Origin of the sequence: Methylobacterium sp. B4, from assembly GCF_003201865.1 — a bacterium.
Classification (GTDB): Bacteria; Pseudomonadota; Alphaproteobacteria; order Rhizobiales; family Beijerinckiaceae; genus Methylobacterium.
In genome coordinates, this window is record NZ_QJJJ01000001.1 from 220,082 (window position 1) to 273,349 (window position 53,268).

Below are 53,268 nucleotides of genomic sequence, written 5' to 3' on the forward strand. Positions count from 1 at the left end.
GGCCGCGTGCCGCCAGGATGACCGATCGTTCGGCGCAAGATCAATGAATGATTAGTTCGAATATTCCGCGCGGAGAAAAAGAAAGATCCGCTTACAACGAAGAACAGAGAAGACAAATTCTTTCTTTCGGAAGTCCGAAAGCATGCCCGTGGCGCCGTCGTCGACGGTTGGCGAACGTCTCTTCGTCGGTGGGGTTGTTGAGCGGCGCCGGGGCCGAGCACCATCGGCACGGGCTGGAAATTTCGGCGATGGAACCGCTTCGGGGCTCGTTGCGGGCAAGCGTGTGCCGGCCGGAGCGGCAGCGCCGCCTGCGATGCGGGATGGGGATGGACGCCTGTCTCAGCGCCGCGGAGTTTCCGGCCGGACGAGCCGGCTGGTCCGGCTCGCGGCCCCCGGCCCGACCGTCCCTTCATGCGTCGTCGCGAGGCCCTGGCTGCCCGCCCCCGACGGAGCCGGACGTTCGACTCCGCTCCGCCCTTGCTGCGCGGCGACGGCTCGTGCAGGCGGCGGTCCGACGGAGAAGCCGAAGAAGGCAAAGGACATGGCGCAAACTTTCACCGCTGGAGTGGGCCCGAGCCGACGCGAGAAGCATGCCGCGACATCGTGGTTCGCTGGCTCAACGCGGCAGACGCGGCGGAGTTACCGGCTTCGCGGAATATCGCCTGGACGCGGTCGAAGATCTCAGGGGCCAGTCCCGCTCAATGCATCCGTTGCTCGACGGCCGGCACCCTCACGCCTTCCATTTCATCAGCATGGGCATACGACCACGCGAGGTAAGCCGTGAGCAGGGCGGAAGCGGCGCAGAAGAAGACGGAGAAGCGAGGCATGGCGCGACCGTAGCACGGTAACCCTGATCAGCGAGGCCGGCTGATCGATGCGTGTGAGCTATGGCACGAGCTGCTCAGGTCGGTTGGAGCCGACGGGAAGTCGAGAGCTGGTCGAGCGCCTTTCATCCGGCTGGCAGCGACAGCAGCATTCTTGTTCTCGACACGCAGATCGAGGCCGCAGATGGTGAGAAGTAGGAAGCGCGGGCTTGCATTTCGGCGGCGCACGGCGGCGGCAAGCGCGATCAATGCGTGTTTTGTGTTTTGCGGTTTGGAAAGTTTCGTCGTTCGAACTAACGTAAGAGTTTTGATTTTCAATTTATTCGATCGTCGAAACAGTGAGCCTGAATAATATTGAAAAAATACGTTTCTTCCCCCCGGCGCAATCCGTGGCGAAGACGACGCTCGGGCTAACTCGTTGAGTGAAGTGGTGAGCGCGCTGGGACTCGAACCCAGGACCTACAGATTAAAAGTCCGTTGCTCTACCAACTGAGCTACGCGCTCGCTGTCCGGGGCTCGGCGCCGCGGGGCGGGCCGGTTGCGCTCGGAGCGTGGGGCTCGCAATAGGGGAGCGGAACGGGAGGGTCAACACGGTCTCCCGCGCCGCCATCCACAGGGTCGACACGAAATCCGATGACGAGAGCGAACCCGGCCGGGTCGCCGCCGGAATGGCGGCGCTTCGCCCTGCTGTTCCTGGCCGCGGCGGCCCTGGCCGGGGCGGCCTGCATCGGCTTCGTCGCCGCCCTCGACCCCTACGGCCTGCGGGCCGGGCCGGGTCGGGCGCAGGGGCCGCTGATGGATGGCAACCAGCGCTTCATGTACCCGCAGGTCGCCCGCAGCGGCGCCTACGACGCGGCGGTGTTCGGCACCTCCACGGCGCGCCTGCTCGATCCCGCCGAGCTCGGAAACGCGTTCGGCGGGCGCTTCGCCAACCTGTCGATGAACGCGGCCACGCCCTTCGAGCAGAGCGAACTCGCCCGACTCTATCTGCGCTACAACCGGCCGAGGATGCTGATCCTCGGCCTCGATTCCACGTGGTGCGAGCCGGACGCGGACCGCCGCCGCCTCACCTTCCGGGCCTTTCCCGCTTGGCTCTACGCGCCGGAGGCCGGCTTCGGAGCGCTGCGGCAGGTCAACTGGCAGAGCCTCGGCACCGCCTTCGAGGGGCTGCTGTTCCGGCTCGGCCTCGTGCGGGCGCGGTTGGCGGCGAACGGCTACGCGGTCTTTACCCCGCCCGAAGCCTCTTACGACGCCGGCCGGGCCGCGGAGCATATCCGCAGCACCCGCGCGGCCCAGGAGGCCGCCGAGGCCGAGCCGGGCCACCGGCCGGCGCCGCCCGAGGCGCCGATGCCGGCGCTCGACTGGCTCGACGCCCTGCTGGCGCAGGCGCCGCCCGAGACGCGCAAGCTTGTGCTGTTCACGCCCGTCCACGTCTCGGTGCAGGGCGCACCCGGCACGCCGGCCGGCGCGCGCGAGTCCGCGTGTAAGGAGCGGGTGGCGCGGATCGGCGCGACACGCGGCGCGACGGTGGTGGATTTCCGTATCCCTTCCCCCATCACCGCGCAGGACACGAATTACTGGGACCCGCTGCATTACCGCTTGCCCGTAGCCGGGCGGATCGTGGCGGGGCTGAAGGCCGCGCAGGAGAGCGGGCGCGACGATCCCGAGGGCGCCTTCCGCGTGCTGGCCCATCCGCACTGAGGGTTGCGGAAAGCGTCTGGAATCGGGCGTTTTCCGAGGCGGTTTCGTGACTTGGCCTGCCACGAGCCGGCCGCACTCTCGCCCGATCGCCGGGCTCTACAGCCCCGCCCGGCGTGATCCGGGTGCCCGATGCCGCTGAACGCTTTCCCCCGACCTGGGGTTGGCCGGAAATCTCAGCGGACCGGACCGAGATCTTCTGGAGTTCGAGAGTTTCATGATCGCACGCACCGCCATCGCCCTGATGCTGACCACCGGCGCGGCGCTCGCCGCCCCCGCTGGAGCCCCGGCGGGCGACCGCAGCGCCCTGCGCCAACACTGCACCGGCGACTACCTGAGCTATTGCGGCGACTTCGCCCCCGACAGCGCCGAGGTTCGCGCCTGCTTCAAGCAGAACAAGTCGCGTCTCTCGCCAGACTGCCAGGCGGCGATCACCAGCTACAACAAGTCTCAGAAGCGCGCCGAGATTCGCTGAGGCGGATCGCTCCCGGCCGCTCCTTTCGGCTCCGCCTCGCCAGGGGGCGGGGCCGTCGGCGTCAGCCCTTCGCGGCGGCCTCGGCCCGCGCCCAGCCTTCCTTGGTCTCGCCCACGAAGTCGGCGAGCCGCCCGGCACCGATCGCCGCGCGCATGCCGGCCATCAGGGACTGGTAATAGGCGAGGTTGTTCCAGGTCAGCAGCATCATCCCCAGGATCTCGTCCGAGCGGACGAGGTGGTGGAGATAGGCGCGCGAATAGTCCCGCGCCGCCGGGCAGTCCGAGGCCTCGTCGAGGGGCCGCGTGTCCTCGGCGTGGCGGGCGTTGCGCAGGTTGATCCGGCCGTGGCGGGTATAGGCCAGCCCGTGGCGCCCGGCGCGGGTCGGCATCACGCAATCGAACATGTCGATGCCGCGCATCACCGACTGCATCAGGTCGTCGGGCGTGCCCACGCCCATGAGGTAGCGCGGCTTGGTGGACGGCAGGTGCGGCTCCACCGTCTCGATCATCGCGAGCATCACCGCCTGCGGCTCGCCGACGGCCAGCCCGCCGATGGCGTAGCCCTTGAGGTCGAGGCCGGTCAGCGCCCGCGCGCTCTCGATGCGCAGGTCCGGCAGGTCGCCGCCCTGAACGATGCCGAACATCGCCTTGCCCGGCTGCTCGCCGAAGGCGACGCGGCAGCGCTCGGCCCAGCGCAGCGACAGGTGCATCGCCTTCTCGATCTCCGAGCGCTCGGCCGGCAGGCGCACGCACTCGTCGAGCTGCATCTGGATGTCGGAGCCGAGCAGCCCCTGAATCTCGATGGAGCGCTCCGGGCTCATGCGGTGGGCGGTGCCGTCGATGTGGGAGCGGAAGGTCACGCCCTCCTCGTCGATCTTCCGCAGGGCGGAGAGCGACATGACTTGGAAGCCGCCGGAATCGGTAAGGATCGGCCCCTCCCAGCGCATGAAGCGGTGGAGGCCGCCGAGGCGCGCCATGCGCTCGGCGCCGGGGCGCAGCATCAGGTGGTAGGTGTTGCCGAGCACCACGTCGGCGCCGAGATCGCGCACCTGTTCCGGGTACATCGCCTTGACGGTCGCCGCGGTCCCCACCGGCATGAAGGCCGGCGTGCGGATCGTTCCGCGCGGCATCGCGATGTGGCCGGTGCGGGCCTGTCCGTCGGTGGCGGAGACCGTGAAGGAGAAGTCGAGGGGATCTGTCATCGGTCCGGGGATGTGGGAGCCTGCGCGCCGGGGGCGGAGCCGTGCGCGGTGTCGATCAGGAAACGCATGGTGTCGAGGCCGGCGCGGATCGTGGCCTGCGGGACGCGCTCCGTCTCGCCGCGATGGGCCGCGAGCGCCTCTCGCACCACCGGGTGCCGCGCCTCCGGCAACAGGTCCAGGGCGAAGCGCCCGCCCCCGCTCTTCGAGACGATTTGTCCCGTGGCGAGGGTGCAGGCTACGCGGGCGACCCCGAGCACGCCCCAGGCGAGGGCGTCGGCGGCGCAGGCCTCGCCCTCGGTCTTGCGCGCCAGCGCCGCCTCGCATTCCGCGATCCAGCGCCGCCAGTATCCGTCGAGATTGGCGAGGCCGTCGGCACGCAGGGCCTCGTCGTCGTCCGCGATGCCGAGCGCCGCGGGTGCCGGCCCGAGGATCGGGCGGCCCGAGCGGGCGAGACAGCGCCAGACCACCGGCGAGACCTCGCGGCAGATCTCGCCGCTGCGGAAACGGCCCTCGACGCTGAACGGCACCGCCGCCCCTCGTTCGGGCGGGCGCCGCAGGGCCTCGGCCCGGATGTAGAAGCCGTCGAAGGCGGGGGCGCCGTGCGAGGCGAGCGCGGCATGGACCCGCGCCAGCGCATCCGTTTCCTCCGGCATCGGCGGCGCGTCGAGCAGGGCGACGAAGTCGATGTCGCTCGCGCCCGGCCGGTAATCGCCGAGCGCCACCGAGCCCACGAGGTAGAGCCCGCGCAGACGCGGGGCGCCCTCGCGCGCCATGAGGCCGAGATAGCGGTCGATCACCCGGGCGACATCGATCCGCAGCGGCGCGCGGCGGCTCATTCGGCGGCCTCCGGGAAGAGCAGGCTGGCGTCGCCGTAGGAGTAGAATCGGTAGCCCGCGGCGATGGCGTGGGCGTAGGCCGCGCGCATGGTCTCGAGGCCGGAGAAGGCCGAGACCAGCATGAACAGGGTCGAGCGCGGCAGGTGGAAGTTCGTGACCAGGGCGTCGACCGCGCGAAAGCGGTAGCCCGGCGTGATGAAGATGTCGGTCGGCCCGGAGAAGGGGCGGATCGTGCCCTCGGGCGAGGCCGCGCTCTCCAGGAGCCGAAGGGCCGTGGTGCCGACCGCCACGATCTTCCCGCCCCGCGCCCGCACGGCGTTGAGCCGTTCGGCGGTTGGAGCGTCGAGCAGGCCGATCTCTGCGTGCATGCGATGAGCCTGGGTGTCCTCCGCCTTCACCGGCAGGAAGGTGCCCGCCCCGACATGCAGGGTGAGGTGGACCCGCTCGATCCCCGCCGCATCGATCTGCCGAAGCAGGTCGTCGGAGAAATGCAGGCCGGCGGTGGGGGCGGCCACCGCCCCGGGCTCGCGGGCGTAGACGGTCTGGTAGTCGGTCGTGTCCTGCGCGTCGGTGGCGCGCTTGCCGGCGATGTAGGGGGGCAGCGGCAGGGCGCCGAGGCCGGCGATGGCCTCGTCGAGAGCCGGCCCAGCGAGATCGAAGCGCAGCAGGATCTCGCCGCCCTCCCCCTTCTCCTCCACGGCGGCGTCGAGCCCGGCGAGAGCGCAGACCTCGCTCGCTCCCTCGCCGCCGAAGCGGATGCGGTCTCCCGCCGCGAGGCGCTTGGCCGGCCGGGCGAAGGCGCGCCAGCGATCGGGCGCCTCGCGCAGATGCAGCATCGCCTCGCAGCGCAGGCCCGTGCCGCCGGGCCGGTGGCGGATGCCGGACAAGCGTGCCGGAATCACGCGGGTGTCGTTGAAGACGAGGGCATCGCCGGGGCCGAGGATTCCGGGCAGATCGCGCACGGCGCTGTCCGCCAGCGGCGCGCCGGGCCGCACCACGAGCAGGCGGCTCGCGTCGCGGGGGCTGGCCGGACGCAGGGCGATCGCCTCCTCCGGCAAATCGAAATCGAACAGGTCCACGCGCATGCCGCGCCATCAGCACGGATGGGCGCGCGACGCAAATGGCGGGTCGATCCCGAGCGCGGAGTTCGCGCACCCTCACCCCTCGCGCCGGGGCCGAAGGCGTGCAGCCGAGGCGGCCTCTCGCGCGTTGTGTTCCCGATACGAAGGAGACACCCGCCCCCGATGAAATGGTACGCCCTGCGCCCCCGCGATCCCGCCGATCCGCGCTGGCCCCTGACCGGAACGCCTCAGCTCACCCTCAAGGCGGAGGATGCGGACGACGCCCGCCGCCGCTTCGAGGAGGCCTATCCGAGCCAGCCCTTCGGCACGCCGGGCCATCCGACCGGCGATGTCGGCCCCGGCAGCTTCCGCGGCGACGCGACCGCGCTGGTGGTCGAGGAGACCGACGCCCCGCCCGCACCCGAGGCGTGAGTCGCGGCCCTGCCCCGAGGATCTTGCCGCCATGACAGACCCCGCCACGATAGACCCCGCGACGACCGGCACCGGGAAGCGCGCGCCGCACGAGACCCTCGACGCGCAACTCATCCGCTACTGGGAGCGTGAGGCCGCCCGCTTCGAGGCTCTGGCCCAGCGGGCGCGCTTCGGCTGGCTCGGCCGCGGCTATGCCCGCCGGGCGCAGCGCGCCCGCGACATGGCCGAGCGCGCCCGCGCGAAGGAGGTCGCCCGCGGGCGCCTTCCGGCCACCGGGCCGGCGGCGGCAAGGGCGACGGCGAGTGCGGCGGCAAGGGAGGGCGATAGCCCGGGCTAAAACCTTTGCCGTGGCCTTCCGGGGGCGCGGATCGTATGGCCGGGTCATCCCCTCCCCGCCCCCAGAAGTCGCATGACCGGTACCGAGAAGGCCGCCCTCGCGAGCGCCGCCGTGGGCGCGCTCGTCATGGGGCTCAAGTTCACTGCCTACTGGCTCACCGGCAGCCTCGCGCTCTATTCGGACGCGCTGGAGAGCATCATCAACGTGGTGGCCGCGGCCTGCGCCTTCCTGGCGGTGCGGGTCGCCGCGCAGCCGGCCGACGAGGACCACCCCTACGGCCACCACAAGGCCGAGTATTTCTCCGCGGTGATCGAGGGGGCGCTCGTCATCGTGGCGGCCCTGCTGATCCTGCGCGAGGCCTATTTCGGGATCATCGCGCCGCAGCCGCTCGACGCACCCGCACTGGGTCTGGCCGTCAACGGGGTCGCCACGGTGATCAACGCCGCCTGGGCGCTGGTGCTGTTCCGCCGCGGGCGGCGCCTGCGCTCGCCCGCCCTGATGGCGGATGCCCGCCACATCCTCGCCGACGTGGTGACCTCCTGCGGCGTCCTCGTCGGCGTCGGGCTCGTCCTGGTGACGGGCACGCTTGTGCTCGACCCCATCGTGGCGGGCCTGGTCGCCCTCAACATCTTGTGGTCCGGCTGGACGATGGTGCGCGATTCCATCAGCGGGCTCATGGATCAGGCGGCCTCGCCCGAGATGATCGCCCGCATCCGGGCGCTGATCTCGACCCATGGCGAGGGCGCCCTGGAGGCCCACGACGTGCGCACGCGACATGCCGGCAGCGCCACCTTCATCGACTTCCACCTCGTCGTGCCCGGCGAGATGACGGTCTCGGAATCCCACGCGATCTGCGACCGGCTGGAAGAGGTGATCGAGGCGCAGGTCGAGGGCGCCGTGGTGGTGATCCATGTCGAGCCGGCGGAACAGGCCAAGGGGCGCGGCGTGCCGGTGGTGTGAGCGCGCTCGGCCGCGAGCGGGCTTCGGTTTTGCCGCGCAACGGCGCCGCGGAGGGCCTCGGTCGGCAGGATCCTGTCGCAATCCTCATCGCACGCGCCATGACGCTGACCCGCGAGGCAGCTATAGGGGCGGCATGAAGCGGGTCTTCCTCACCACCACGCCGAGCCACCGCAACGCCTACGACCTGTTCGAGGGGCGCTGGGCGAGCGATCTCAGCGAACTCGTTGCCGACCTGCCGGTCGGCGGCGGCCTGCCGGGCTTTCGCGCCGACCCGCGCCCGCGGCAGGCGGCGGAGATCCTCGGGAGCGACGGGCGCTTCGAGGGCTACGACATCCTCGAACTCGGGCCGCTGGAAGGCGCCCATACCTGCCAGCTCGAGGCGCTCGGCGCAAAGAGCGTGACGGCGGTCGAGTCGAACTCGGAGGCCTTCCTCAAGTCGCTCGTCGTCAAGAACATCGCCGGGCTTGCCCGCTCGACCTTCCTGCTCGGCGACGTGAGCCGGCACCTCGCGGAGCCGGGGCCGCGCTACGACCTGATCTTCGCCTGCGGCATCCTCTACCACATGCTCGATCCGTTGGAGCTGCTCCGGCTCGCCGCTGCCCGCTCCGACCGGCTCTTCCTCTGGACGCATTACTACGCCGCCCAACCCCGCCTGAACCGGCACGTGCCCCGCCCGGTCGAGCATGCGGGGATGCGCCTGAACCTGCATGAACTGGTCTACCGGGATCGCGGGCTGGCAACCTTCTGGGGCGGCAACCAGAGCAAGACCCGCTGGATGGAACTGCCGGACATCATCCGCGTGCTCGCCCATCACGGGCTGACGGAGACCCGGATCATCGCCGACGACCCGGACTTCGTGAACGGGCCCGCCGTGACGCTGGCGGCCTGGCGGCCGGGCAGCCCCGCTCCCGCTTGACCCGTCCCGCACCGGCTCCCTACACACCCTGAAAGGCGCCGATCCGGCGGCGCCGCCGGTATCCGAGACGAACATGACCGAGCGCGTCGATCCGAAGAAGCTCATCAAGGGCGGCCTGCACGACTGGGAGGTCGTGATCGGCATGGAGATCCACGCCCAGGTCACGAGCCGCTCCAAGCTGTTCTCCGGCGCCTCGACCGAGTTCGGCGGCGAGCCCAACGACCACGTCTCGCTGGTGGACGCGGCGATGCCCGGCATGCTGCCCGTCATCAACGAGGAATGCGTGGCCCAGGCCGTGCGGACCGGCCTCGGCCTCAAGGCGAAGATCAACCTGCGCTCGGTGTTCGACCGCAAGAATTACTTCTACCCGGACCTGCCGCAGGGCTACCAGATCTCGCAGTACAAGGACCCGATCGTCGGCGAGGGCGAGGTGCTGGTCGATCTGCCCGATGGCGGCGCGATCACGGTCGGCATCGAGCGGCTGCACCTGGAGCAGGATGCCGGCAAGTCCCTGCACGATCAGGATCCGACCAAGAGCTTCGTCGATCTCAACCGCTCGGGCGTCGCCCTGATGGAGATCGTCTCGCGGCCCGACCTGCGCTCGTCGGACGAGGCCAAGGCCTACGTGACGAAGCTGCGCACGATCCTGCGCTACCTCGGCACCTGCGACGGCGACATGGAGAAGGGCAGCCTTCGCGCCGACGTGAACGTCTCCGTGCGCCGCCCCGGCGAGCCGCTCGGCACGCGCTGCGAGATCAAGAACGTCAACTCGATCCGCTTCATCGGCCAAGCCATCGAGACCGAGGCGCGACGCCAGATCGCGATCCTGGAGGATGGCGGCAAGATCGATCAGGAGACCCGCCTGTTCGACCCGGGCAAGGGCGAGACCCGCTCGATGCGGTCGAAGGAAGAGGCGCACGATTACCGCTACTTCCCCGATCCGGACCTGCTGCCGCTCGAATTCGACCAGGCCTATGTCGATCGCCTCGCCTCCGGCCTGCCGGAGCTGCCCGACGCCAAGAAGGCCCGCTTCATCAAGGATTACGGGCTGAGCGCCTACGATGCCGGCGTGCTCGTGGCCGAGCGGGCGTCCGCCGATTACTTCGAGGCGGTGGCGCGGGGCCGCGACGGCAAGGCCGCGGCGAACTGGGTCATCAACGAGCTGTTCGGGCGCCTCAACAAGGAGGGGCGCTCCATCGAGGACACGCCTGTCACCGCCGAGCAGCTGGGCACCATCGTCGATCTCATCGGCGAGGGCGTGATCTCAGGCAAGATCGCCAAGGACCTGTTCGAGATCGTCTGGTCCGAGGGCGGCGAGCCGCGCGCGATCGTCGAGACCCGCGGAATGAAGCAGGTCACCGATACCGGCGCCATCGAGGCGGCCATCGACGAGATCATCGCCAAGAACCCGGACAAGGTGGAGCAGGCCAAGGCCAAGCCCACGCTGCTGGGCTGGTTCGTCGGCCAGACCATGAAGGCGACCGGCGGCAAGGCCAACCCGGCTGCCGTGAACGCGCTGCTGAAGGACAAGCTCGGCATCGAGTGAGCGCAAGCCGTTCGATGAGGAAAACCGCGCGGGGCCGGCTCCCGACAGCCGTCACCCGGCCCCGCGGGCGGTTCTATTGGTCTTTCGTCCAGGCGCGATGATGAGCGCAGGTCCTGGCACAGTCGCCGCGGGCTGACATCTGACCCGGGCAGCGGAAAAGACCGAAATTTAAGGATCGCCGCCTAGGGTGCCGGACAGAACGGTGACGGGCGGGGGCTTGGACGGTGATGCAAGGGGATGCGCGGCAGCAGGCCCTCTCGAGCGCCGAGCGCGTCCGGCTGTCGGCCCAGCTCGCCTGGGAGGCGATGGAACGGATCGACCTCCCCCTCTCGCCCCGAAACTACGAACTGCTCCACGCCTTCTTCAGCGACGGCAGCCCGCAGCTCACCGAGATCCTCGGCCCCTGCCTCGCGCCCGACGGAGCGCTCACCGACGAGCGGGCCGGCGAGATCTACGAGGCGCTCTTCGCCCACGGAAGCCTCGACGATCGGGTGCTCGACGGGGCGGGCCGGCTCGCGGAGGCGGCGGGCGGGATCGTCGATCGGATCTCCGGCAACCGCAGTGCCCTGGCCGGCTACGGCAGCGTGCTGGCCCACTGGGCGGGCCGCCTGCAGACCCGCGCCACCGTCGACGACCTGATGAAAGCCATCGTCGCCCTGCTCTCCGAGACCGAGCAGGCGGAGGCGCGCAACCGCGTGCTGGAGGAGCAGCTCTCGGCGGCCGCAGCGGATATCACGCGGCTGCGCGGGGATCTCATCGAGATGCAGCACGCCGCCGCCACCGACGGGCTCACGGGTCTGGCCAACCGCAAGACCTTCGACGGCCATCTGCGGCAGGCGATCGCGCAGGTCCAGGCTGATGCCGGCAGCACCTTCTCCCTGCTCATCCTCGACATCGACCACTTCAAGGGCCTGAACGACCAGCACGGCCACCGCTTCGGCGATCAGGTGCTGCGCCTCGTCGGCCGGCTGCTCAAGGAGAAGGTGACCGACCGCGATCTCGCCGCCCGCTACGGCGGCGAGGAATTCGTGATCGTGCTGGGTCAGGCCGGCATCGCCGCCGGCGTCGATCTCGCCCTCGAGATCTGCCACCGGCTGCGCAGCCAGCGGCTGGTCAAGCGCGGCAGCGGCGAGGTGGTCGGACAGGTGACGATCTCGGTCGGCGTCGCGCAGTATCGGCCGGGCGAATCCGCCCACGATCTCGTCGAGCGGGCGGACCGAGCGCTCTACGAGGCCAAGCGAACCGGCCGCGACCGCGTCTGCCCGACCCGTCAGGCCGCCGCGGCCTGAGTGTGCCCCCTCAGCGGAAGTCCGTCGGCGTCAGCCCGTAGCGGGCGATCTTGTCGTAGAGGGTCTTGCGCGGCACGCCGAGGGATTCCGACGCCAGCCGCACGTCGCCCCCGCTCATGATCAGTTCCTCGCGGATCAGGCCGCGCTCGAAGCGCTCGACCTGCTCCGACAGGGTGAGCGGCGCCGCGGTCGGCGCCTCATGTGTCGCCTGGCCCGCGAGACCGAGGGCGCAGCGCTCCGCGAAATGATCGAGTTCGCGCACGTTGCCGGGCCAGGAATGGCGCAGGAGATGGTCGCGCATCGCTCCCGTGAGCGCAGGCGCCTCGCGCCCGAACCGGGTCGCGGCGCGGGTCAGGAAGTGCTGGAACAGCAGCAGGATGTCCTCCCGCCGCTCGCGCAGGGGCGGGATGGCGACGGTGACGACGTTGAGCCGGTGATAGAGGTCGTCGCGGAAGCTGCCGGCGGCGGCCTCCTGGCCGAGATCGACCTTGGTGGCCGAGACCACGCGCATGTCCACGGGCCGTCGCTCGTTGGTACCCAGCGGCTCGACCACCCGCTCCTGAAGGACGCGCAGCAGCTTCACCTGAAGCGCCAGCGGCATGCTCTCGATCTCGTCGAGGAACAGCGTGCCGCCCTGCGCGTGCTCGATGCGCCCGACCCGGCGCTTCAGGGCTCCGGTGAAGGCGCCGGCCTCGTGGCCGAACAGCTCGCTCTCCACCACGCTGTCGGGCAGCGCCCCGCAATTCATGGCCACGAAGTTCTTCGACGCGCGCCGGCTCCAGCGGTGGAGGGCGCTGGCCACCACCTCCTTGCCCGATCCGGTCTCGCCAAGCACCAGCACGTCGACATCGGCCGAGGCCACGTCGCGCACGAGGCGGCGCAGGCGCACGATCTCCGGCGAGATGCCGAGGAAGGCGGGATCCTCCTCGATCGCCGCGTCGAGCCGCGCATGGAGGCGGCGATTTTCGAGAACGAGGCGGCGGCGGTCGAGGGCCCGGCGCACGGAGCCCATCAGCGCCTCGGCCGGATAGGGCTTGGCGAGGAAGTCGTAGGCGCCCTCCCGCATCGCGGCGACCGCCATGGAGATGTCTCCGTGCCCGGTGATCAGGATCACCGGCAGGTCCGGATCGGTCGCCCGGATGCGCTCGAACAGGGCGCGGCCGTCGATCCCCGGCAGGCGCACGTCGGTCACGACCACCCCCGGCGGCTCCGCCCGGATCGCCGCGAGCGCGGGTTCTGCCGCCTCGAAGGCCTCGACGTGGAAGCCGTCGAGTTCCAGGCTCTGGCGGTTGGCGCGGCGCACGTCCTCCTCGTCGTCGATGAAGACGACCCGCTCGGACGGATCGAAGGCCGGATCGGCGTCGCTGCTCATGTGGCCTCCAGGCTCCCCTCCGGCACGCCGCTCCGCGTATGTTCCGGCAGGGCCGCGGCCCGCGCCAGCTCCATCCGGAAGGTCGTGCCCTCCGGCCCCGAGCGCAGGCTCAAGGCTCCGCCGCATTCCTCGACGATGCCGCGGGAGATGGCCAGACCGAGGCCGAGGCCTTCCGACTTGGTGGTGAAGAACGGGTCGAACACCTGGGCCTGCACCGTCTCCGGAATTCCGGGGCCGTTGTCGCTGACTTCGAGGGCGACCCGCTCGCCCTCCGCCTCGACCCGCAGGGCGACGGACGGCTCCGGCCGGCCCGACACCGCGTCGAGGGCGTTTTGGAGCAGGTTGACGACGACCTGCTCCAGCCGCGCGCTGTCGCCGAGCACCGCGAGGTTGGACGGCAGGGCCGGCAGGGCGAGCGGGATGCCGGCCTGCGCCGCCCGGACGCCGACGACCTCCAGGCTTCCGCGGACGATGTCGGCGAGGCGCACGGGCTCGCGCCGCCCCGAGGCACGCCGGGCGAAGCCCTTGAGCTGGCGCGTCAGGGTGCCGATCCGCTCGGTGAGCCGGCCGATGGCCGAGACGTTCTCCGCCGCGTCCTCGACCCGCCCCCGGCGCACGAGGATCGCGGTGTTGTCGGCATAGGAGCGGATCGCGGCCAGCGGCTGGTTGATCTCGTGGGCCATGCTGGCGGCGAATTGCCCGAGCGCGGCCAGCCGTCCGGCCTGGGCGAGTTCGCGGCCCAGCCGCTCGCGCTCGGCCTCGGCCCGGCGCCGCTCCTCCATCTCGGCCAGCAGCTGCCGGTTGGCCTCGCTGAGCGCCCTCGTGCGCTCGGCCACCCGCGCCTCCAGCTCCTCGCGCCGCGCCGCCGCCTCCGCGAGGCGGGTGGCGATCCGGCGGCGGCGGCCGATCAGGGCCGCGAGCGTGCCGAGGACCAAGCCCATCGCAAGGAGGGCGACGACGCGGCCCAGCGCCCGCTCGCGCTCTACGGGGGCGGCGATCGGCGTCAGGGTGTGCAGCCGCCACTCCGTGCCGGGGATCGGCGCGTCGAGCATCAGCGCCGGCCAGGCTGGGGTCGGCCCGCCGCCGACCCGCACGAGGCTGTCCGGCCCCTCCGTCGGGAAGACCGGCAGGGGGCCGAGCGGCGCCTCGCCGAACTCGAGCGCCTCGCGGATGCGCCACCGTTCCGCCGCGTCGATGCTGCGCAGGGCCGTGAAGCGCCAGCCGGGCTCGCTCGCCACCAGCACGATCCCGCGCGGATCGGTCACGAACACGGTCTCGCGGCCGGCGCGCCAGGCCGACTCGATCCCGTCGAACTCGATCTTGACGACGACGATGCCGGACGAGCGGGGCAGCCGGCGGGAGAGGTAGAAGCCGGCCCGGCCGCTCACCGTGCCGAGGGCGAATTGCGAGCCGGACCCGGTCGCCATGGCCTGCTGGAAATAGGGCCTGAAGGCGTAGTCCCGGCCGAGGAAGCTGCGCTCGCTGCCCGCATTGCTGGCCGCGACCGTCATGCCCTCCGCGTCGATGACGTAGATCACGGCTGCCCCCGTGGCCCCGGCGATCTGGGCGAGCCGTCCGTTCACTCCCTCGACGAGGCCGGGCTCGGGTGCGGGCTGCACCACCTTCGCGATCTCGGGATCGGCGGCCAGCGCCAGGGGCAGCGAACTCTGGGTCTGCATCTCCGCGCGCAGGGCCGCGATCTGAAGGCCGAGCGCGGAGCCCGCCGTGCGCCGCAGGTCGGCCAGCGCCCAGCGCTCCGCGATCCGGCCGCCGAGCCAGCCGGCCAGCATCAGGGCCGCGAGACCAGCAGCGACGATGAGGGCCCGCCGATAATCCTGCGCGGAGGCCGGGGTCACGATCATGGCCTAGGGGCCGGTGCGAATTCTCGGAACGCTTCGGCGCCCCGCGTGCGGATCACCGCACGGGCGTCCTGACGCCGATCGGGAGCGAGAGGAGAAATATCATTCATTACAGGGCATTAGCAAAATTTTACAGGTTTTGATCGGTTGGCACGCAGGTTGCCATTCTCATTTCGAAACGCAGCCATGAGCGAACCGCAGAGCTGTGTGCCGCGAGGCCAAAAGCAAGAGCGGCAGGCGCCGGACCCCTCCGAACGGAGACCCGAGCGACCGAGCCGACGGACCCATTGATCGACCCGACAGGGAGAAACGCCCATGGCCGCCGTGCCGTCCCCACTGACCGCGCCCCACGCGCCGTCCAAGCCCAAGCCGATCTATCGCACACTTTATTTCCAAGTTCTGGTCGCCGTCGCGATCGGTATCACGCTCGGACATTTCTATCCGAAGCTCGGCGCCGACATGAAGCCGCTCGGCGACGCCTTCATCAAGCTCGTCAAGATGATCATCGCCCCGGTGATCTTCCTCACCGTCGTCTCCGGCATCGCCGGCATGACGAACCTCGAAAAGGTCGGTCGCGTCGGCGGCAAGGCGCTCGCCTACTTCCTCACCTTCTCGACCCTGGCCCTGATCGTCGGCCTCATCGTCGCCAACGTGCTCCAGCCCGGCCACGGCCTGCACATCGACCCGAACTCGCTCGATCCGAAGGCGGTCGCGACCTATGCCGGCAAGGCCAAGGAGCAGAACATCGCCGACTTCCTGATGAACATCATCCCGACCACGGCGGTCGGCGCGTTCGCGGGCGGTGAGATCCTGCAGGTTCTGTTCTTCTCGGTTCTGTTCGGCTTCGGCCTCGCCTTCCTCGGCGACCGCGGCAAGCCGGTGCTCGACATCATCAAGGTGATGTCGGAAGCCATCTTCGGCGTCGTCAACATCATCATGAAGGTCGCTCCCATCGGCGCCTTCGGCGCGATGGCCTTCACCATCGGCAAGTACGGCATCTCCTCGCTGGCCAACCTCGCCTACCTCGTCGGCGCCTTCTACCTGACCTCGGCGATCTTCGTGGTCGTGATCCTCGGCGCGGTCGCCCGCTACAACGGCTTCTCGATCTTCAAGCTCATCCGCTACATCAAGGAAGAGCTGATGCTGGTGCTCGGAACCTCGTCCTCCGAGTCCGCCCTGCCCTCGCTGATCGACAAGATGGAGAAGGCCGGTTGCTCGCGTCCCGTGGTCGGCCTCGTGGTCCCCACCGGCTACTCGTTCAACCTCGACGGTACCAACATCTACATGACGATGGCCGCGCTCTTCATCGCCCAGGCCACCGACACCCCGATCACCTTCGGTGAGCAGATCCTCCTGCTCCTCGTCGCCATGCTCTCCTCGAAGGGTGCGGCGGGCGTGACCGGCTCGGGCTTCATCACCCTGGCCGCGACGCTGGCCGTCGTCCCCTCCGTGCCGGTCGTCGGCATGGCGCTCATCCTCGGCATCGACCGCTTCATGTCGGAGTGCCGGGCGCTCACCAACTTCATCGGCAACGCGGTGGCCTGCATCGTGGTCGCCCGCTGGGAGAACGAGGTCGACGAGGCCAAGCTCCACGCGGCGCTGGCCGGCAAGCCGACCGTCGAGACTGCTGCCCCGGCCCCGGTCCTTCAGGCAGCGGAGTAATCCGGGCGGGGGCCCACCGTCCTGGGCCCTCGTTCGGTAGGGAGCCGCGGCAGCCGGATCCGGCTGCCGCGGTTTCTCGTTTTGTGGACCCGGCCGCGGCCTCTAATGTCCCGCTCGATTCGCGACGCCGTGCGACGGAGAGGACGATCCATGCTGACGGGACGCTGCCATTGCGGGGCGATCACCTACGAGATGGCCTCTGAGGTGCTGCACAGCGCGCTCTGCCACTGCTCCGATTGCCGCCGGCACGCGGGCGCGCCGATGGTCGGCTGGGCGATGGTGCCGGCCGGGCAGGTGACGATCTCCGGCGAACCGGCCGTCTACGCCTCCTCCGAGCACGGGCGGCGGCATTTCTGCGGGCAGTGCGGCACGGGCCTGTTCTACGTCAACGAGCAGATGCTGCCGGGCATGATCGACGTGCAGACCGGCACCCTCGACACACCCGAGGCCCTGCCGCCGCAGGCGCATATCCAAGTGGCCGAGCGGATCGCCTGGATGGCGGAGGCGCATGAACTGCCGCGCTTCGAGCGCTACCCGCCGGTCTGACGCCGCTCAGAACGCCGCGAGACGGCGGCGCAGCCGGGCGACGAAACGCTCCCGCATCCGCGGCGTCGCCCCGTCCATGCCCGTGAGGGCGATCCAGTTGAGCCGGCAGCCGCGCGCGCAGAGCGGGCGGATGCCGAAGCGGAACAGGCGCCAGTCGGGCCAGCCGACGAGCCAGAGCAGCCAGCGCGGCGAGCCGTAGGTCGTCACCACCGCGATGCGGCGGATGTCGGTCAGGCGCGGCTGCAGCACCTTCGCACCGCCCAGCGCGAAGGCCACGCCGGGCAGCCACACCCGGTCCAGCCATCCCTTCACTATGGCCGGCGGCCCGAACCACCACGTGGGGTAGACGAAGACGAGGCCCTCGGCCCGGCGCAGGGCGGCGACGTGTTCGGCCAATTCGGGCCGCATGGCCCCCTCGTCGTAATAGGCGCCCCGCTCTCCCGCGCTCAGGCGTGGATCGAAATCCCGGCCGTAGAGGTCGAGTATCTCGACCGCGTGACCCGCGGCTTCGAGCGCCGCGGCGACCGTGTCCCGCAGGGCGGCACTGAAGCTGTCGGGGCGGGGATGACCGTAGACCAGGAGGACGCGCATCAGGGGGCCGGCGCGCCCGCCGCCCGGACTCGGTCGAGGAGCGCGGGTTCCGCGTAGCCGTCGGGCACGAGGCCGGTCGCCGCCTGGAAGGCGCGGATCGCGCTCCGCGTCTTCGGCCCGATCTTGCCGTCCGCGCCGCCGACCGCGTAGCCGAGGGCGGCGAGCCGGGTCTGGAGATCGGTGCGTTCCTCCGTCGTCAGCATGCGCACGCCCCGCGGCCAGTCCCGGACGAAGCCGGTGCCGCCGCGCAGACGGTCGGAGAGGTGGGCCACGGTCAGCGCGTAGGCGAGCGCCGTGTTGTAGCGCAGGATCACCCGAAAATTCGGTTCGAGCAGGAAGGCGGGGCCCTTCGCGCCGGTGGGCAGCAGGAGCGCGGCGCGACGCTCCGCGCCTTCGGGGAAGGCGCCGGCCGCGGGCTCCAGACCGAGCGCCCGCCATTCGGCGAAGCTGCGCTCCGTGGTCTCGTCGGCGAGGCGATGGTCGAAGCCCTCCGGCAGCCGCACTTCGAGGCCCCAGCCCTCACCCGGCCGCCAGCCGAAATCCTTCAGGAATTTCGCGGTCGAGGCGAGCGCGTCGGGCACCGAACGCCAGATGTCGCGCCGGCCGTCGCCGTCGAAATCGACCGCGTGGCGCAGGAAGGCGGACGGCATGAACTGGGTGTGGCCCATGGCGCCGGCCCAGGAGCCGGTCAGGCGCGCCCGGTCGGCATCGCCGTCGCTCAGGATGCGCAGGGCGGCGACGAGTTCGTCGCGCCAGAGGCCGGGGCGCCCGGTATCGCCGCAGGCCAGGGTCGCGAGCGCCGGGATCACCGGGCGGATGCCCGGACCGTCGAGGGCGGCCCCGTAATTCGACTCGACGCCCCAGAAGGCGACGAGCACGTGACGGTCGACGCCGTAGGCTGCCTCGATCCGCCCCAGGACCTCGGACCATTCCGCGAGCTTGGCCTGGCCCGTGGCGATGCGCTCGGGCGTCACGCTCGCCTCGACGTATTCCCAGATCGGCTTGACGAACTCGGCCTGGGACTGGGTCGCCGGCACCACGCCGGGATCGGGTGCGATGCCCGACAGAGCCGCGTCGGCCACCGTCCGGGGCACGCCGCGTTCCTGCGCCAGGGCGGCGAGTTCGCCGAGGCAGCGCTCGAAGGTCGGCGGCTGTGCCGGTTCGGGCGGCGCCTCGGCCCGCGCGGGGCCGGCGAGCGGAAGGAGGGCGAGGAGGAGAGCTGTCGCTGAGAACCGCATGGCTCGAAGCCTTACTGATCTCCCGCCCGGACCGCGAGGCCGAAAGCCGACGCCTTCAGCTTCCGAAGGCGCTCGCGCGGGCAAAGGCCGCCGCGAAGCCGGAGAGCGGGATGGTGATGACCGTCGGCTCCGCAACGTCCGGCTTCTTGGCCGTCACTGTCAGGTTTTGCGCGCTCTTCATCGTGTCGGTGGCCAGCGTCGGCAGGCTGATCGGGACGAGGCAGCCGTCGGTGACGCAGGTCGAGAACGGCGCACCCTTGCCGAGCGCCCGGTCGTCGAGCTTGAAGGTCACGCCGGGCTCGATCTGCAGGCCGAACGGCATCAGGATCAGCCCCTCGGCCTGTCCGTCCTTCGGCGTGCGCAGTTCGATGCTGAACAGGCGCTTGCCGGTGCGGCGGTCGCCCTGCGACTGGATGATCACGCAGTCGGTGCGCGCCTCCTCGCGGTTGCAGTTCATGGTCCAGTCGCCGTAGCTCTCGCTGACGGAGCGGGCGCCGGCCGGCCATTGGGCCGGACCCGAGGAGGCCGCGGCCGGTTCCAGCACCGGGCCGCTGGTGGCCGGATTGGCGGGCTCCTTGGCTTCCTCCTTCGGCTTCGGGGCCGGCTTGCGGGGCTTCGGCTTCGGTTTGGGGGCCGGCTCCTCGGGCGCTGCCTCGGGGCCCGCGTCTTGGGCGAAGGCGGCGGTCGGTCCCGCCGGCAGCGGCGCGGCCAGCAATCCGGCAAGCAGAAGCGCCGCGGCGGGCACGGTCCTGCGGGACAGGGGCGGCATGGCAAGGCTCCAACGTGGTGTCGTCCGGGGCGCCTATCGCCGCTCGCGCGCGGATGCAATCGCGCGAAAGCCGCACTACACCGCAACAGACGTGTTTGCGGTCAAGCCTGGAATCATTCCATGTATTTCAGGGGATTATTCCCGTGTAAGGCGGGAGTATTGAGCAAGAAGGGGCGTCAGGTCCGATCATGAGCGACATCTACGATCACGTCCCGCAGGATGCGCGCGGACGGCCGCATCCGCTGTCGCAGTATCGCGGCAAGGTGCTGCTCGTGGTCAACACCGCCTCGAAATGCGGGTTCACGCCGCAATACCAGGGCCTGGAGACGCTCTGGCGGCGTCACCGCGAGCGCGGGCTCGTGGTGCTCGGCCTGCCCTGCAACCAGTTCGGCGCGCAGGAGCCGGGCGATGCGGACGCCATCGAGCGCTTCTGCTCGCTGACCTACGACGTCACCTTCCCGGTCCTGGCCAAGGTCGAGGTGAACGGCCCGGGCGCCGACCCGCTCTACGTCGATCTCAAACGGACCAAGCCCGGCTTGTTCGGCACGCAGGGCATCAAGTGGAACTTCACGAAGTTCCTGATCGGCCGCGACGGACGGGTGATCGAGCGCTTCTCGCCCTCGACCAAGCCGGCCGCGCTGGAGGGTGCGATCGAGCGGGCGCTGGCGGCGCCGGCGGGGTAGAACCTCAGCGCCCTGCCCGCGCCGTCGGCCCCGGATCGATCGCCTGAAGTTCGCCCGGCGGCAGGCCGGGGGCGGCCGGGGCAGCCTGGGCGGTGTCGAGGCCGCGGGCGCGATTGGCGAGCGCCACGGTGAGCTTCTCGGCGGGCTCCGGCCCCATCAGGGCCAGCACCTCGGCCATCTTGCGCGGGTTCATGCCCATCACGATGGGCACGAGCGTGTCGAGGTTCAGCCGGTCGAAGACCCGCGCCGCATCCCGCGGCTTCATCGTCTCGTACATGGTGACGATGCCCTTGAGGCCGGACTTCTCGGCCTCGGCCCGCTTGGCCCCGCCGGCATCGACCTTGTCCTCGGCCTCCTTCAGGTCGGCCACGCCGGATTCGAGCTTGCGTTCGGCGTCCTTGAGCATTTGCTCGCGCAGGTCGAGCGCATCCTGGCGCTGCTTCAGGCTCTCGCGGCGCGCGGCGAGCTTTTCGAGGATCACCCGCTCGCTGTCCGAGACCGGTTCCGGCACGCTCGGCTGGTAGACCGGCGGCAGGGTGGGCTCGGCCTTCTTCGGAGGGGCCGAGACGGAGCCGGTCGTGATCGGATCGACGGGAACGTAGTCGCTGCGCGCCTTGGCCAGCACCCGGGCGAAATCCGGCAGAGTGCCGGGCGGCGCCGGTTCGCTGCCGCCCAGGAGGGCTGCGAGCTTGAGCACGAGAAGCCCGATCGCCGCCAGGACCACGGCGTCGATCAGGCGCAGCCGGAAGGGACGCGCCGGAAGGCTCGCGAGACGGGCGAGTCGGCGCGCGGGCAGGTTCATGCGGCCCTGGCCCGGAGACGGTCGAGGGCGCGCTCGGACAGGGCCTGGGCGGCAGCGAGCGCCGCGCCGACCCGCTCGCCGTTGCCGACGGGCGTTGCCGTCTCAACGGCGCGTGCGTGGACGGCAGCGGGCCCCGCCTGGGGCCGGGGCGCGGCGGGAGCGGCCGCGGAGGGCGCCGCCGCGGCCCGCGCCTGGCCGACGATGGCGGCGATGCGGGTGATGACGCTCTCACCCGCCTGGACGTGGGCGGTCAGGTCGGCGGTGGTGCGCTCGGCGGTGCCGAGGCGCTCCGTGAGCGTGCGGTCGCACTCGTCGAGGGTGGCGCGCAGGCCCGCGATGGCACGCTCGGCGGTGGCGCTCGCCACCACGAGGTCGCCGATGGTCGAGCGCAGGGCCGCCTCGTCCGCCTTGAGCCGGTTGATGCGGCGCGAGAGCTTCACCGAGGAGGCGATGGTGGCGACCAGCAGCACCGCCACGAGAACGTCGGCGGCCATCGAGACGAAGAAGGTCATCATGCTCTCCCGGCGCTCATCCGTCGCTTCGGTTCTGCATCGAGATTTCGTAGGCCTGCAGCGTCGTGCGCGACTGCCGCAGGGGCCGGGCGACCTGCACCGCGATGGCGTCGTCGATCCGGCCGATCCGCCCCTGCGTCAGCGCCCAGTCGCCGCAGCGCACGGTGATGAGGTCGCTGGGCTTGCGGTCGAACATCAGCGTGTCGCCGACCTTGAGGTTGAGCACCCGCTTGAGGGGCAGCGTCACCTCGTGCAGCACCGCCTCCATCTCCACGTCGGCCTGCCAGATCTCGGTGGCCAGATGGCTCTCCCAGACCTGATCGCGCCCGAGCCGCTCGCCCATGAAGCTCTGCATGAGCAGGTCGCGGATGGGCTCGACCGTCGCGTAGGGAAACAGGATCTGCATCCCGCCGCCGCGCCCGTCCATGTCGAGCTTGAGCGTGATCAGGATCGCCGCGTTACCGGGCCGGGTGATGGTGGCGAAGCGCGGATTGGTCTCGATCCGGTCGATGCCGAAGCGCACCGGCGAGAGCGGCTGGAACGAGAGTTCGAGGTCGGTGAGGATGATCTCCACGAGGCGGCGCACGAGGCTCATCTCGATGGTGGTGAAGGGCCGCCCGTCGAGCCGGCTCGACGAGCCGCCGCGCTTGCCCCCGAGCAGGAGGTCCATAGTCGAGTAGGCGAGCGTCTGCTCCACGGTGACGAGGCCCGAGCCCTCCCAGGCATCCGCCTTGAACACGCCGAGCAGGGTGGGGAGCGGGATCGCGTTGAGATAGTCGCCGAAGCGGACCGAGGTGATGTTGTCGAGGGTCACCTCGACGTTGTCCTGGAAGAAGTTGCGCAGGCTCGTCGACAACAACCGGATCATCCGGTCGAAGACGATTTCCAGCATCGGCAGGCGTTCGTACTGGACGACGCCCGAATCGACGATGGCGCGCACGCCCCCCGCGCCGGAGGCGGAGAGTTCGCGCAGCGAGAAGCCGAGGACGCCGTCGATCTCGTCCTGGTTCAGGATGCGGTCGTTGCCGGCGAGTTCGGGGAGATTCTCGGTCTCCCCGTCCTCGATCATCGTCGCCCATTCGGCTGCGACGTCGCCCGCGCTCTTGGTCGTGCCCTGCTCGGCGAGCGCTGCGCCCCATTCCTCGGCGAGCGAGGCGTCGCCGCCGCCGCCCTCGGAGCCCTGCTCGGCGAAGGCGGCCGCCCAATCGTCCTCCAGCTCGTCCTCGGGTCCGGTCATTCGGGTCGTGCCGCTCGGGATGTCAGGGGCTTGGGGGAGTGCGGGTGGATCGACGGGGCTCAGCGCCCGTCACTGGACGAGCACGTCCTTGAACAGGACGGCCTCGGCCTTGGCCGGATGGATCGCGATGTTGACCCGCCGCAGCATTTCCTCGCGCAGGCGGTAGAGGCCGGCGGAACCGGCAAGATCGCTTGCCCGCAGCTCGCGCATGTAGGTCTGGAAGGCGTCCTCGACCCGCGGCATCAGCGGCTTCACCGTGGCCTCGACCTTGGCGTCCTTCAGTTCGAGTGCGACGCGCAGCTTGAGCACGGTGGCCCGGCTCGCACCGGGATCGGGGCTGAGGTTGACCATCATGTCGCGCACGTCGAGGAAGACGGCCTGCGCCTTGGGGTCGACCTTCTCCGCGCCGTGCTCGCCGTGGGCGTTGGCTTGGGCGGACTTGCCCTTCATCAAGAAGAATCCGCCGCCCCCGCCCAGCAGCAGAACCGCGGCGGCGGCGATGATGACGAGCTTCTTCTTGGACTTGGGCGCCTCCTCGGCGCCCTCCCCGCCTTCGGCCTCGGGCGCCTTCTTCGGCTTCTTGGCCATCTGCTGCTCGTCGTCCTGCCCGTCATGCCGCTCCCGGGGCGGATCAGAGCCGGGAGCCGGGGTCTCGCGCGGCGCGCAATTCCCTCTCCTCCCTTCTCGGCCCGCGTGGTTAACCCTCCGTTAAACCGGCAGAACTTGCCGGGTCGGACTTGCCGCCGGGCGCGGACGGTGCGGGGTGGAGGCCTCGGTCGCTCAGAAGCAAGTCATTGGCTGTTAAGGTAAAAAGCAAAATTTTGAGACTGGCACGGGCCCTGCGGTGGTTCGGGCGGATTTGTCGCCGCCACGAGGCACCCCATGCAGAACGCGCTCTTCGTCGGAGTCTCGGCCCAGGCCGCCCTGGCGCGTGAACTCGACGTCATCGCCAACAACATGGCCAACGTCTCGACCACGGGATTCAAGGCGCGCAACGCCCGCTTCCAGGAATTCCTGATGCCGACGGCCTCCGCCGACAGCTTCCAGCGCAGCGACCGTCGCCTCTCCTACGTGGTCGACCAGGGCACCCCGCTCGACCTGACGCAGGGGCCGGTCGAGCCCGACGGCAACCCGATGCACGTCGCCCTGCGCGGCGATGCCTTCCTCGCGGTCCAGACTCCGCAGGGCCTGCGCTACACCCGCAACGGCGCCTTCGAATTCGACCCCCAGGGCAACATCGTCACCTCGGACGGCTACGCCGTGCAGGGCGACGGCGGGCCGATCACCATCGGCCAGCAGGAGACCGGCCTCTCCATCGCCCCCGACGGGACGATCTCGACCAATCTCGGTATCCGCGGCCGGCTGCGGCTCGTGAGCTTCGCCAACCCGCAAGCGTTGAAGTCCGAGGGCGCCAACCTGTTCTCCTCGGAGACCCCGGCCCGTCCCGCCGGTGCGGGCGCGCATCTGGAATCCGGCGCGCTGGAGCGCTCCAACGTCAAGCCCGTGGTCGAGATGACCCGGCTGATGGACGTGAACCGCACCTACACGATGGTGTCGAGCGTGATCTCGCGCCTCGACGACCTGCGCGGGACGGCGATCCGCCGTCTGGCCGAAGTCTGATTGCCCGGAAGGTAGATCCCGATGCGCGCTCTCTACGCCGCCGCCACGGGCATGGCGGCCCAGGAACTCAACGTCCAGGTCATCTCGAACAACATCGCGAACCTGCGCACCACCGGCTACAAGCGCCAGCAGGTGCATTTCCAGGATCTGCTCTACCAGAACCTGCGTCGCTCCGGCTCCTCGACCTCGGACCAGAACACGATCCTGCCCGCGGGCCTCGCCCTCGGCTCAGGCGTGAAGACCACCTCGACGGCCCGCGCCATGACGCAGGGACCGCTGGCTCAGACGGAGAAGGATTACGACGTCGCGATCCGCGGCGAGGGCTTCTTTCGCGTGCGGCTGCCCGACGGGCGCACGGCCTATAGCCGCGACGGCTCCTTCGATCTCGACGCCCAGGGGCAGATGGTGACCCGCGACGGCTACCTGCTCGATCCCGGCGTGACGGTCCCCAACACCGCGACCTCCGTGCAGATCTCGGCCACCGGCGCCGTGCAGGCGACCCTGCCGGGCCAGACCGCGCCGCAGGCGCTGGGCCAGTTCCAGATGGCCCGCTTCGTCAACAAGGTCGGCCTCGAATCGATCGGCGACAACCTCTTCGTCGAGACCGCCGCCTCGGGGCCGGCCATCACCGGGCTGCCCGGCTCGGAGGGGTTCGGCAACCTGCAGCAGAACTACCTCGAAGAAGCCAACGTCAACGCGGTGACCGAGATCTCGTCGCTGATCGCGGCGCAGCGCGCCTACGAGATGAACTCCAAGGTCGTGACCGCCGCCGACCAGATGCTCTCCACCACCTCGCAGATGTTCCGCGGTTGAGGACTGGACCCGTGACGCACGCCCTCCGGCCGATCCACCGCCCCGCCGCCCCGCTCGCCGTCACGCCGCTCTCGCGCGGCATGGTCGGCCGCACCCTGTTCGCGTTCCTCGCCTTCGTCGCGGTGACGCTGTTCGCCCTGCCACTGATGGCCGCCTCCAGCCCGCTGCGGCTGCGCGGCGACGTGACGGCCCGCGGCGACACACTGAACCTCGGCGACCTCGTGGAAGGCGCGTCGGCCGAACTCGCCGCCCGCCCGCTCTTTCGCGCGCCGGCGCTCGGCGCCGTCGGCACGATCCAGGCTCGCCGCATCGTCGAGGCTGCCGCCGGCCTCGGCCTGACCGGCATCGAGACCGGTGGGCGCGTGCAGGTGAGCGTGCAGCGCGCCGCCCGCCGGGTCGGCCCGCCGGAGATCGAGGCCGCGCTCAAGCGCACCCTGGAGACCGGCTACGGCCTCGACGCCAAGACCCTCTCGGTGCGGCTCGACGGCGAGGCGCCGGTTCTGCTCGCCCCGGTCGACCTCGACGGACAGGCCGTGGCCGTCGACGTGACCTACGATCCCCGCACGCGCCGGGTCGCCGGCTTGATCGTGCTGGGCGAGCGGCAGGCCTCCCTGCGCGTGGTCGGTCTCGCGCTCGAGACCCGCGAAGTCGCGGTGCTGACGCGCTCCATCCCCCGTGGCGAGCGCGTTTCGAGTGCCGATCTCTCGCTCGAGCGCCGGCCGCGCGACGCCGTGCCCGCCGACATGCAAGGCGCGCCCTCACTGATCGTCGGACAGGTGGCGCAGCGGCCGCTGAGTGCCGGCTCGGTCCTGCGCTCCGGCGACGTGGCGCCCCCCGATCTCGTCGCCCGCGGCGACAGCGTCGCCATCGTGTTCGAGACGCCGGGCGTGTCCCTGACGTTGCGCGGCGTCGCCAACGAGAGCGGCCGCCTCGGGGCCAGCGTCGCGGTGATGAACGCCGCCTCGAAGAAGGTGCTCCAGGCGGTGGTCGTCGGCCCCGGCCGGGTCTCGGTGGGACCCGTCGCGCCGGCGCGCCCCGTGCTCCAGGCCAGCGCCGTCCCGGCCTCATCCGACCTCGACTGAACCGCCGAATCCGACCGATCCGATTGTCTTCCGTCAGCGCCGGACCCCCTCCGATGACCGCTCGCCCCGCCTTCCCCGTCCGCCTTGCCGTGATCCTGGCGCTCGCCCCGCTCGGCGCCTGCAACACGGTCGACCGGCTCTCGCAGGTCGGCGCCACGCCGACCCTCTCCGCCATCGAGGACCCGACCGCCCAGCCCGGCTACCGGCCTGTGCGGATGGCGATGCCCGATGTCCATCCGGTCTCCTACGCGCCGAACTCCCTGTGGCGCACGGGCTCGCGGGCCTTCTTCAAGGACCAGCGCGCCGCCCGGATCGGCGACCTCGTCACCGTGAAGGTCAACGTGACCGACCGCGCCAACCTCAACAACGAAACCAAGCGCTCGCGCACCAATGCGGAGGCCTTCGGCCTGCCCAACGCCTTCGGCCTGGAGAAGAACGCGGGGGTTGCCGCCGCCGGCATCAGCCCGGACAACCTCATCAACGGCACCTCTACCTCGTCGAGCGACGGGGCGGGCTCGGTGCAGCGTGCCGAGACGGTGACGACCAACGTCGCCGCGGTGGTCACGCAGGTCCTGCCCAACGGCAACCTCGTGGTCGAGGGCAAGCAGGAGATTCGCATCAACTTCGAGGTGCGTGAACTCGTCGTTGCCGGCGTGGTCCGGCCCGAGGACATCGAGTCGGACAACACGATCGACTCGAGCAAGATCGCCCAGGCGCGCATCGCCTATGGCGGCCGGGGCCAGATCACCGATGTGCAGCAACCCCGCTACGGCCAGCAACTCGTCGACATCCTGCTGCCGTTCTGAGCGCGGGCGCGCCGCCCCGCCCCGGCCGGCTCAGTGATCGGTGCCGGGCCGGTTCGGCCTCGGCGCCTCGCCGTGGGTCTGGGTGAAGTTCGAGCGGTGCGGGTCGTTCTTCGATTGCGCGACCCGGCCGCGCTGCCAGATGGCGAAGCCCGCCACCGCGACGATGGTGAAGACGGCCAGAAGCGGAATCAGAACGTCATTCGACACGGCCGTTTCCTCCGATGATTTTATCGAAGGCAAAGCCGATCGTCGATGGAAAGGTTCCGAAAGCTGAGCCTTAGCTTTCGCACAAAGGCGAGATCAGTTTTCGCAAGTCGTTGACGCTGCCGGGCGAGACCGCTGCGGCTGGTCCCGCCCGAACTCGCCTCAGCGCTCGTAGTGGCGGGCGCGCGCGGTGTTGGCGTTGAAGGTGCTGCGGGCCGGGCGCTGCGGCCCGAACAGGCTCGGCGCGGGGGCAGCGGCCTCGAACGCGTCCGCGCCGGAGCCCGGCGCCCGCAGGCTGCCGGTCACGGCCGGAGCGCGATCGCCGCCCGGCGCCCGCGCGGTCTGGGCCGCCGCGCTGCCGACGGTCGAGGCCAGGATCAGGGCTGCGCCCGTGAGGATGCGGATGGTCATGCTTCGCCTCCGGTTCTTATGGACGATGCCCCATTGAAGCACGACCGGCCGCGAAGCTGCTGAAATTTCTATCGTTCTGCTGTTTTTGGCGGCTGCGTTTTGCCCGCGTTTTGGGCATGAACACCGCGCGCTTGGCGTCACGCATTCGGCAAAGTGGGTGGATCGGACAAATTCCCGATTTTCCGCAAATACTTGAGAGGCTGCGGCGGTCTCTGCTCAGAATCTCGGCATCGTCATCGCACCGTGTTCGACCTGTGCGCTTGGTCACAAGCAGGTTCTCGGCTTGCCGCGAGCAGGGATTAGGCGGTGATCCCAGGATGATCGAATGGTCGGCATCAGTGATCGCAGAGAATTCGCCCAGGGTTGGAGCCAACCAGTGTCACGCGAGATAGCTTATTCGTCTCGATAGGTCTCGGAGGATGTTCGACCTGTTCATCCGAGAAATCTTCCTCATCCTGAGGTGCGGAGCGAAGCGGAGCCTCCAAGGAATTCTTAGCCAGCGGCGCGATCCCTGGAGCCCGCCATCGAGGCCGCTGACGCTGCACCTCCGGATGAGGCCGATGCAGAAGAAGCGACGAAAGCCGTCCTCTCTCGTCGAAAGACCTCTCTCAGGTCGGACCCGATCCCGATCCGCGCGCGACCGTCGCCTCGATCTGCCCGTGCGGTTCGTCGGTCGGCAGGAAGACCGTGCCCGGGTTCTCGAGTCCGAACGGGGCCAGGTTGATCGGAATGTAGTGCTTGTTGGGCATGGCGAAGCGGATCTCGGCGATCTCCGGCACCCGTGCCAGCGCCGCCTCGCCCATTCGGTACATGCTGTCCTGAACGCTGGCGCTGTAGCTGCCGCCGAACACCGCGAGCAGCGCGTCGAGGATCGCGGCGTTGCTCGCCTCGTAATCGGTCGGCACGTCGTCCCAGGTCCAGGTCGCGTCCATGGCGGTGGCGGCGATGCGGTCCGTGGCGTCGGGCAGCGTGCGGTACCGGTCGTCGACGAAGTCGGCCCAGCCGGATTGCGTGGTCTTCATGAAGGTGAAGCCGCGCAGACCCGATTGCAGCACCGATCCGTCCCGCCGGGCCACCAGCCGCACGCTGCCGCGGCCGTTGCCGTCGAGGGTGAAAGTGTGGCCGTGCGGCCTGCCGTCGATCGGATGGCGCCGCCAGCGGGTCTCCTCGGCCTCGACCGTCACCTCCGCGATCTGCGGATAGGTGTCGAGGAAGCGCGCCGCGATCGCTCGCGCGAAGTCTTCCGCGTTCAGCGAGAGGTTCTCCGCCGCGACCACGTTGACGATGTTCTTCACGCTGTCGGTCGCGACGCAGGCGCGGTTGTCGGCCCCGGTCCAGGCGGCCTCGAAGGCGCCGCGCATCATCACCGTCAGGGTCAGCTCCCGCGGCACGTGGTGGTCGCCCTCGCGGGTCAGCCGCATCACCCGCACCCGCGCCTTGCCGTAGGTCGCCGCAATCAGGGTCATCCGCCTCTCCCGTCGCTGCCGCGCCGTCGGTTTCGGGCGCGTTCGTCCGGCGGGCGCTTCAATGCAAGACGAACGCCCGCCCGCTCATCCCGAGAGGTATAATCGAGCCCGAGCGGGAATCGCCGGCGCGATCCCTGTCTCGGGAGCCCCTGCATGACCCTGACCCTCGACGCGCTCAACGCCGCCTCCGAGCCGGACTTCGTCGCGGCCCTGGGCGCGATCTTCGAGCATTCGCCCTGGGTGGCCGGGGCCGCCGCCCGGCGGCGTCCTTTCGCGCGGGTCGATGCCCTGTTCTCGGCCATGCGGGAGGCGGTTCTCTCCGCCCCCGACGGCGAAAGGCTCGCCCTGCTGAAAGGGCATCCCGAACTTGCCGGCCGCTCCGCCAGGACCGGCGCCATCGCGCCCGACTCGAGGGCTGAGCAGGCCTCCGCCGGCCTCGACCGGCTCAGCGAGGCCGAATATGCCCGCTTCGAGGCGCTGAACGCCGCCTACCGTGACAAGTTCGGGTTCCCCTTCATCCTCTGCATCAAGCGGCACGGGCGCGCCTCGCTGCTCGCCCGCTTCGCGCAACGGCTAGCGAGCGAGGCGGAGGCCGAGCGGCCCGTGGCCGAGGCCGAGGTGCTGCGCATCGCCGCGATCCGCCTCGATGCGCTCGTGACCGGAGACGGCCCTCTCCGCACGACGGGGCGCCTCTCGACCCATGTCCTCGATACGGTGGCGGGCCGTCCGGCGGCGGGCGTCGTGGTCGAGCTGGCCGAGTTCGTCGCCCCGGACGAGGCGGTGATCGTGGCCCGCACCGTCACCAACGCCGACGGCCGCACCGACGCGCCGCTGATCGGCGGCCGGCCCGTGCCCATCGCCACCTACGAACTCCGCTTCCATGTCGGCGACTATTTCCGGCGTTCCGGGATCGCGCTGCCGGAGCCGGCCTTTCTCGACGTGGTGCCGATCCGCTTCGGCGTGGCCGAGCCGGAGGGGCACTACCACGTGCCCCTCGTGGCCACCCCGTGGAGCTTTCAGACCTATCGCGGCAGCTGAGGCGTCCCCTTCAGCCGAACAGATGCCGGGCGAGCCGCGAATGCTCCTCGCGCAGGCGTCCGGTTTCGACCCCGAGCGGCTGTCCGTCGATCACCCGCCAATGTCCGGCCACCATCACCCGGTCGGCCCCGTGCGCCCCGCACAGCACCAGGGCCGCGAGCGGATCGTGCGCGCCGGAGAAGCGCAGTTCGTCCAGGGTGAAGAGCGCCAGATCCGCCTCGCGCCCGGCCGCGATTCGGCCGATGTCGTCGCGCCCCAGGCAGGCGGCGGAGCCCTCGCTGGCCCAGCGCAGGGCGTCGAGATGGGTCACCGCCTCGGCCCCGTAGGTCAGGCGGTTGATCATCAGGGCGTGCCGCACGCCCTCCATCAAATTCGAGCTGTCGTTGGAGGCCGAGCCGTCGACGCCGAGCCCGACGGGGGAGCCCGCCGCCTCCAAGTCGCAGGTCCGGCAATGGCCCGAGGCCAGGACCATGTTCGAGGTCGGGCAATGGCACACGCCGACGCCCGCCGCGCCGAGGCGGCGCACCTCGTCGTCATCGAAATGGATGCCGTGGGCGAGCCAGGTGCGCCCGGTCATCCAGCCGACCTCTTCCAGGTAATCGACCGGGCGCTGCCCGAAGACTTCGAGGCAGAAGGCGTTCTCGTCCCGGGTCTCGCCGAGATGGGTGTGGAGCGGACAATCGTAGCGCTCGGCCAGTTGCGCGCTCTCGCGCATCAACCGCTTGGTGACGGCGAAGGGCGAGCACGGCGCGAGGCCGATCCGCACCATCGCCCCCGGGGCGGGATCGTGGAACAGGGACAGCACCCGCTCGCTGTCGGCCAGGATCGTGTCGTCGTCCTGCACCAGGGCCCTGGGCGGCAGGCCGCCCTCCTCCTCCGGCAGGCTCATCGAGCCGCGGGTGACGACGGCGCGGATGCCCAGCGCCCTGGCTTCCTCCACTTGGATATCGACCGCGCGCTCCAATCCCTCGGGGAAGAGGTAGTGGTGGTCCCCGGCCGTGGTGCAGCCCGAGAGGAGCAACTCGGTATAGGCCAGCCGGGTGGCGAGGCGGAACGCCTCCGGGTTCAGCCGGCCCCAGATCCCGTAGAGGGCCTTGAGCCAGGGGAAGAGCGGTTTGTTGATCGCGGCCGGATGGGCCCGCGTCAGCGTCTGGAAGAAGTGGTGATGCGTGTTGACGAGGCCGGGTATCACCACGTGGCGCGAGGCATCGAAGGTCTCTTCCACCGGGGTCGAGGGTCGGGCGCCCGCCGGCAGCAACTCCGCGATCCGGCTGCCCTCGACGACGACACCGCCGGCCGCCCCCTCCGCCAGGATCGCGAGGGGGTCACGAATCCAGACGCGCCGCGCCGCCGAGCCGTCCGCCATGAAGGGTCCCCGAGATCGTTCCGTGAGGGCTTGAGCCTGCCTGGGAAGATAGGACGGAGGCGCGGCCGAGGAAGCGCCGCCCGGCCGGTGCCGACCTCGTCGACACCGGACCGCCGGGAGTTTCATGAGGGACACTTACATGGATCAATGGACGCTCTGGCCGGCGGGCGCTAGATTCAGCCGTCGCGTGCACGGCGTCCCGATGCACACCCGGGTCGCGGGTGTCGCAGCGGTGCGTTGTCGTTCTCCGAACCCGAAGGGGTTTTCCATGACGAGCGGCAGCCGTTTCCGAACCCTCCTCGCGGTCCTCGGCACGATCCTGGCAGCCGGGACCGTCCGGGCGCAGGAGCCGGGCGCCGAGGCGAAGTCTTCCGGAAAATGGACCGATCCGCCCGCGCGGGCCGAGCCCGCTCCGGGAAGCGCCGCCGCCCCGAAGCCCGTCGCGATGCCCGCGAAGGTGGACGGGTCCGCCGCATCGGTGCGCGCCGAGAGTCGGCCGCCGCGGCGCTCGGCCAAGCTGCGCCGGGAGCAGATTCGAACGGTTGCAGCACGGCCCCGGATCGAGCGACAGGCACGGTTGCGCGCTCCGAAGCTTGCGAGCCAGCCGGAGAGGCGGGTCGCATTACGCACGCCGCCCCGGATGGCGGCGTACCGTCCGCAGGTGGTGCGACAGATGCACGGGTGGCGTCCGGTCTACGGCACCATCGAGCCCGACGCTCCGGCCACTGCCTATTACGCGCAGCGGCGATACGGAACGGCGGGCGTGACGCCGGGCGAACTCGGTCTCTTCCACCGCGACGGTCAGGCCAACGGGCGCCTCGTCATGCGCTGGCGCGGAGCCGCCGTACCGGCCGGCTTCGTGACGGGCGGGCCGTCATTCGATGGGGACGAGGCGGAGTGAGGCCCCACCCGGTCACGAGCGGCCGGGCCGGGGCGTGCGTTGAGCGTCGCGCGCTTCTTCAGCGAACCCGGCCGGGACGCGCGGGCTCGAAGACGACGCGGCGGTGATACGCGCACCAGCTCTTGCCGTCGGCAACCGGTGCCCCGCAGCACACGGCCTGATCGCTGGGCTCGCCGATGATGAACTTGCACACGAAGGCGCCGGATTGGGCGAAGGGCACGCGAAGATCGGCGGAGGGCTCCGCAATCGCGTCGGCCTCGCCGATCTGCGGCAGGCGGAAAAGCTGGTTCATCGGGCGGACACTCGGTGTTCGAACTCGCTGGAACCAAGCGAGGGGCGTCTCGGCGCCCTGCGACTTGGATGGATGTCTCGGCCGGCTCGACCTTTCCATCCCACGGGCGCAACGCCATTCGGAACCCACCCTGGAGCGGGACCGTCGGCGCGCCCGGGAACAAGGCGTAAGTCGGCTGATAGTCTGGGCTAAGTAAACCTGATTTCGTTACAAACAACCCCTTGTCCGGCGCGACAGGTCCGCGCTGGAAGCAGGCTCGGACGTCGCACCCGCCTGCCACCCTCATCCGGGGCCGACCGTGGCGGCCGGCGCCGATCGAGCGCCATTCCTTGCCGCGGGGAAGCGGTGGAGGTATCCGACACCCTCACACCGAACCACGCGCCGGGGCCCGCATGCACGCTCTCGTCACCGGCTCGGCCGGTTTCATCGGCCATGCGCTCGGCCGCCGGCTGCTCGCGGCGGGCCACCGCGTCACCGGTTTCGATGCTTTCTCCCCCTATTACGACGTCGCCCTGAAGCGGGCGCGCCATGCCGACCTCGCCCGTCATCCGGGCTTCGAGGCGGTGGAAGGGCGGCTCGAGACGCCCGGCGCCCTGCTCGACGTGATGGCGCGCGCGAAGCCCGATCTCGTCTTCCATCTCGCGGCCCAGGCGGGCGTTCGCTACAGCCTGATCGACCCGGGCGCCTATGTCGATGCGAACCTCGTCGGCTTCGCCAACCTGCTGGAGGCGGTGCGCGCCCACCCGGTCCGGCACCTGCTCCTGGCCTCGACGAGTTCGGCCTATGGCGGGGATGCGCAGGTGCCGTTCCGCGAGACCGACCGGGCGGTCTCGCCGCTCACTCTCTACGCCGCCTCGAAGCTCGCCAACGAGGCCATGGCGCATTCCTACGCGCACCTGTTCGGCGTGCCGACCACGGCCTTCCGGTTCTTCACGGTCTACGGGCCGTGGGGACGGCCGGACATGGCACTGTTCCTGTTCACGGCCAAGATCCTGGCCGGCGAGCCGATCGAGGTGTTCGGCGAGGGGGCGGCGGAGCGCGACTTCACCTTCATCGAGGATCTGATCGACGCCATCCTCGCTCTGTCCGAGCGCCCGCCGCCCAAGCCGACGGAGGGCGGGCCGGTCTCGGCGGCGGATACCTTGAGCGCCGTCGCGCCCTATCGTCTCGTCAATATCGGCGGTGGGCGGCCGGTGCGGCTCGACGCGATGATCGGTGCGCTAGAGGCGGCGCTGGACCGCAGGGCCGAACGGGTGCTCAAGCCGCTGCCGCCCGGAGACGTGATCCGTACCCATGCCAGCACCGAACTCCTGCACGCCCTCGTCGGCAGCCTGCCGGAGACGCCGCTGGAGCGGGGCATCCCCGCCTTCGTGGACTGGTACCTCTCCTATTACGGCGATCAGTAGGGCGTCGTCTCGCGCGCGACGCCTGCTGCCGCGTCAGGGTGCGGCGCGGCGGCGGAGCAGGAGGTAGAAGGCGTGTGCGGCAAGCGCGCCGACCGCCGCCGCGCCGCCCTTCACCAGAAAATCGAACACCCGGCCGTGCCGGCTCGCGGTGAGGCCCTGCGCCGCTTCCAGCGTGCCGGCGAGCACCACGCAGGCGACCAGCGCCAGCATCCATCGCCGCGGATAGGACAGGGCGAGCAGGAAGCCGAACAGCCCGTAGGCGGCGGCCCGCTCCAGGTGCGGCGAGGTGATGACCGGCCGGTCCTCGATCGGCGACAACGTCACCACCACGAGGGCCAGGGCCACGGTCCAGGCCATCAGGCGAACGAGCGTCAGCATGAGCCCTCGTGCGCGCAAGCCCGCGTCGCGGTCAAGCTCTCGGCGTCGAGAGAAGGGAAAGCGCGCTTTCGCCCGGTGACGGTGCGGATTCCGGCCGTCGGCTGTGCCTCCCGCCTCACGCGGTTCTTGCGAAACGTGAGGTGTGATTCTCTGGCGGTTTGTTGCGCGAACCATTGCGTGGGCGGTGAAGTGGCCGGCAGGTGTGAGGAATTTCCTCGCGCGGCGCCGAAGTCCGGATTCTGCGCCGGGCGGCCGATCAGTCTGCCGACCATCGTAAAAACCAATTGTATGTCAGATGGTTGGCATCACTCGCGGCTCGCTTCGGCTCAGATGCAGTCTTGACGAAAGCTGACTACCTAAGATCGAATTTTGCGGGATATCCCTAATTTGGAGGATGCAATCTTCCCGGCTCCCATGCCTGCTAAGCCTATCGGGACCACCGGCGGTGGAGTGCCGTAGGCGCTAGGGGGCGCCGACCGCGCCGGTGCGTTTCCCCGAGGGGATGGACAATGGTCCGAGACGACGCGACTCATCCGCGCTGGATGCAGCGCATGGCGGAGCGGCAGGCGCGCCGCCACAACGGCGACAAGGTGGTGCGCTGGATCGCGCGACCTGCCCAGATGAAGGAACGCGCGAAGGCGGACGGTCTCTCCGTCATCGGTCAGGACAGGGGGATGCCGGCGGAACAGGCCCGACCCACGGGCACCGTGCGGTTGCGGATCGTCTCCGACAACTGATCGGCGCCAGGCGCGAAAGGCGCAGAGCCGAACGGCCCTGCGCAGAGGCGCTTTCGTGAGGGTGTGGCGGTGCCGATGTTGCAAAACATCTGTATCGGCCAGGTCGCCGCTCCGACCGTCTCTTGGCAAGTCCTTCGACGGGGTTCATTCTCCTCGCACGAAAGCCGCCCGATCACGCGGCGGCATCGGAGGATCGTCCCATGCTTGCCGCAAACCGGTTGGTCAAATCGGCCTGGATCGCCGTCGACGTCACCAAGGATCGCGCCGAACGCGTCCTCGTGGTCGAAGCCTATATCGCGGTGAGTCCGCTCGAGAAGAATTACGACGCGCACCGCTATGAGAAGGTCGTGGAGGATGTGCGCCGCATTCTGGCCGAGCATCCCGAGATCGACCGCGCCTCGATCCTGAGCATGCACCGCGATGCCGGCTGCACCGCGCTATTCCGCTCCCAGCCTGCGACCGCCGCCTGACCGGGACCGGGGCGATCAGTCGAGCGGGGCTTCGGCCGGGTTGCCGGGCCTCGGCTCGTCCCGCCCGGGACTGCGCAGGCTCGGCGTGACGCCCGCCCCGCGCCCGCCGCTGCCGGCGCCGCATCCGGCGCAGATCGAGCGGGCCGCCCGGTTGCTGCGCTGCGCGATTCGCCGATCGAAGTCGGCTTGACGAGCAGCGGAATCGTCCGATTCGCGCTGGAGATGGGGGGCGCCGCGCCCAAGATTCGGCCGGTCGGCGCCGCCTTCCGGCTGGGGCCGGGGCTCGGCGAAGGCAGGATCCGGCAACGCGAGGGCGAGGAGAGCGAGGGAGGCTGCGCGCATGGATCGTCGCTCCGTTCTCCGTGCGGCGGAGCCGCCGAAGGGCCGTAGGTTACGATCCCCGGCTTGCGCCCGGAAGACGGCTCAATCCGGGCTGGGATGAGCGCCCACGCCGTTGTCGAGAAACAGCCGGTAGGCCGTATTGTCGGTCTCGTCCACGCACGGGTAGCCGAGCGCGTCGAGGGCCGCGTCGAAGCGGGCACGCTCCGAGGCCGGAACCTCGATCCCGGCCAGCACCCGCCCGTAATCGGCCCCGTGGTTGCGGTAGTGGAACAGGCTGATGTTGAAGTCGTCGCCGAGGGCTTCGAGGAACTTCATCAGCGCGCCCGGGCGCTCGGGGAACTGGAAGCGGTAGAGCCGCTCGTCCGGCAGGCCGGTGGCGCGGCCGCCCACCATGTAGCGGACGTGGACCTTGGCCATCTCGTTGTCGCTCATGTCGGCGACGCCGTAGCCGGCCCGCTCCAGCACCGCGATCAGGTCGCGCTTCTCGGGTTTGCCGCCGGGCAGGTTGATGCCGACGAAGATGCGCGCGTCGCTGCCTTGCGCGTAGCGATAGTTGAACTCGGTGATCGCCCGAGGGCCGAGGGCCGCGATGAAGGCGCGGTAGGCGCCGGGCCGCTCGGGGATGGTGACGCCGAGCAGGACCTCGCGCTCCTCGCCGATCTCCGCCCGCTCGGCGATGTGGCGCAGGCGGTCGAAATTGAGGTTGGCGCCGGAGGAGATCGCGACGAGCGGTCCGCTGCCGGGATTCTCCGCCGCCCAGGCCTTGGCCCCCGCGAGGCTGAGCGCCCCCGAGGGCTCGGAGATCGCCCGGGTGTCGTCGAAGATGTCCTTCACGGCGGCGCACATCGCGTCGGTGTCGACGGTGATGACCGCGTCGAGATGCTCGCGGCAGAGGCGGAAGGTCTCCTCGCCCGCCTGCCGCACGGCGACGCCGTCGGCGAACAGTCCGACGCTGGCCAGCGTCACCCGGTCGCCGGCCCGGATCGCCTCGGCCATGGTGGCGGCATCGTCCGGCTCGACGCCGATCACCTTGGTCTCGGGGCGCAGGTACTTCACGAAGGTGGCGACGCCCGCCGCGAGGCCGCCGCCGCCGATGGGGACGAAGATCGCCTCGATCGGCCCGGAATGCTGGTGCAGGATCTCCATGCCGATGGTGCCCTGCCCCGCGATCACCTCCGGATCGTCGAAGGGATGCAGGAAGGTCAGACCCCACTGCGCCTCGAGGCGGCGCGCCTCGGCCAGCGCCTCGTCGAAGGCGTCGCCGTGCAGCACCACCTCGGCGCCGCGCGCCCGGCAGGCATCGACCTTGATCGCGGGCGTCGTGCGCGGCATCACGATCACCGCCCGCACGCCGAGCTTGGCCGCGGCCAGCGCCACACCCTGCGCGTGGTTGCCCGCCGAGGCGCAGATCACGCCGCGCTCGATTTGCTCCCGGGGCAGTGAGGTCATCTTGTTGTAGGCGCCGCGCAGCTTGAACGAGAAGACCGGCTGCAGATCCTCGCGCTTGAGCAGCACGGGGCGGCCGAACCGCTTCGTCAGGCGGGGCATCGGGTCGAGCGGGCTCTCGATCGCCACGTCGTAGACGCGGGCGGAGAGGATCTTCTTGATGTAGTCGGTCACGGGCAGGCTTTCGGCCGCTTCCTCGGGCAGGGGCGAGCCCGGGACTTAGACCTTCCGCGGCCGGGATGCGAGGGCGGGGGCCGGGAGCGGCCTCACAACTGGATGCCGGCGTGAACCTGCGCCGGGTCGAGGGGGAAGGTGAATGCGGCGCCGATCCCGTCGGGGAAGGTCCGCACCACGCGGGCCGCGGTGCCGCCGATCGTGATGGGCGTGCCGTTCGCCAGGCCGTAATCGAGACTGAGTGCGGCGCCCGAGGCCGAGATGTTGATGAGCCGGCCCGGCAGGATTCGCCCGTCCACGAGGGTGACGAGCACGTCCTTGCGCGTGGGGCTGATCCGGGGATGGACCCGCGGGGTGTCGAGCGACGGCTCCTGCTCGCGCGCCAGCGCCATCATGGTGCCGGCAATCTCCGCCGACCGCTGCCGGGAGACCCGTACGCGGACGGTGAAGCGGTTCTCCTCCGTGCCGGTGACCCGGGCTTCGAGCAGCCCGATATAGCGGATGCTGCAGGTGAGAAGCTGATCGATCTGCGGCGACACGGCCGAGCGGAAGACGATTCCGCTGCGCGAAATGTCCTGCGTCACCGCGTGGAAGTCGGGCTGCCGCCGACTCCAGCACAGCGCCGGAAGGATGACGGTGTGATGATCAGGGATTGTGCGGTCTGTCATGGTTCCACGTGCCGTCGTCCGGCGACACTGACGAAACATTTCTGAAGGGAGGCCGCACGGCATCCCTCGAATTTTCGAGTGTTTTTCGGGCGATCGGGGCGGCGCACGGCTTCGGCACGATCGGCGTGCCGTCATCATCCCTTCCGCGCTGGCACCATCGAAGCGGGTTCGATCCGAGGACAGGGGTTCGAGAGGCGGAAAATGGTCTTTGCGAGAGGAAATCCTTCTCCGAATTCTCGATGCGGTCGGCTCTCGCTCTTCCGCGCACGTCGACGGCGGCGTCCTGCGATCCCCCCCGCATCGAGCGTTATGCAGCGAATGCAGGTGGGGTATACGTCGGTGAACGATCCCCAGGCCGATCGAGATGCGCGCCGCGTCCCACCGAGCGCTACCTGTTGTCAGAGCCTGCTTCCGGTGGGCATGGTCGGCCCATGAGCGAAGTGCCGTCCGCAATCCCGCCCGACCCCAACCACGACCGCATCGCCCGCCTCGAAATCCGGCTGACCGAGCAGGAGGCGGTGATCGAGGATCTGAACGCGGCCATCACCGCGCAATGGGCCGTGATCGACCGCCTCAAGCGCGGGCTGGCCCGGTTGCAGGAGCAAGTCGAGGAGGCCGCCTTCCGGGCCCCGGGTGCGCCCGAGCCGCCTCCGCCGCACTACTGATGCGTCACCGCCGCACGGGCATGACGGGAAACCGGGAGGGGAAGAGATGACGAAAGCGGCCATCAGGCTCGGCGCCGCCCTCGTGCTGGCTCTCCTCGGGCTGATTTCGCTGTCGGCAGTCGCCTTCGAGCGCGCCCCGCTGCCGTCGAAAGCGCCGATGGAGCCGTGTCCGCGGGAGGGGGCCGGGTTCGTTCGCATCCCGGGCACGACGACCTGCCTGCGCCTGTCGGGGCGCGTCGCCGCCGGCCTCCAGACGGGCGCAGGGCGGACGGCGGCGCCGGTGGCGGGGCGCCTCTCGGTCGATACGCGCAGCGAGACCGATCTCGGGCCGGTGCGCAGCTTCGTGCGGATCGACGCGGGCCGGCACTGACCGGCCTCCGACGCTCCCAAGGCCCGCCCAATTTGACCCTGGCGAAAGTCGAGGGAGGAACTCAGTCGTCGCGGTAGACGCGCTCGCGGCGCTCGTGCCGCTCCTGGGCTTCGAGCGACAGGGTCGCGATCGGCCGCGCATCGAGGCGCTTGAGGGAAATCGGCTCGCCGGTCTCCTCGCAGAAGCCGTAGGAGCCGTCCTCCAGCCGGGAGAGTGCCGCGTCGATCTTGCTCGTCAGCTTGCGCTGGCGGTCGCGCGCCCGCAACTCGATCGCCCGGTCGGTCTCCGAGGAGGCGCGATCGGCGATATCGGGATGGTTCTCGTTCTCGCTCTGAAGCGCCGTCAGCGTGTCCTGCGCCTCGCGCAGGATTTCGCTCTTCCAATTGAGCAGCTTGCGCCGAAAATACTCGCGCTGCCGCTCATTCATGAAGGGCTCGTCGTCGGAGGGCCTGTAGCCGTCCTCGATCGTGACCTTCGCCATCGTCTTATCCTCGCGCTCCCTGCCGGTCAGCGGCGATCGTCGGCGAGGCTATAGTCGAGCCGGGCTGCCTCTACAACGCGTTGCGGGCGCCTTGCACACTCTGAAGTGAAAAGCTGCCGCATTGCGGCACAGACGACACGCTAAGGTCGCCGTCCGACCGGTTCGAAGGCGGATCGGTCCACGGCCTGCGCCTCACCGCGCGGTCGGCGGCGCGGCACGCAGGCGGAGGACGGCGTCGGCGATCTCGTCCGCCAGCGGCCGGGCCAGGGCGTGCCGGTAATGGGTCTGGTCGAAGAACAGCGCGGGGTCGTGCAGGGCCGGCCGTTCGCGCCGCCCGTCGACGAGGGTGCTGCGCCCGTGACGGCGCAGGGCCGCCTCCAGGGCCGAGCGGCAGGCCGCTTCCGCCCGCGCCCGCGGCGTGCCGGGACGGGGGCGGCCCGCGGCGTAGACGGGCGGCAGGACCGCGACCAAGGCGGTGTCCTCCGGCAGGGTGGCCAGGGCCTCGCCGAGGCGAGCGGCGGCGGGAAAGCCGGGCCCGGCCCGGCCGGGCGCGGCCTCCTCGGGGGCCGAGGTTTCGCGGGCGGCGCGGAAGCGCTCCCCATCGAGGTCGCCCAGCATGAGATAGTCCGGCTCGTAGTCCCACCAGCCGTCCGCTCGGGCCTGCCGTCGGCGCGCGCCGAGCAGCCAGCCGATGCGGCCGACCACCTCCTGGGCCACCGGCAGGCGCAAGAGGCCGCGGGCATAGGCCAGCGGATCGTGGCTGTAGAGCCAGAACGGAAAAGGCTTGTCGTTGGGGAGCGCGGGATCGTCCGTGCACCAAAGGTCGTCGACCGAGAGGACCAGGGCCTTCGGCTGCGGATGGTGGCGCAGGAACCACGCCAGCAGGGCGAGCTGCTCGCCGGGGCCGGTCGCGGGCACCGAGAGCTGCACGAAGGGGATGCCGGTGGCGGCGGTCAGCCGCGCGGGCTCGATGAGCTGGATGTGGGAATTGCCGAACACCGCGCCTTCGAAGGCCGGGTCGCGCCCGCGCAGGGCGGCGGCAGTGCGCGGGCCCTGCGGGCGCACGGCGCCGGCCGAGAGCAGCGTCGAGCGCCCGCTGTCGTAGGGATCGATCACGAAGGCGAGCGCGAGGTAGCCGGCGAGCAGGCCGACCGCGACCCTGACGAACAGGCGCGCGAAGCCCGCCCAGTCCCGCGTTCCGGCGCTGGCGGAAGGAGTCGCCATCTCAGAACTGGAAGTAGATGAACTCGTAGTTCGCATCGTCCCCGATCTTGAGGAGCACGACGACGAACACGAGGGCGAAGGCGAGCGCGAGCCAGCGATTCGGCGGCAGGCGGTGGACCGCCGCCCAGGCGGTCGGGCCGATCATCGCGACCGCGGCGGCGATCAGGATCGTGCGCCACTTGAAGCCGGTGCCGGTGGGCGCGAGCCCGAGCAGACCCTTGTAGATCGCCAAAGCCGCCTCGAAGGAGGTGGCGCGGAACAGCACCCAGGTCAGGACCACGAACAGCGTGGTCAGCGCCCAGCCGAGAAGCTGCGGCATCCGCCCGCCCGCCCGGCGCCAGAGCACGCCCGCGCCGAGGCCGACGCCGTGAGCGGCACCCCAGGCGACGAAGGTCAGGCCGGCCCCGTGCCAGAGGCCGCCGAGCGTCATGGTGGCGAAGAGTGCGCCGACCTGGAGCGCGAGGCCGCGGCGGTTTCCGCCCATGGCGATGTAGAGATAGTCGCGCAGGAAGCGCGACAGCGTCATGTGCCAGCGCCGCCAGAAGTCGCGCAGCGAGGTGGCGCGGTAGGGCACGTCGAAGTTCTGCGGCAGCACGATCCCGAACAGCAGCGCCAGCCCCAGCGCCATGTCGGTGTAGCCGGAAAAATCGAAGTAGATCTGGAAGGTGAAGCCGAGCGTCCCCTGCCACGCCTCCGCGACGGTGATCGTCTTGCCGGCGGCGGCCGCCTGGAACACCGGGTTGGCGTAGGCCGCCAGCGGATCGCCGAGGAAGACCTTCTTGGCCAGCCCCACGGTGAGCAGCATCAGCCCGCGCCCGATCCGCTCGGCCGCGTCGGGCCGCGCGTAGGGGCGCTCCTCGAACTGGTGCATGATCTCGCTCCAGCGCACGAGCGGGCCGGCGAGAACCTGCGGGAAGAAGGCGATATAGAGGGCGTAGCGGGTGAGCCCGAAGGACGGGGCACGTCCCGCCCTCAGGTCCGTCAGGTACATGATGTGGTGGAAGGTGAAGAACGAGATCCCGAGCGGCAGGGCGAGATCGACCCGCGGCAGGTCGAGGCCGGGAATCAGGTCCACGAGTTCGGTGAAGAAGCCGAGATACTTGAAGGCCGCCAAAACCGCGAGGTTTCCCGCGAGCGCGGCCGGGAAGAGCCAGCCGGTTCGGTCGCGCGGCAGGACCCGCGCCACCCCCCAGTTCACGCCGATCGAGGCGAGCAGCAGCGGCAGGAAGCGCCAGTCCCACCAACCGTAGAAGACGAAGGACAGCCCCGCGAGCACCGGCAGGCGCCATTGCGGCCGGTAGCGCTCGGCCGCCGCGTGCAGGAGCAGCGCGGCCGGCAGGAAGGCGAGCAGGAAGACGAAGGAATTGAACAGCATCGCGGCGCGGACGAGGCCCTTCGAGGATCACGGCGAGATCGGCGCGCGCCCGCTCGCGCGGGCCGCCTTGTCGGGGATCGGGGCGGAGGCGTCAATCTCGGCGAGCGGTCAGCCCGAGCGGGCACCCGCATCGTGATCGCGCCCGCCGGAGGGAGGATGGCGGCTTTTTCGGAGGGAGCGAGGGAGACGAAGCCGGTCAGCGACGGTTCATCGAGGCGGACCTAACGTCCGGCATCGGCCGGATGGTCCGGCCCGAACGGAGAGATCGTACGATGACGCACGCGAAGGCGTTCGCATTGGCTGCGGTGATCGCCGGCAGCCTCGGCGTGGCTGGAAGCGCCCAGGCCGCCCCTCTCGGCCCCCTCCCCCTCGCCGCCCCGGACTCCACGCTCGTGGAGCGCACCGCCGGCGGCTGCGGGCCGGGCTTCCACCCCAATCCCTGGGGCATCTGCCGCCCCAACCGCTGGGGACCCCGGCCCTATTGGGGCCGTCCGGTCTATGGCGGGCCCTACGGCTATTACCGCCCGCGGCCCTTCTATCGGCCCTACGGCTACTACCGCCCGCGGCCCTATTTCTACTGATCGACCGGGCCGGACCTCAGCGGGGCCCGGCCCTTTTTCGTGGTCACAGACCCCGCGCCACGTCGAGCTTGGCGAGTTCCACCGCCGCCCGCAATTCGATGTCGGCCACCAGGGCGTCGAGGCGCGGGTCGCCGCTCTCCGGCATCCGCTCGGCGAGGCGGCCGGCGATGGCCTGGAGGTCGCCCGTCGCCACCCGTCCGCCGATCAGCGCGGCCTTGAGCCGGTCGAGCCCGTCGAGCAGGTCGTGCCCGCGCTGCACCGAGCGGCGGCGGCGCTCCCGCGGCGTGTCGGCTCCGTCCTGCTCCTGAAGGGTGAGGATCGCGTCGAGCCCGGCGAGCATCCCGGTCTGGGCGGTGCCCGCGGTCGCGGCCCGCTGCGGCTCCGCCCCTTCCGGGGCGAAGGCGCCCGGCGCGGCGGCCCGCCGGGGCGCGCCCAGCGAGGCGGCCGCGACGGCGGCGAAGCGTGTGTCGACGCGCATGATGGTTCGAAACCTCTGAGCGCAGCACCGACGGACGGCGAGCGCTGGCCACTCGAAAAATCGGCCGACAGGGTTAAGCGCAGGTAAACGGGCCGGCAGAAGCTGCCGGGCCGGCAGGAAACGCCCGGCCGATCGCGATGGCCTAGCGCCTCCTGCTCAGTGAAAATCAAGGAATGTCAGTGCCTTGCCGGATGGCACGACCCTGGCAGGGGAAGAGCCGGCGCTTGACGCCTCCGCCGGCCGCCCGAGTTCCGATGCCCCTGCCTCGCTTCCTCTCGCCCCGCTCCCTGGCCACCCTCCTCGCTTGCCTGGCGATCCTGCTGCCGGGCCGGGCCGACGCCCTGTCGCGGGTGAAGGATCTCGCCAGCGTCGAGGGCGTGCGCACCAACCAGCTCGTGGGCTACGGCATCGTCGTCGGCCTCAACGGCACCGGCGACACGCTCAACAACATCCCCTTCACCAAGCAGTCCCTCCAGGCGATGCTGGAGCGGCTCGGCATCAACACCCGCGGCGCCACCATGCGCACGCAGAACCTCGCGGCGGTGATGGTGACGGCCAACCTCCCGCCCTTCGCCACCCAGGGCACGCATATCGACGTGACCGTCTCCTCGCTGGGCGACGCCAAGTCGCTTCAGGGCGGCACGCTGGTGGCGACCTCCTTGCTCGGCGCCGACGGCGAGATCTACGCCCTGGCGCAGGGCTCGGTGGCGATCGCCGGGTTCTCGGCGGAGGGCGAGGCCGCCAAGATCACCCGCGGCGTGCCGACCAACGGACGCATCTCCAACGGCGCGCTGATCGAGCGCGAGATGGCGTTCAAGCTCAACGAGGCGCGCTCGCTGCGCCTGTCGCTGCGCAACCCCGACTTCACCACCGCCAAGCGGATCGCCTCGGCGATCAACGACTTCATGGGCGCCGACACCGCCGAGCCGACCGACCCGGCCACCATCACGCTGCAGATCCCGGCCAAGTATCGCGGCAACATGATCCGCCTCATCACCGAGGTGGAGCAGCTCAAGGTCGAGCCCGACCAGACCGCGCGGGTCGTGGTGGACGAGCGCTCCGGCATCATCGTGATGGGCCGCGACGTGCGCGTCTCCACCGTCGCCATCGCGCAGGGCAACCTCACGGTGACCATCACCGAGCAGCCCATGGTGAGCCAGCCGGGCCCGCTCTCGAACGGCCAGACGGCGGTGGTGCCGCGCACGGGCGTGAAGGTCGATACCGGGGACGGCAACAAGCTCGCGCTGGTGAAGGAGGGCGTGAGCCTGCGCGAACTGGTCGACGGGCTCAACGCGCTCGGCGTCGGCCCCCGCGACCTGATCTCGATCCTCCAGGCGATCAAGACGGCCGGGGCGCTCCAGGCCGACATCGAGCTGATGTAACGTTTTTCGAATCGGGAGACCGCCCCATGCTGCCCCTCGCAACCTTCGCGGCCTCTGCCGCCGTCGGCGTCGGCAAGAGCCTGATCGGTTCGCTGGCCAAGACCGACACCGAGACGATGGACACCGCCAAGTCCGCCGCCTCGGCCAAGGCCCGCAAGACGGCCGACGAGTTCGAGAAGATGTTCCTAGAGGACAGCCTCGAGAAGCTGACCCAGACCCAGGGCACGGACGGTCCCCTCGGCGAGAACGGCACCGGCGGCGGCGTCTGGCGCTCGATGCTCACCAAGGAATACGCCAACGCCATCGTGAAGACGGGCGGCGTCGGCATCAGCAATCAGGTCTATTCCGAGATGATGCGCCTGCAGGAGGCCGGGAATGGCCGCTGACCCCGCACAGGCCCTGCGCCTTGCCGATCCGTCCTCGGCCCGCGCCTTCGTCCAGGGCCTTCTCGCCACCATGCGGGAGCTGGAAGCCGTGCTCGCCCGGGAGAGCGACGGGGTGCGGGCCGGCCGCATCGCCCAGGCGCTCGCGGATTCAGACGCCAAATCCACCCTCGCCTCGGCCTATATGAACGGCCTGGAGGCGGCCAAGGCCAACGCCATCGCGCTGGCCCGCTTCGCGCCGGAAGGGCTCGAGGCGCTGAAGGCGGCCCAGGGGCGCTTCGCCGCCGTGGTCGAGACCAACCAGCAGGTGCTCGCCACGGCGCGTACGGTCTCGGAAGGGCTGATCAAGGCTTTGGCCGAGGAAGTCGCCAAGGCGCGCACGCCGAGCGTCTATGGCCGGCCCTCCCTCTCGCCCTCACCCTACGGACGGGGTGCTGCGCAGGCCGGACCGCTGATCCTCTCGCGCCAGCTTTAGCCGCCGGCCCGGCCCGCGGCCGCGGTGTCAGGCCCCGGCCGGGCGCCGGTGCGGCAGGATGTGATAGCGCCGCTTGGCATAGAGCAGGCCGTCGGCATCCGACGGGTCGGCGATCGCCTCGACCGCGCAGATCAGCACGTCGTGGGTACCGACCGCGTGGCGATCCACGATCCGGCAATCGAAGGCGACCAGGGCGTCCGGCAGGACCGGCGCGCCCGTCCGCAGCCGGCCCCATTCCCGGTCGCCGAAGCGCTCCCCCATCGGCACGCGGCCGGCGAAATCGGCGGCCAGCGCCTGGTGCTCGGCCGAGAGCGTGTTGACGCACAGCACCCCGTTGCGCAGGACGGCCGGATAGGCGGACGAGGCGCGGTTCAGGCAGACCAGCAGAGTCGGCGGACCGTCGCTGACGCTGCAGACCGAGGATGCCGTGAGACCCGCCCGGCCGCCGGTCCCGTCCGTGGTGACGAGGTGCACGGCGCTCGCGAGCCGGGCCATCGCCTCGCGGAATTCCGAGGCGGAGACGGCGGCCTCGGTATCGGGTGACGTCATGGCGAGTGCCTCTCGGGGCCGACGGGCGCCCGATCGTGATACGGAGGGTCGCAAGGCTCGCGGGCGGGTCCCTGCGCGGGTGACCGGACCGGGATGCACGCGGCCCGCGTCGAGGGCAAGATAGCTCATCCGGCGCCCCCTGGCGCGCCGTCCCTGCCCGATATCGGTGCAGGACGGCACCACACGGCGTAAGCGCGCCGCGCGCGCCTCCCCCTTGCCGACGGTTGCGACCGACGCGGCGGTTTTTCGTGAGGGACACAAGGGCCGGCGCCTTGCGGCCGGGGCGCTCCCTGACCGATGAAGGGCCCGTCCCGCCCGACCCCGAGGAATCGCCCATCTCCGCCGCCGACCCGATCCGGCCCGCTCCGGTCCGCCAGCGCTCGCACGGCGTCGTGCGACTGCGCGTCGCTCCGGCCGGCAGCGCGGAGGGTCGGCCCGGCCCGACCCGAATCGTCGATCTCGCCGAGAGCGGTCCCCTGCGCCTTCGCGTGCCCCGCCAGGGCGCCGAGGTGATGCTGGAGGGCGTGCTCGTCAACACCGGCGGCGGTATCGCCTGCGGCGACCGCTTCGAGGTCGAGGTGACGGTCGCGGCGAACGGGCATTGCGTGCTGACCACGACCGCGGCGGAGAAGATCTACCGCTCCGACGGGCCGAGCGCCGAGATCGACAATCGCGTGTCCGTCGGTCCCGGTGCACGGCTCGACTGGCTGCCGCAGGAGACGATCCTGTTCGACAGGGCGCGGCTCCGTCGCCGCTTCGAGGCGGATCTCGCCGCCGACGCGGTCCTGCTCGTGGCGGAGATCGTGGTGCTGGGCCGCGCCGCCCGCGGGGAGCAGCTGGAGGAAGCCCTGTTCGAGGATCGCTGGCGCATCCGCCGCGACGGCCGCCTCGCCTACGCGGATGCGCTGCGCCTCGACGGAACCGTCACCGCGCTCATGGCCCGCAGGGCCATCGGCGGCGGCGCCCGCGCCTTCGCGACGCTTCTCGATCTCTCGCCGGGTGCCGAGGCGCGGCTCGAGGAAGCTCGAACGCTCCTCGACGCGCTGCCGGCCGCCGTCGAAGCCGGCGCCAGCGCCTGGAACGGCCACCTCGCCGTGCGGATGCTCGCGCCCACGATCGCGCCCCTGCGCGAGGGCGCCGCCCGCTTCCTCGCCGCCTGGCGCGGCCGTCCGATGCCTCGCGTCTGGCAGAGCTGACCGGCCTCCGATCGCTTGACCCGTGCCCGCGCATGCTTCTTGCTCGGGCGGAAACTTCCACACTGCCAGGACGCGTCCCTTGCTCCTCACGCCCCGCGAGAAAGACAAGCTCCTCGCCGCCATGGCCGCGCAGGTCGCCCGCAACCGGCTGGCACGGGGGGTGAAGCTCAACCACCCGGAGGCGGTCGCGCTCATCACCGATTGCGTGGTCGAGGGCGCCCGCGACGGGCGCTCCGTGGCCGAGCTGATGCAGGCGGGTGCCCGCGTCCTCGACGCCTCCCAGGTCATGGAGGGCGTGCCCGAGATGATCCACGACATTCAGGTCGAGGCGACCTTTCCCGACGGCACCAAGCTCGTCACCGTCCACCATCCGATCCGCGACACGCCGTCGGCCGAGGTGCCGGGCACGGTGACGACGCTTCCTGGCGAGATCGTCTTCAACGAAAGCGCGCCGCGCACGGTGATCGAGGTCGCCAATACCGGAGACCGGCCGATCCAGGTCGGCTCGCACTACCACTTCTTCGAGGTCAATCCGGGCTTGCACTTCGACCGCGAGCGGGCCCGGGGCCAGCGCCTCGACATCGCCCCGGGCACGGCGGTGCGCTTCGAGCCCGGCTCGACCCGGGAGGTGACGCTGGTGCCGCTCTCCGGCGCGCGGACGGTGTACGGCTTCCGCGGCGACGTGATGGGGCCGCTGTGAGCGAGCTCGCTTCGGATCGTCGGGACGACCTGGCGCTCGTGACGCGGGCGGCTGACTTCGCAGCCCGCCGGCACGCGGCGCAGCACAGGAAGGGCACCGCGCGCGAACCCTACGTCAACCATCTGGCGGGAGTCGCGACTCTTCTTGCCGAGACGGCGGCCGAACCCGATGCCGCTCTCGTTGCTGCCGGCTGGCTCCACGATACGCTCGAAGACACGCAGACCGACCGCGAGGCGTTGGAGCAGTTGTTCGGCCCACGCGTGGCCGCCCTGGTCGCGGAGGTGACGGACGACAAGTCTCTCCCGAAGGCCGAGCGCAAACGCCGACAGGTCGAGGCGGCGCCGCACAAGTCCGCGGGCGCCAAGGCGATCAAGATCGCCGACAAGACCAGCAATCTCCGCTCCCTGACGGCGAGCCCTCCGGAAGGCTGGGAGCGGCAGCGGATCGCCGACTACATCGCCTGGGCGGGAGAGGTCGTGGCGGGCTGCCGTGGCACCAACGCCGCCCTGGAGAGCCTCTTCGACCGCGCCGCCGCCGAGGTGCGGGGGACGCTGTGATGCCTGGCCGGGACGTGACGCCGCCCGCGCTCTCGGTTGGGCGCACGGGCAACGCTTTCGCAGCGATGTCGTGGGTAGCCCGTGAGCCTGACCGACGAGGGGCACGATCCGGCGCCGATGGCGCTCGACGCAAGGGCGCATCCCGCGCCCGCGAAGAAGCGGGCCGTCTGCGCTCGAACAACGACTACCGCGTCAACCTGAAGGCGGAACTCGAGATCCGCCATCTGCACGAGAAGATGGATCACCTCGTTACCAAGCAGTGGCAGCGTCTCGCCGAGATCCAGCAGATCCAGCTCGAGATGCTTCAGGAGATGCGCGCCCGCGTGGCGCGCAAGCCCGTCGTCAAAGTGAGGAAGGTGGTGCGCAAGAAGCGCCCGAAGGCGGCGGCGCAGCCGGCCCCGGATCCCGCTGCTCCCGCGGATGCCTCCGCGCCGCCGCCCGGTGCGCCGCCGCCCGGACCGGCGGGCTGATCGGAGCGGCTGCACGCCGCTTCCGGCACCAACCCTGCTTCCCTCGATCGACCGACCCGAAATTCGAGCCTCTGCCATGTCCGCCCGCCTTCCCCGCGCCGCCTATGCCGCCATGTTCGGGCCGACCACCGGCGACCGCATCCGGCTCGCCGATACTTGCCTGGAGATCGAGGTCGAGCGCGATTTCACCACCTACGGTGAGGAGGTGAAGTTCGGCGGCGGCAAGGTGATCCGCGACGGGATGGGCCAGTCGCAGGCGACCAACGCCGAGGGCGCCGTCGATACCGTCATCACCAACGCGGTGGTGCTCGACCACTGGGGCATCGTGAAATGCGATGTCGGCCTCAGGGGCGGCCGCATCCACCGGCTCGGTAAGGCAGGCAATCCGGACATTCAGGCGGGTGTCGACATCGTGGTCGGCCCCGGCACGGAGGTGATCGCGGGCGAGGGCAAGATCCTCACGGCCGGCGGCTTCGACAGCCACATCCACTTCATCTGCCCGCAGCAGATCGAGGAGGCTCTGTGCTCCGGCGTCACGACGATGTTGGGCGGCGGCACCGGGCCGGCGCACGGCACTTTCGCCACCACCTGCACGCCGGGGCCCTGGCACATCGCCCGGATGATCGAGGCGGCGGATTCCTTCCCGATGAACCTCGCTTTTGCCGGCAAGGGCAACGCCTCGGTGTCCGGCGCGCTGGAGGAGATGATCCGCGCCGGCGCCTGCGCGATGAAGCTGCACGAGGATTGGGGCACGACACCCGCCGCGATCGACACCTGCCTGTCGGTGGCCGACGCCTACGACGTGCAGGTCATGATCCATACCGACACGCTCAACGAATCGGGCTTCGTCGAGGACACGATCGCCGCCTTCAAGGGGCGCACCATCCACGCCTTCCACACCGAGGGCGCGGGCGGCGGCCATGCGCCGGACATCATGCGGGTCGCCGGCCTCGCGAACGTGCTCCCGTCGTCGACGAACCCGACGCGGCCCTTCACGAAGAACACCATCGACGAGCATCTCGACATGCTGATGGTGTGCCACCACCTCGACCCGTCGATTCCCGAAGACCTCGCCTTTGCCGAGAGCCGCATCCGCAAGGAAACCATCGCGGCGGAGGACATCCTGCACGACATCGGCGCGCTCTCGATGATGTCGTCCGACAGTCAGGCCATGGGCCGGGTCGGCGAAGTCGTGATCCGCACATGGCAGACGGCCGACAAGATGAAGCGCCAGCGCGGCGCCCTGCCCGGAGACGCTTCGGGCAACGACAACCTGCGCGCCCGGCGCTACGTGGCCAAGTACACGATCAACCCGGCGATCGCGCACGGCGTCTCGCGTCACATCGGCTCGGTGGAGCCGGGCAAGCTCGCCGACCTCGTGCTGTGGACGCCCGCCTTCTTCGGGGTGAAGCCGGACCTCGTGCTGAAAGGAGGCATGATCGCCACCGCGCCGATGGGCGATCCCAACGCCTCGATCCCGACCCCGCAGCCGGTGCATTATCGCCCGATGTTCGGTGCCTACGGCCGGGCCCCGTACGCCACCGCGCTCACCTTCGTCTCGCGAGCGGCGATCGAGGATGGAATCAAGGAGCGTCTGCGCGTCTCCAAGGAACTCGTGGCGGTGGAGAACGTGCGCGGCGGCATCTCGAAGAAGAGCATGATCCTCAACGACGCGACCCCGACCATCGAGATCGACCCGGAGACCTACGACGTGCGCGCCGACGGAGAATTGCTGGTCTGCGAGCCGGCGGAGGTTCTGCCGATGGCGCAGCGCTACTTCCTGTTCTGAATCATGATCCGCGCCACCCGCGTCATCCGCCGCGACCGTCTCGGCTGCGGCGAGATCGTCGACCGCATCGTGCTCGATTCGGGCGACCGGCACCGCCGCCGCATGGCAATGCGCGGCGTCGGCGGCACCGCCTTCCTGCTGGACCTTCACGAGGCCACCGCCCTCGATGACGGCGATGCCCTGGCATTGGAGGACGGGCGACTGATCTGGGTCGAGGCGGCGCCCGAGGTGCTGCTCGAGATCCGCGCGCCCTCCCCGCTCGCCCTGAAACGGCTGATCTGGCACATCGGCAACCGGCACATTCCCGCCGAGATCGGCGAGGAGGCGATCTGGATCGCGCATGACCACGTGCTCGCCGAGATGGTGCGGGGCTTGGGAGGCCGCGCCGAGCCGGTGACGCGGCCGTTCCGGCCCGAGGGCGGCGCCTATTCCGGCGGGCACGGCCATGGGCACGGGCATGCACACGACGACGCGCACGGCCACCATCACCCCCATGATTGACGCCCTGCGGCTGATGGCGTGGCTGTCGCCGACTTATCCGGTCGGCGCCTTCGCCTACTCGCACGGGCTCGAATGGGCGGTGGAGTGCGGCGACGTCTGCGATGCCGCCACCCTCGCCGACTGGCTCGCCGACGTGCTGGAGCGGGGTGCGGGCCGCAATGACATGATCCTGTGCGCCTGCGCGCACCGCGCCGTCGGGATCGCGGACGAACTCGCCGGGATCAACGACCTCGCTCTGGCATTGGCTCCGTCGCGCGAGCTCCATCTGGAGACGAGCCAGCAGGGCCGCAGCTTCCTCGACGCGACGCTGCACGCTTGGCCCTCCGCGGCCCTCACCGAGATGGCGGCCCGTCTCGACGGTCCGGTCGCCTACCCGGTCGCGGTCGGCGCGGCGGCGGGCGCGCACGGCGTCGCCCGGGAGGCCACGGTCGCGGCCTACGGCCTCGCCTTCGTCCAGAACCTCGTCTCGGCGGCCCTGCGCGTCGCGCCCGTCGGCCAGAGCGCGGGCACCGTCCTGCTCGCCGCGCTCACCCCCCGCATCGCCGCGCTCGCCGGCCCGTGCTGCGAGGCCGACGCGGATGCGCTCGGCAGCGCCACCCTGCGGCTCGATCTCGGTTCCTTCCGGCACGAGACGCAGTATTCCCGCATCTTCCGCTCCTGAGGATTGTTTCGAACCCATGGCATCCGCGAACGGACCCCTGCGCGTCGGCATCGGCGGCCCCGTCGGCTCGGGCAAGACGGCGCTGATGGAGCAACTCTGCCGCCGCTTTCGAGATACCTACGAGATCTGCGCGATCACCAACGACATCTACACCAAGGAGGATGCGCGCATCCTCACCGTGGCCGGGGCGTTGCCCGAGGAGCGCATCCTCGGCGTCGAGACCGGCGGCTGCCCGCACACCGCGATCCGCGAGGATGCCTCGATCAACCTCGCGGCGGTGGCGCAGATGCGCCGCCGTTTCCCGAAGCTCGACCTCGTGCTGATCGAATCGGGCGGCGACAACCTCGCGGCGACCTTCTCGCCGGAGCTGGCCGACCTCACGCTCTACGTCATCGACGTGGCCGGCGGCGAGAAGATCCCCCGCAAGGGCGGCCCCGGCATCACCCGCTCCGACCTGCTCATCGTCAACAAGACCGACCTCGCCCCGCTGGTCGGCGCCGACCTCTCGGTGATGGAGGCCGACACCCGGCGCATGCGGGGCACGAGGCCCTACGTCTTCGCCTCCCTGCGCGAGGGCCACGGGGCGGATGCCGTGGCCCGGTTCATCGTTGAGGCCGGGGGGATGGGCTGAGGAGTGTCCTAGGGTCAAAAACTCGATCAGCTGGACCGTGCAGAGCCCGATCCCGACCTAGCGAGACCTGCGAACTGCCGAACGACAAATTGTCATGGTATCGACGAATGGGCGCATCGCTCGACTGCCACTCGCTCCTGCAGGAAAATAATCAAACAGGCCGTTAGAAGATATATTATTCATTATTTTCGACCATGCGATAGTCGATTGTTAGTCTTGGCCGCAAAAGCTGCAAGCTGTTTTGTAAGCCATGCGATTCGCCACACCATATACTTTGCGATACGGTGAGCGGACGACACCGTAGGCCTGCTTGATCCGGGATCATGATCATGCG

Annotated in this window: 60 protein-coding genes, 1 tRNA gene and 1 pseudogene (1 of these 62 running past the window's edge); 35 read left to right on the forward strand and 27 right to left on the reverse strand. The window is 70.3% G+C overall.

Features of this window, described 5'->3' with window-relative positions:
• Positions 1–1,252: 1,252 nt before the first annotated feature.
• Positions 1,253–1,328: transfer RNA gene (locus BY998_RS01070), tRNA-Lys, on the reverse strand.
• A gap of 129 nt (positions 1,329–1,457) precedes the next feature.
• Between BY998_RS01070 and BY998_RS01075 the strand changes: the two genes are divergently transcribed.
• Entirely contained in the window at positions 1,458–2,525 is a 1,068-nt protein-coding gene (locus BY998_RS01075) for a hypothetical protein (protein WP_110349764.1), read from the forward strand.
• A 214-nt stretch (positions 2,526–2,739) separates the two neighbouring features.
• Positions 2,740–2,997 (forward strand): hypothetical protein, encoded by a 258-nt coding sequence (locus tag BY998_RS01080; protein ID WP_110350236.1) that lies wholly within the window; start codon positions 2,740–2,742, stop codon positions 2,995–2,997.
• A 61-nt stretch (positions 2,998–3,058) separates the two neighbouring features.
• On the opposite strand, the gene tgt is transcribed toward BY998_RS01080, so the two are convergent.
• From tgt to queA, 3 genes are read right to left on the reverse strand one after another with little or no spacing between them, the layout of a single operon-like run.
• A complete protein-coding gene (gene tgt / locus BY998_RS01085) occupies positions 3,059–4,198 on the reverse strand; it encodes a tRNA guanosine(34) transglycosylase Tgt (RefSeq protein ID WP_110349765.1) in 1,140 nt (379 codons plus the stop codon).
• Positions 4,195–5,034, reverse strand: a complete 840-nt coding sequence (locus tag BY998_RS01090; RefSeq protein ID WP_110349766.1) for an aminoglycoside adenylyltransferase domain-containing protein — start codon at positions 5,032–5,034, stop codon at positions 4,195–4,197. Before BY998_RS01090 ends, tgt begins: the two co-directional genes overlap by 4 nt.
• A complete protein-coding gene (gene queA, locus BY998_RS01095; RefSeq protein WP_110349767.1) occupies positions 5,031–6,119 on the reverse strand; it encodes a tRNA preQ1(34) S-adenosylmethionine ribosyltransferase-isomerase QueA in 1,089 nt (362 codons plus the stop codon). Before queA ends, BY998_RS01090 begins: the two co-directional genes overlap by 4 nt.
• A gap of 159 nt (positions 6,120–6,278) precedes the next feature.
• Here queA and BY998_RS01100 point away from each other — a divergent pair, with 159 nt between their 5' ends.
• The 6 genes from BY998_RS01100 to BY998_RS01125 all read left to right on the forward strand — a co-directional run bounded on the left by BY998_RS01100 (position 6,279) and on the right by BY998_RS01125 (position 11,575).
• Positions 6,279–6,527 (forward strand): hypothetical protein, encoded by a 249-nt coding sequence (locus BY998_RS01100; RefSeq protein WP_110349768.1) that lies wholly within the window; start codon positions 6,279–6,281, stop codon positions 6,525–6,527.
• A 49-nt stretch (positions 6,528–6,576) separates the two neighbouring features.
• Complete coding sequence (locus BY998_RS01105) at positions 6,577–6,864, forward strand: hypothetical protein (protein WP_245421465.1); 288 nt, start codon at positions 6,577–6,579, stop codon at positions 6,862–6,864.
• 72 nt (positions 6,865–6,936) lie between these two features.
• Positions 6,937–7,824 carry a cation diffusion facilitator family transporter gene (locus tag BY998_RS01110; protein ID WP_110349770.1) on the forward strand — a complete coding sequence of 296 codons (888 nt, stop codon included), beginning with the start codon at positions 6,937–6,939 and terminating at the stop codon, positions 7,822–7,824.
• Between the two features lie 133 nt (positions 7,825–7,957).
• Positions 7,958–8,740: a class I SAM-dependent methyltransferase gene (locus tag BY998_RS01115; RefSeq protein WP_110349771.1), complete on the forward strand. Its 783-nt coding sequence runs from the start codon at positions 7,958–7,960 to the stop codon at positions 8,738–8,740.
• Positions 8,741–8,813: 73 nt separating this feature from the next.
• Entirely contained in the window at positions 8,814–10,286 is a 1,473-nt protein-coding gene (gene gatB / locus BY998_RS01120) for an Asp-tRNA(Asn)/Glu-tRNA(Gln) amidotransferase subunit GatB (RefSeq protein WP_110349772.1), read from the forward strand.
• Positions 10,287–10,513: 227 nt separating this feature from the next.
• Complete coding sequence (locus BY998_RS01125) at positions 10,514–11,575, forward strand: GGDEF domain-containing protein (protein WP_110349773.1); 1,062 nt, start codon at positions 10,514–10,516, stop codon at positions 11,573–11,575.
• Positions 11,576–11,585: 10 nt separating this feature from the next.
• Here BY998_RS01125 and BY998_RS01130 read toward each other — a convergent pair whose 3' ends face one another.
• Both BY998_RS01130 and BY998_RS01135 read right to left on the reverse strand, forming a co-directional pair.
• A complete protein-coding gene (locus BY998_RS01130) occupies positions 11,586–12,947 on the reverse strand; it encodes a sigma-54 dependent transcriptional regulator (RefSeq protein ID WP_110349774.1) in 1,362 nt (453 codons plus the stop codon).
• Entirely contained in the window at positions 12,944–14,809 is a 1,866-nt protein-coding gene (locus BY998_RS01135; RefSeq protein ID WP_110349775.1) for an ATP-binding protein, read from the reverse strand. Before BY998_RS01135 ends, BY998_RS01130 begins: the two co-directional genes overlap by 4 nt.
• Positions 14,810–15,121: 312 nt before the next feature.
• Here BY998_RS01135 and BY998_RS01140 point away from each other — a divergent pair, with 312 nt between their 5' ends.
• Both BY998_RS01140 and BY998_RS01145 read left to right on the forward strand, forming a co-directional pair.
• Complete coding sequence (locus BY998_RS01140) at positions 15,122–16,468, forward strand: dicarboxylate/amino acid:cation symporter (RefSeq protein WP_110349776.1); 1,347 nt, start codon at positions 15,122–15,124, stop codon at positions 16,466–16,468.
• A gap of 150 nt (positions 16,469–16,618) precedes the next feature.
• Entirely contained in the window at positions 16,619–17,014 is a 396-nt protein-coding gene (locus BY998_RS01145) for a GFA family protein (protein ID WP_110349777.1), read from the forward strand.
• A 6-nt stretch (positions 17,015–17,020) separates the two neighbouring features.
• Here BY998_RS01145 and BY998_RS01150 read toward each other — a convergent pair whose 3' ends face one another.
• Genes BY998_RS01150 through BY998_RS01160 form a run of 3 tightly spaced genes read right to left on the reverse strand, consistent with a single transcriptional unit; the run spans position 17,021 to position 19,612 of the window.
• Positions 17,021–17,605: an NAD(P)H-dependent oxidoreductase gene (locus BY998_RS01150; RefSeq protein ID WP_110349778.1), complete on the reverse strand. Its 585-nt coding sequence runs from the start codon at positions 17,603–17,605 to the stop codon at positions 17,021–17,023.
• Positions 17,605–18,843 carry a lytic murein transglycosylase gene (locus tag BY998_RS01155; protein WP_110349779.1) on the reverse strand — a complete coding sequence of 413 codons (1,239 nt, stop codon included), beginning with the start codon at positions 18,841–18,843 and terminating at the stop codon, positions 17,605–17,607. Before BY998_RS01155 ends, BY998_RS01150 begins: the two co-directional genes overlap by 1 nt.
• A 55-nt stretch (positions 18,844–18,898) precedes the next feature.
• Positions 18,899–19,612 (reverse strand): invasion associated locus B family protein, encoded by a 714-nt coding sequence (locus BY998_RS01160; RefSeq protein ID WP_110349780.1) that lies wholly within the window; start codon positions 19,610–19,612, stop codon positions 18,899–18,901.
• 188 nt (positions 19,613–19,800) lie between these two features.
• On the opposite strand from BY998_RS01160, the gene BY998_RS01165 reads away from it, so the two are divergent.
• Complete coding sequence (locus BY998_RS01165; protein WP_110349781.1) at positions 19,801–20,295, forward strand: glutathione peroxidase; 495 nt, start codon at positions 19,801–19,803, stop codon at positions 20,293–20,295.
• Positions 20,296–20,299: 4 nt separating this feature from the next.
• On the opposite strand, the gene BY998_RS01170 is transcribed toward BY998_RS01165, so the two are convergent.
• The 4 genes from BY998_RS01170 to fliL all read right to left on the reverse strand — a co-directional run bounded on the left by BY998_RS01170 (position 20,300) and on the right by fliL (position 23,434).
• Positions 20,300–21,097 carry a hypothetical protein gene (locus tag BY998_RS01170; protein ID WP_110349782.1) on the reverse strand — a complete coding sequence of 266 codons (798 nt, stop codon included), beginning with the start codon at positions 21,095–21,097 and terminating at the stop codon, positions 20,300–20,302.
• Positions 21,094–21,612 carry a DUF6468 domain-containing protein gene (locus tag BY998_RS01175; protein WP_110349783.1) on the reverse strand — a complete coding sequence of 173 codons (519 nt, stop codon included), beginning with the start codon at positions 21,610–21,612 and terminating at the stop codon, positions 21,094–21,096. The genes BY998_RS01170 and BY998_RS01175 overlap by 4 nt, the downstream gene beginning before the upstream one ends.
• Positions 21,613–21,625: 13 nt before the next feature.
• Complete coding sequence (gene fliM, locus BY998_RS01180; protein ID WP_110349784.1) at positions 21,626–22,846, reverse strand: flagellar motor switch protein FliM; 1,221 nt, start codon at positions 22,844–22,846, stop codon at positions 21,626–21,628.
• Between the two features lie 69 nt (positions 22,847–22,915).
• Positions 22,916–23,434 carry a flagellar basal body-associated protein FliL gene (gene fliL, locus BY998_RS01185; protein ID WP_110349785.1) on the reverse strand — a complete coding sequence of 173 codons (519 nt, stop codon included), beginning with the start codon at positions 23,432–23,434 and terminating at the stop codon, positions 22,916–22,918.
• 294 nt (positions 23,435–23,728) lie between these two features.
• On the opposite strand from fliL, the gene flgF reads away from it, so the two are divergent.
• The 4 genes from flgF to flgH are packed head-to-tail and all read left to right on the forward strand — an operon-like array spanning position 23,729 to position 27,167.
• On the forward strand, positions 23,729–24,466 hold the full coding sequence (gene flgF, locus BY998_RS01190; protein ID WP_110349786.1) for a flagellar basal-body rod protein FlgF: 738 nt from the start codon (positions 23,729–23,731) through the stop codon (positions 24,464–24,466).
• Between the two features lie 21 nt (positions 24,467–24,487).
• Positions 24,488–25,279, forward strand: coding sequence for a flagellar basal-body rod protein FlgG (gene flgG / locus BY998_RS01195; protein WP_110349787.1), 792 nt, complete (start codon positions 24,488–24,490; stop codon positions 25,277–25,279).
• An 11-nt stretch (positions 25,280–25,290) separates the two neighbouring features.
• A complete protein-coding gene (gene flgA / locus BY998_RS01200) occupies positions 25,291–26,361 on the forward strand; it encodes a flagellar basal body P-ring formation chaperone FlgA (RefSeq protein WP_110349788.1) in 1,071 nt (356 codons plus the stop codon).
• Between the two features lie 53 nt (positions 26,362–26,414).
• Positions 26,415–27,167 (forward strand): flagellar basal body L-ring protein FlgH, encoded by a 753-nt coding sequence (gene flgH / locus BY998_RS01205; RefSeq protein ID WP_110349789.1) that lies wholly within the window; start codon positions 26,415–26,417, stop codon positions 27,165–27,167.
• Positions 27,168–27,197: 30 nt separating this feature from the next.
• Here flgH and BY998_RS24190 read toward each other — a convergent pair whose 3' ends face one another.
• The 3 genes from BY998_RS24190 to pucL all read right to left on the reverse strand — a co-directional run bounded on the left by BY998_RS24190 (position 27,198) and on the right by pucL (position 29,248).
• A complete protein-coding gene (locus BY998_RS24190; protein ID WP_181425401.1) occupies positions 27,198–27,374 on the reverse strand; it encodes a hypothetical protein in 177 nt (58 codons plus the stop codon).
• Between the two features lie 159 nt (positions 27,375–27,533).
• Positions 27,534–27,782 (reverse strand): hypothetical protein, encoded by a 249-nt coding sequence (locus BY998_RS01210; protein ID WP_110349790.1) that lies wholly within the window; start codon positions 27,780–27,782, stop codon positions 27,534–27,536.
• Between the two features lie 608 nt (positions 27,783–28,390).
• Entirely contained in the window at positions 28,391–29,248 is an 858-nt protein-coding gene (gene pucL, locus BY998_RS01215) for a factor-independent urate hydroxylase (protein WP_110349791.1), read from the reverse strand.
• A 153-nt stretch (positions 29,249–29,401) separates the two neighbouring features.
• Between pucL and uraD the strand changes: the two genes are divergently transcribed.
• Complete coding sequence (gene uraD, locus BY998_RS01220; protein ID WP_110349792.1) at positions 29,402–30,286, forward strand: 2-oxo-4-hydroxy-4-carboxy-5-ureidoimidazoline decarboxylase; 885 nt, start codon at positions 29,402–29,404, stop codon at positions 30,284–30,286.
• 10 nt (positions 30,287–30,296) lie between these two features.
• Here uraD and BY998_RS01225 read toward each other — a convergent pair whose 3' ends face one another.
• Complete coding sequence (locus BY998_RS01225; RefSeq protein ID WP_110349793.1) at positions 30,297–31,652, reverse strand: 8-oxoguanine deaminase; 1,356 nt, start codon at positions 31,650–31,652, stop codon at positions 30,297–30,299.
• A gap of 268 nt (positions 31,653–31,920) precedes the next feature.
• On the opposite strand from BY998_RS01225, the gene BY998_RS01230 reads away from it, so the two are divergent.
• Positions 31,921–32,553, forward strand: coding sequence for a hypothetical protein (locus BY998_RS01230; RefSeq protein ID WP_110349794.1), 633 nt, complete (start codon positions 31,921–31,923; stop codon positions 32,551–32,553).
• Between the two features lie 58 nt (positions 32,554–32,611).
• On the opposite strand, the gene BY998_RS01235 is transcribed toward BY998_RS01230, so the two are convergent.
• A complete protein-coding gene (locus BY998_RS01235) occupies positions 32,612–32,845 on the reverse strand; it encodes a hypothetical protein (protein ID WP_110349795.1) in 234 nt (77 codons plus the stop codon).
• A 392-nt stretch (positions 32,846–33,237) separates the two neighbouring features.
• On the opposite strand from BY998_RS01235, the gene BY998_RS01240 reads away from it, so the two are divergent.
• Positions 33,238–34,251 (forward strand): NAD-dependent epimerase/dehydratase family protein, encoded by a 1,014-nt coding sequence (locus tag BY998_RS01240; protein ID WP_110349796.1) that lies wholly within the window; start codon positions 33,238–33,240, stop codon positions 34,249–34,251.
• 33 nt (positions 34,252–34,284) lie between these two features.
• Here the strand turns inward: BY998_RS01240 and BY998_RS01245 are convergent, their stop codons facing one another.
• Positions 34,285–34,629, reverse strand: coding sequence for a hypothetical protein (locus BY998_RS01245; RefSeq protein ID WP_110349797.1), 345 nt, complete (start codon positions 34,627–34,629; stop codon positions 34,285–34,287).
• Positions 34,630–35,180: 551 nt separating this feature from the next.
• Between BY998_RS01245 and BY998_RS01250 the strand changes: the two genes are divergently transcribed.
• Positions 35,181–35,366: a hypothetical protein gene (locus BY998_RS01250; protein WP_245421434.1), complete on the forward strand. Its 186-nt coding sequence runs from the start codon at positions 35,181–35,183 to the stop codon at positions 35,364–35,366.
• Between the two features lie 200 nt (positions 35,367–35,566).
• A complete protein-coding gene (locus BY998_RS01255) occupies positions 35,567–35,836 on the forward strand; it encodes a hypothetical protein (RefSeq protein WP_110349799.1) in 270 nt (89 codons plus the stop codon).
• 15 nt (positions 35,837–35,851) lie between these two features.
• Here the strand turns inward: BY998_RS01255 and BY998_RS01260 are convergent, their stop codons facing one another.
• The 3 genes from BY998_RS01260 to BY998_RS01270 form a co-directional block, all read right to left on the reverse strand.
• Positions 35,852–36,178 carry a hypothetical protein gene (locus BY998_RS01260; protein WP_110349800.1) on the reverse strand — a complete coding sequence of 109 codons (327 nt, stop codon included), beginning with the start codon at positions 36,176–36,178 and terminating at the stop codon, positions 35,852–35,854.
• Positions 36,179–36,259: 81 nt separating this feature from the next.
• Positions 36,260–37,798, reverse strand: coding sequence for a threonine ammonia-lyase, biosynthetic (gene ilvA, locus BY998_RS01265; protein ID WP_110349801.1), 1,539 nt, complete (start codon positions 37,796–37,798; stop codon positions 36,260–36,262).
• A 92-nt stretch (positions 37,799–37,890) separates the two neighbouring features.
• Positions 37,891–38,466 carry a PilZ domain-containing protein gene (locus tag BY998_RS01270; RefSeq protein WP_110349802.1) on the reverse strand — a complete coding sequence of 192 codons (576 nt, stop codon included), beginning with the start codon at positions 38,464–38,466 and terminating at the stop codon, positions 37,891–37,893.
• Between the two features lie 431 nt (positions 38,467–38,897).
• Here BY998_RS01270 and BY998_RS01275 point away from each other — a divergent pair, with 431 nt between their 5' ends.
• Positions 38,898–39,131, forward strand: a complete 234-nt coding sequence (locus tag BY998_RS01275; RefSeq protein WP_110349803.1) for a SlyX family protein — start codon at positions 38,898–38,900, stop codon at positions 39,129–39,131.
• 46 nt (positions 39,132–39,177) lie between these two features.
• Entirely contained in the window at positions 39,178–39,501 is a 324-nt protein-coding gene (locus tag BY998_RS01280) for a porin (RefSeq protein WP_110349804.1), read from the forward strand.
• 61 nt (positions 39,502–39,562) lie between these two features.
• Here the strand turns inward: BY998_RS01280 and dksA are convergent, their stop codons facing one another.
• The 3 genes from dksA to BY998_RS01295 all read right to left on the reverse strand — a co-directional run bounded on the left by dksA (position 39,563) and on the right by BY998_RS01295 (position 42,581).
• Positions 39,563–39,982, reverse strand: a complete 420-nt coding sequence (dksA, locus tag BY998_RS01285; protein ID WP_110349805.1) for an RNA polymerase-binding protein DksA — start codon at positions 39,980–39,982, stop codon at positions 39,563–39,565.
• A 192-nt stretch (positions 39,983–40,174) separates the two neighbouring features.
• Positions 40,175–41,206 carry a hypothetical protein gene (locus BY998_RS01290; RefSeq protein ID WP_110349806.1) on the reverse strand — a complete coding sequence of 344 codons (1,032 nt, stop codon included), beginning with the start codon at positions 41,204–41,206 and terminating at the stop codon, positions 40,175–40,177.
• Between the two features lies 1 nt (position 41,207).
• The gene (locus tag BY998_RS01295) at positions 41,208–42,581 is read right to left on the reverse strand and encodes an MBOAT family O-acyltransferase (protein WP_110349807.1); all 1,374 of its coding nucleotides are present in this window, start codon (positions 42,579–42,581) and stop codon (positions 41,208–41,210) included.
• Positions 42,582–42,853: 272 nt separating this feature from the next.
• Between BY998_RS01295 and BY998_RS01300 the strand changes: the two genes are divergently transcribed.
• Entirely contained in the window at positions 42,854–43,162 is a 309-nt protein-coding gene (locus BY998_RS01300; protein ID WP_110349808.1) for a hypothetical protein, read from the forward strand.
• Between the two features lie 43 nt (positions 43,163–43,205).
• Here BY998_RS01300 and BY998_RS01305 read toward each other — a convergent pair whose 3' ends face one another.
• A complete protein-coding gene (locus tag BY998_RS01305; protein ID WP_110349809.1) occupies positions 43,206–43,640 on the reverse strand; it encodes a flagellar assembly protein FliX in 435 nt (144 codons plus the stop codon).
• Positions 43,641–43,894: 254 nt separating this feature from the next.
• On the opposite strand from BY998_RS01305, the gene BY998_RS01310 reads away from it, so the two are divergent.
• Genes BY998_RS01310 through BY998_RS01320 form a run of 3 tightly spaced genes read left to right on the forward strand, consistent with a single transcriptional unit; the run spans position 43,895 to position 45,880 of the window.
• A complete protein-coding gene (locus BY998_RS01310) occupies positions 43,895–45,022 on the forward strand; it encodes a flagellar basal body P-ring protein FlgI (RefSeq protein ID WP_110349810.1) in 1,128 nt (375 codons plus the stop codon).
• A gap of 26 nt (positions 45,023–45,048) precedes the next feature.
• Positions 45,049–45,408 carry a rod-binding protein gene (locus BY998_RS01315; RefSeq protein ID WP_110349811.1) on the forward strand — a complete coding sequence of 120 codons (360 nt, stop codon included), beginning with the start codon at positions 45,049–45,051 and terminating at the stop codon, positions 45,406–45,408.
• Positions 45,398–45,880, forward strand: coding sequence for a hypothetical protein (locus BY998_RS01320; RefSeq protein ID WP_110349812.1), 483 nt, complete (start codon positions 45,398–45,400; stop codon positions 45,878–45,880). Before BY998_RS01315 ends, BY998_RS01320 begins: the two co-directional genes overlap by 11 nt.
• Before the next feature lie 27 nt (positions 45,881–45,907).
• On the opposite strand, the gene BY998_RS01325 is transcribed toward BY998_RS01320, so the two are convergent.
• Complete coding sequence (locus BY998_RS01325) at positions 45,908–46,429, reverse strand: flavin reductase (RefSeq protein ID WP_110349813.1); 522 nt, start codon at positions 46,427–46,429, stop codon at positions 45,908–45,910.
• Between the two features lie 335 nt (positions 46,430–46,764).
• Between BY998_RS01325 and BY998_RS01330 the strand changes: the two genes are divergently transcribed.
• The 9 genes and pseudogenes from BY998_RS01330 to BY998_RS01370 all read left to right on the forward strand — a co-directional run.
• Positions 46,765–47,625: an urease accessory protein UreD gene (locus tag BY998_RS01330; RefSeq protein ID WP_245421466.1), complete on the forward strand. Its 861-nt coding sequence runs from the start codon at positions 46,765–46,767 to the stop codon at positions 47,623–47,625.
• Positions 47,626–47,704: 79 nt separating this feature from the next.
• Positions 47,705–48,325 carry an urease subunit gamma gene (locus tag BY998_RS01335; protein WP_110349815.1) on the forward strand — a complete coding sequence of 207 codons (621 nt, stop codon included), beginning with the start codon at positions 47,705–47,707 and terminating at the stop codon, positions 48,323–48,325.
• Positions 48,322–48,882, forward strand: a complete 561-nt coding sequence (locus tag BY998_RS01340; RefSeq protein ID WP_110349816.1) for an HD domain-containing protein — start codon at positions 48,322–48,324, stop codon at positions 48,880–48,882. The genes BY998_RS01335 and BY998_RS01340 overlap by 4 nt, the downstream gene beginning before the upstream one ends.
• A 164-nt stretch (positions 48,883–49,046) precedes the next feature.
• Positions 49,047–49,352, forward strand: a pseudogene (locus BY998_RS01345) (DUF1003 domain-containing protein); the annotation flags it as partial.
• Positions 49,353–49,428: 76 nt separating this feature from the next.
• Positions 49,429–51,141 (forward strand): urease subunit alpha, encoded by a 1,713-nt coding sequence (ureC, locus tag BY998_RS01350; protein ID WP_110349817.1) that lies wholly within the window; start codon positions 49,429–49,431, stop codon positions 51,139–51,141.
• A 3-nt stretch (positions 51,142–51,144) separates the two neighbouring features.
• Positions 51,145–51,642, forward strand: coding sequence for an urease accessory protein UreE (locus BY998_RS01355; protein WP_110349818.1), 498 nt, complete (start codon positions 51,145–51,147; stop codon positions 51,640–51,642).
• The gene (locus BY998_RS01360; protein ID WP_110350237.1) at positions 51,635–52,303 is read left to right on the forward strand and encodes an urease accessory UreF family protein; all 669 of its coding nucleotides are present in this window, start codon (positions 51,635–51,637) and stop codon (positions 52,301–52,303) included. Before BY998_RS01355 ends, BY998_RS01360 begins: the two co-directional genes overlap by 8 nt.
• A 16-nt stretch (positions 52,304–52,319) precedes the next feature.
• Positions 52,320–52,934 (forward strand): urease accessory protein UreG, encoded by a 615-nt coding sequence (gene ureG, locus BY998_RS01365; protein ID WP_110349819.1) that lies wholly within the window; start codon positions 52,320–52,322, stop codon positions 52,932–52,934.
• A 329-nt stretch (positions 52,935–53,263) separates the two neighbouring features.
• Positions 53,264–53,268, forward strand: the start of a protein-coding gene (locus BY998_RS01370; protein WP_245421435.1) for a hypothetical protein. The gene runs 169 nt beyond the window's last position; only the first 5 of its 174 coding nucleotides appear in the window; it begins with the start codon at positions 53,264–53,266; its stop codon lies off the right edge, out of view.

Excerpts from the sequence above, each read along its gene's own strand:
- BY998_RS01075 (WP_110349764.1), top strand. The coding sequence starts at position 1,458 with ATGACGAGAGCGAACCCGGCCGGGTCGCCGCCGGAATGGCGGCGCTTC.
- BY998_RS01080 (WP_110350236.1), top strand. The coding sequence starts at position 2,740 with ATGATCGCACGCACCGCCATCGCCCTGATGCTGACCACCGGCGCGGCG.
- tgt (WP_110349765.1), bottom strand. The coding sequence starts at position 4,198 with ATGACAGATCCCCTCGACTTCTCCTTCACGGTCTCCGCCACCGACGGA.
- BY998_RS01090 (WP_110349766.1), bottom strand. The coding sequence starts at position 5,034 with ATGAGCCGCCGCGCGCCGCTGCGGATCGATGTCGCCCGGGTGATCGAC.
- queA (WP_110349767.1), bottom strand. The coding sequence starts at position 6,119 with ATGCGCGTGGACCTGTTCGATTTCGATTTGCCGGAGGAGGCGATCGCC.
- BY998_RS01100 (WP_110349768.1), top strand. The coding sequence starts at position 6,279 with ATGAAATGGTACGCCCTGCGCCCCCGCGATCCCGCCGATCCGCGCTGG.
- BY998_RS01110 (WP_110349770.1), top strand. The coding sequence starts at position 6,937 with ATGACCGGTACCGAGAAGGCCGCCCTCGCGAGCGCCGCCGTGGGCGCG.
- BY998_RS01115 (WP_110349771.1), top strand. The coding sequence starts at position 7,958 with ATGAAGCGGGTCTTCCTCACCACCACGCCGAGCCACCGCAACGCCTAC.
- gatB (WP_110349772.1), top strand. The coding sequence starts at position 8,814 with ATGACCGAGCGCGTCGATCCGAAGAAGCTCATCAAGGGCGGCCTGCAC.
- BY998_RS01125 (WP_110349773.1), top strand. The coding sequence starts at position 10,514 with ATGCAAGGGGATGCGCGGCAGCAGGCCCTCTCGAGCGCCGAGCGCGTC.
- BY998_RS01130 (WP_110349774.1), bottom strand. The coding sequence starts at position 12,947 with ATGAGCAGCGACGCCGATCCGGCCTTCGATCCGTCCGAGCGGGTCGTC.
- BY998_RS01135 (WP_110349775.1), bottom strand. The coding sequence starts at position 14,809 with ATGATCGTGACCCCGGCCTCCGCGCAGGATTATCGGCGGGCCCTCATC.
- BY998_RS01140 (WP_110349776.1), top strand. The coding sequence starts at position 15,122 with ATGGCCGCCGTGCCGTCCCCACTGACCGCGCCCCACGCGCCGTCCAAG.
- BY998_RS01145 (WP_110349777.1), top strand. The coding sequence starts at position 16,619 with ATGCTGACGGGACGCTGCCATTGCGGGGCGATCACCTACGAGATGGCC.
- BY998_RS01150 (WP_110349778.1), bottom strand. The coding sequence starts at position 17,605 with ATGCGCGTCCTCCTGGTCTACGGTCATCCCCGCCCCGACAGCTTCAGT.
- BY998_RS01155 (WP_110349779.1), bottom strand. The coding sequence starts at position 18,843 with ATGCGGTTCTCAGCGACAGCTCTCCTCCTCGCCCTCCTTCCGCTCGCC.
- BY998_RS01160 (WP_110349780.1), bottom strand. The coding sequence starts at position 19,612 with ATGCCGCCCCTGTCCCGCAGGACCGTGCCCGCCGCGGCGCTTCTGCTT.
- BY998_RS01165 (WP_110349781.1), top strand. The coding sequence starts at position 19,801 with ATGAGCGACATCTACGATCACGTCCCGCAGGATGCGCGCGGACGGCCG.
- BY998_RS01170 (WP_110349782.1), bottom strand. The coding sequence starts at position 21,097 with ATGAACCTGCCCGCGCGCCGACTCGCCCGTCTCGCGAGCCTTCCGGCG.
- BY998_RS01175 (WP_110349783.1), bottom strand. The coding sequence starts at position 21,612 with ATGATGACCTTCTTCGTCTCGATGGCCGCCGACGTTCTCGTGGCGGTG.
- fliM (WP_110349784.1), bottom strand. The coding sequence starts at position 22,846 with ATGACCGGACCCGAGGACGAGCTGGAGGACGATTGGGCGGCCGCCTTC.
- fliL (WP_110349785.1), bottom strand. The coding sequence starts at position 23,434 with ATGGCCAAGAAGCCGAAGAAGGCGCCCGAGGCCGAAGGCGGGGAGGGC.
- flgF (WP_110349786.1), top strand. The coding sequence starts at position 23,729 with ATGCAGAACGCGCTCTTCGTCGGAGTCTCGGCCCAGGCCGCCCTGGCG.
- flgG (WP_110349787.1), top strand. The coding sequence starts at position 24,488 with ATGCGCGCTCTCTACGCCGCCGCCACGGGCATGGCGGCCCAGGAACTC.
- flgH (WP_110349789.1), top strand. The coding sequence starts at position 26,415 with ATGACCGCTCGCCCCGCCTTCCCCGTCCGCCTTGCCGTGATCCTGGCG.
- BY998_RS01210 (WP_110349790.1), bottom strand. The coding sequence starts at position 27,782 with ATGACCATCCGCATCCTCACGGGCGCAGCCCTGATCCTGGCCTCGACC.
- pucL (WP_110349791.1), bottom strand. The coding sequence starts at position 29,248 with ATGACCCTGATTGCGGCGACCTACGGCAAGGCGCGGGTGCGGGTGATG.
- uraD (WP_110349792.1), top strand. The coding sequence starts at position 29,402 with ATGACCCTGACCCTCGACGCGCTCAACGCCGCCTCCGAGCCGGACTTC.
- BY998_RS01225 (WP_110349793.1), bottom strand. The coding sequence starts at position 31,652 with ATGGCGGACGGCTCGGCGGCGCGGCGCGTCTGGATTCGTGACCCCCTC.
- BY998_RS01230 (WP_110349794.1), top strand. The coding sequence starts at position 31,921 with ATGACGAGCGGCAGCCGTTTCCGAACCCTCCTCGCGGTCCTCGGCACG.
- BY998_RS01235 (WP_110349795.1), bottom strand. The coding sequence starts at position 32,845 with ATGAACCAGCTTTTCCGCCTGCCGCAGATCGGCGAGGCCGACGCGATT.
- BY998_RS01240 (WP_110349796.1), top strand. The coding sequence starts at position 33,238 with ATGCACGCTCTCGTCACCGGCTCGGCCGGTTTCATCGGCCATGCGCTC.
- BY998_RS01245 (WP_110349797.1), bottom strand. The coding sequence starts at position 34,629 with ATGCTGACGCTCGTTCGCCTGATGGCCTGGACCGTGGCCCTGGCCCTC.
- BY998_RS01250 (WP_245421434.1), top strand. The coding sequence starts at position 35,181 with ATGGCGGAGCGGCAGGCGCGCCGCCACAACGGCGACAAGGTGGTGCGC.
- BY998_RS01255 (WP_110349799.1), top strand. The coding sequence starts at position 35,567 with ATGCTTGCCGCAAACCGGTTGGTCAAATCGGCCTGGATCGCCGTCGAC.
- BY998_RS01260 (WP_110349800.1), bottom strand. The coding sequence starts at position 36,178 with ATGCGCGCAGCCTCCCTCGCTCTCCTCGCCCTCGCGTTGCCGGATCCT.
- BY998_RS01270 (WP_110349802.1), bottom strand. The coding sequence starts at position 38,466 with ATGACAGACCGCACAATCCCTGATCATCACACCGTCATCCTTCCGGCG.
- BY998_RS01275 (WP_110349803.1), top strand. The coding sequence starts at position 38,898 with ATGAGCGAAGTGCCGTCCGCAATCCCGCCCGACCCCAACCACGACCGC.
- BY998_RS01280 (WP_110349804.1), top strand. The coding sequence starts at position 39,178 with ATGACGAAAGCGGCCATCAGGCTCGGCGCCGCCCTCGTGCTGGCTCTC.
- dksA (WP_110349805.1), bottom strand. The coding sequence starts at position 39,982 with ATGGCGAAGGTCACGATCGAGGACGGCTACAGGCCCTCCGACGACGAG.
- BY998_RS01290 (WP_110349806.1), bottom strand. The coding sequence starts at position 41,206 with ATGGCGACTCCTTCCGCCAGCGCCGGAACGCGGGACTGGGCGGGCTTC.
- BY998_RS01295 (WP_110349807.1), bottom strand. The coding sequence starts at position 42,581 with ATGCTGTTCAATTCCTTCGTCTTCCTGCTCGCCTTCCTGCCGGCCGCG.
- BY998_RS01300 (WP_110349808.1), top strand. The coding sequence starts at position 42,854 with ATGACGCACGCGAAGGCGTTCGCATTGGCTGCGGTGATCGCCGGCAGC.
- BY998_RS01305 (WP_110349809.1), bottom strand. The coding sequence starts at position 43,640 with ATGCGCGTCGACACACGCTTCGCCGCCGTCGCGGCCGCCTCGCTGGGC.
- BY998_RS01310 (WP_110349810.1), top strand. The coding sequence starts at position 43,895 with ATGCCCCTGCCTCGCTTCCTCTCGCCCCGCTCCCTGGCCACCCTCCTC.
- BY998_RS01315 (WP_110349811.1), top strand. The coding sequence starts at position 45,049 with ATGCTGCCCCTCGCAACCTTCGCGGCCTCTGCCGCCGTCGGCGTCGGC.
- BY998_RS01320 (WP_110349812.1), top strand. The coding sequence starts at position 45,398 with ATGGCCGCTGACCCCGCACAGGCCCTGCGCCTTGCCGATCCGTCCTCG.
- BY998_RS01325 (WP_110349813.1), bottom strand. The coding sequence starts at position 46,429 with ATGACGTCACCCGATACCGAGGCCGCCGTCTCCGCCTCGGAATTCCGC.
- ureC (WP_110349817.1), top strand. The coding sequence starts at position 49,429 with ATGTCCGCCCGCCTTCCCCGCGCCGCCTATGCCGCCATGTTCGGGCCG.
- BY998_RS01355 (WP_110349818.1), top strand. The coding sequence starts at position 51,145 with ATGATCCGCGCCACCCGCGTCATCCGCCGCGACCGTCTCGGCTGCGGC.
- BY998_RS01360 (WP_110350237.1), top strand. The coding sequence starts at position 51,635 with ATGATTGACGCCCTGCGGCTGATGGCGTGGCTGTCGCCGACTTATCCG.
- ureG (WP_110349819.1), top strand. The coding sequence starts at position 52,320 with ATGGCATCCGCGAACGGACCCCTGCGCGTCGGCATCGGCGGCCCCGTC.